Source organism: Halomonas sp. SIMBA_159, from assembly GCF_046536035.1.
GTDB classification, from domain to species: Bacteria; Pseudomonadota; Gammaproteobacteria; order Pseudomonadales; family Halomonadaceae; genus Vreelandella; species Vreelandella venusta_A.
Map to the genome: position 1 here is coordinate 1 of NZ_JAWJBT010000010.1, position 56,990 is coordinate 56,990.

Genomic DNA, 56,990 nt, shown 5'->3' on the forward strand with positions numbered 1-56,990 from the left:
ATCAGTGCCCAGAGGGCCAATCGCTGATCTATGCCACCACGGATCGACATGGCTACCGCCACTATCGCAGTGATCCTGAGATCTGCCGCGGCTGTCCTCGGCTGGCGACCTGTACCCGCAACGCCAAGCAGATAAAAACGGTCACGCGGCACGTCTGGCAGGACGACAAGGATCGGGTGGATGCCCGACGACTGACGGAGCCGGGCAAGAAACTCTACAAGCGGCGCAAGGAGACGGTGGAGCGCAGCTTCGCCGACGCCAAGCAGTTGCACGGGCACCGTTATGCGCGAATGCGAGGCCTGGCGCGCGTCAAAGAGCAGTGTCTGCTGGCCGCGGCTTGCCAAAATCTCAAGAAAATCGCGCAGGCGCGTTGGCGCCAGCTTTTTTGCACGTTGTTACGTCATCTGAGGGCTAATAGGGCTCGTCAGAGGGCGTTATACCCGGCGATGAGTAGAGATCGCGCGATGAGAGCTGTGAGTCAGGCCACGAGTGTACGCCTGCTCTAAAAGCAACGAACCCACCAAAATAGGTGGGTTCGTCAGCAGTCTGAAACCGCCCCCGTTTAGGGGGCGGTTTTTTTGTGTCTGGGTATAGCGCTGGGCATTGGCTGTCAATAACCTGTGGATGAAAAAATACCATATATGCTTGAATTGATTTTCTCGTGGTCTATATATAGTATGCGTTGAGAATTTTATAGGGGTAGCGCCACAAGGATGCGCTACCCGAAAAATGCCGCTATGAAAAGGAAAATAGCCATGGAAATCCAAATTTATAGCAAGCCTGCTTGCGTACAGTGCACTGCCACTTACCGCGCCTTAGACAAGCACGGTTTACCGTACAAAGTGATCGATATCACCGAAGAGTCAGGCGCCCAAGAAGAAGTAGAGGCCCTTGGCTACCGTCAGTTACCTGTTGTGGTGGTGGGTGAAGATCACTGGTCTGGTTTTCGCCCTGACCGCATTCAAGCGTTAGCGTAACCCACTGCTATGCAGACTGCCGAAGTGGATACTCAGCTTGCGGGCACGCTAGTTTATTTTTCCACTAAGTCAGGCAATACCCATCGATTTATTGAAAAGCTTGGCATGCGTGCCCAGCGGCTGCCGTTAAATCGAGAAGAGCCTACGCCCCGCGTAGAGCAGCCTTACATATTAGTGACACCTACCTATGGCGGCGGCTCTGCGAAGGGAGCCGTGCCGGGGCAGGTCATTCGCTTTTTAAATGACACGCACAATCGGCATCTCCTTCGAGGTGTCATTGCTGCTGGTAATACGAATTTTGGTGAAGCCTACGGGCTGGCGGGGCGAATCATTGCCCAAAAGTGCCAGGTACCGCTGCTTTATCGATTTGAACTATTTGGCACTGATGAAGATGTCGCCAAGGTCCGCAAAGGAGTAGAAGAGTTTTGGAAACGTCAAACTCAGTCTCTAAAAACGTAGCCGCCCCGAATGCGGCTACCAAGAACTCGGCAGAAACAAAACGGCCTGCGGGAGCAACCGAGAAGCGCACGCTTGATTACCATGCGCTGAACGCGATGCTGAATCTTTACGGTGCCAATGGTGAGCTGCAGCTGGATAAAGACCGCGAAGCTGCGCGTCAGTATTTCCTTCAGCACGTTAATCAAAACACCGTGTTCTTCCATTCACTGGAAGAGAAGCTCGATTATCTGGTGGAAGAGCAGTACTACGAGGCAGAGATGCTGTCGCAGTACAGCTTCGCTTTCGTGAAAGCGCTATTTGAGCAGGCGTATGCCTATAAATTCCGTTTTCCAAGCTTCCTGGGCGCGTTTAAGTACTACACCAGCTACACGCTAAAAACCTTCGACGGCAAGCGCTACCTTGAGCGTTACGAAGACCGCGTGTGCATGGTCGCTCTGACACTGGCGCGCGGCGACGAAGCGCTGGCTAAGTCGCTGGTCGATGAAATTATTAGTGGACGTTTCCAGCCTGCCACGCCGACATTCTTAAACTGTGGCAAACGCCAGCGGGGCGAGTTGGTATCCTGCTTCCTGCTGCGTATTGAAGACAACATGGAGTCCATTGGGCGCTCCATTAACTCTGCGCTTCAGCTGTCTAAGCGTGGCGGCGGTGTTGCTTTCTTGCTGACAAACATCCGCGAGTCAGGCGCTCCGATCAAGCGTATCGAGAACCAGTCGTCGGGCATTATCCCGATCATGAAACTGCTGGAAGATGCGTTCTCCTACGCCAACCAGCTGGGTGCGCGCCAGGGTGCAGGGGCCGTTTATCTCAACGCTCACCACCCGGATATTTTGCGCTTTTTGGACACCAAGCGTGAAAACGCGGACGAAAAAATCCGCATCAAGACGCTGTCGCTGGGCGTGACTATTCCCGATATCACCTTTGAGCTGGCCAAGCGCAACGATGATATGTACCTCTTCTCGCCCTACGATGTAGAGCGGGTGTATGGTGTGCCGTTTGGTGATATTAGCGTCACCGAGAAGTACCATGAAATGGTAGCCGACGCGCGTATCCGTAAGCACAAAATCAACGCGCGTGCTTTCTTCCAAACGCTGGCAGAGCTGCAGTTTGAGTCCGGTTACCCGTACATCATGTTTGAAGACACGGTTAACCGCGCTAATCCGATCGCTGGCCGTATCAATATGAGCAACCTCTGCTCTGAGATTCTGCAGGTGAATACGCCGACCGAGTATGACGACGACCTCGGCTACCGTAATATTGGCCAAGATATCTCCTGTAACCTCGGCTCGATGAACATTGCCAAGGTGATGGATTCAGGCGATATCGGCACCAGCGTAGAGATTGCCATTCGCGGCCTCACCGCCGTCTCTGAAATGAGCAACTTGAGCAGCGTACCTTCTATTGCTGAAGGCAATGCCAAATCGCGCGCTATCGGCCTTGGCCAGATGAACTTGCATGGCTTCCTGGCTCGCGAGCATATCTATTACGGCTCAGACGAAGGGTTGGATTTCACCAACCTGTACTTCTACTGTGTCGCGTTCCATGCCATTCGCGCTTCTAACCAGCTCGCGATTGAGCATGGTGATACCTTTGCAGGCTTTGAAGACTCCACCTATGCGTCGGGTGAGTTCTTTGATAAGTACACCGACCAGGCGTGGCTGCCTCGCACCGAAAAAGTGCGTCACCTGTTTGAGCGTAGCGGCATTGCGCTGCCTACCCAGGAAGAGTGGCAGGCATTGAAAGCCTCTGTCATGGCACATGGTTTGTACAACCGTAACCTGCAGGCTGTGCCGCCAACGGGCTCTATCTCGTACATCAATCACTCCACCTCCAGTATTCATCCGGTGGCTGCGAAGATCGAGATCCGTAAAGAGGGCAAGCTGGGGCGTGTTTACTATCCCGCGCCGTTCCTGAATGAAGCGAACTTCGATTACTTCCAGGATGCCTATGAAATTGGCCCTGAAAAAATTATCGATACCTACGCAGAAGCTTCAAAGCACGTTGACCAAGGCCTCTCGTTGACGCTGTTCTTCCCGGATACAGCCACTACGCGGGATATCAACAAGGCGCAAATTTACGCATGGCGCAAAGGTATCAAGACGCTGTACTACATTCGCTTACGCCAAAGTGCCCTTGAAGGTACCGAGGTTGAAGGCTGCGTCTCCTGCACGCTGTAATCGGGTAACGCTTTTAAGATGATGTTTTTGAGAGAACGCTGATGACAATGATGCAACGTTTGTCGCGGGTGAATGCGATTAACTGGAACCGCCTTCAAGATGATAAAGACCTTGAGGTGTGGAACCGTCTGACCAGCAACTTCTGGCTGCCGGAAAAAGTGCCGCTCTCTAACGATATTCAGTCGTGGAACACGCTGACGCAGCAAGAGAAGCAGCTCACGATTCGTGTCTTTACCGGCTTGACCCTGTTGGACACGATTCAAAGCAGTGTCGGTGCGCCGGTGTTAATGGATGACGCGCGCACGCCCCATGAAGAAGCGGTCTATACCAATATCGCCTTTATGGAATCGGTGCATGCGCGCTCCTACAGCTCGATTTTCTCGACGCTATGCGCGACGCGCGACGTGGACGATGCCTTCCGCTGGAGCGAAGAAAACCCGACGCTGCAAATGAAGTCTGAGCTGATTCTGAAGCGTTATCGCTCGGAAGACCCGCTGATGCGCAAAGTCGCCAGCGTGTTTCTCGAATCGTTCCTGTTCTACTCAGGCTTCTACCTGCCCATGTACTGGTCCAGCCACGCCAAGCTGACCAACACGGCCGACCTGATTCGCTTAATCATTCGTGATGAAGCGGTGCACGGTTACTACGTGGGCTATAAATTCCAGCAGGCGCTGGCAGAAGAGACGCCTGAGCGTCAGCAGGAAGTGAAAGATTACGCTTACGAGCTGCTGCTGGAGCTTTACGACAACGAAGTCCGCTACACCGAATCGCTTTACGATGAGGTGGGTCTGTCAGAAGACGTGAAGAAATTCCTTCACTACAACGCCAACAAGGCGCTGATGAACCTGGGCTTTGAGCCGCTGTTCCCCAGCAGCGTGACGGATGTCGACCCTACGATTATGGCAGCGCTGTCACCCAGTGCGGATGAGAACCACGACTTCTTTTCTGGGTCTGGCTCTTCTTATGTCATCGGTAAAGCCGTCGCCACAGAAGATGATGACTGGTCGTTTTGATCATTTGATGTGATGACGCTGTCGTCGTGGTAGCAGTAAATAGAGTAGTAATAGAGCAGTAAGAGAGACGGGAGCCTTTGGCTCCCGTTTTTTTTGATCTCAAATAACGTTCTTATTGAATGTTAATGATAAATATTGTCATTTATTCAATTAGTGTTACGCTAGGCGGTGCACGCGTTAAACGCAAATCGTTCTTATACCTAATAAGTTTTAGCGGGTCGCCTGTGGTGGTGCGCTAAGCAGTAACGGAGACATAACGTGCTGAAAAGGCCTTTCTTTGCCTTTCGTGGGTGCTGGCTTGCCGGGGTGCTGGTCAGCGGTACGCTCATGGCAAGTGATGAGACAATGGATCAAGCGGCCCAAAGTGTCGAGGCCCAGCAGACTCAGTCGGAGCTGCAGCAGCAAATTGACAGCGCGGACGAAGCTACCCGTTCCGCCATTGAAGAGTTGCGCCGCTTAGAGGGGGAAACCCGCCAGATGGAAGCCTCCAACGCAACGCTCAGCAGCCGCTTGGCTAGCGAAACCGAGCGTCAGCAGCGGCTAAGCCAAGCGCTGGATACGTTAAGCGATACCCGTGATGCGCTGCCCATGATTGAGCAGGATATGACCGAGCAGCTAGCCCGTTGGATCGAGTCAGATCTACCGTTCTTAACCGATGAACGCCTCGCCCGCGTGGAGTCCGCCGGTAATCCCGAGGCAGGTAGCGCTGCACGCATTGCCAGCTTGCTCGAAGCCTGGCGCGCTGAGCTTGCCTATGGTCGCGAAGTGGATAGCTGGCGAGGCCGGTTGGTGATGGAGGGAGCGTCGCCAAGAGAAGTGGAGTACTTACGTATTGGCCGTATTGGCTTTTACTACCTGACGCCCGATGGTCGAGAAGGTGGCGTTTGGGATAAAGAGGGTGGCGAATGGCTAGCGCTAGACGAACCCGCTCGCCGTCAGGTGCGCAATGGCCTGCGCATCGCAGATGACCAGCGCACGCCGGAGCTGCTGCAACTGCCGCTCTCTATTACTGCCAACGATCAAGGAGGGCAGCCATGAGCCTGTTGTCACGCCCGAAAGCATGGCTATGCCTAGCGTTGCTACTCGGCGCATTTACCAGTAGCGCTGCGATGGCACAAAGTGGTGAAGTCAATTCGCTGCGGGAAGCACGCGAGGCGGCTGAGAGCCGTGATCAAGCTCGGCTGCAATCCTTCTTAGAGAATCAAGAGGCGCTGGACGCCGCGTTGAGCGAGGCCCGCGCTGCCCATGAGTCGGCAGAGGCGGAGCAGGCGGCACTGCAAGCGCAGCAAGAAGAGCAGGCGGAACAGGCGCAAGTGCTTGCCCAGCGACAGGACGAGCAAGGGGAGGCGCTTACCTCTTTATTAGCAGATCTCACTCGCCATAGTGAAGAAGTCCGCAATGAGCTGGGTGGCGATAGTTGGCTAACGCTCAATGATGACGCCTTACCGCCGCGTTTGAATGACGTCGACGTGTTAGAGCGCCAGCAAATAGAAGAGGTGGTCGATAGCCTGGCAACGTTAACGCTCAATACAGGCCGCGCTGAACACCTGGAAGTGCCAGTGGCCGATGCCAGTGGGGAGATCGCGCCGCGTAGCGTCGTTCGCCTAGGAGATTTCGCCGCCTTTACGCAGACGGCGTTATTGAGAAAAGGTGAAGAAGAGGGCGATAGTCTGGCGGAAGTACCGCGCACGCCGTCGGCGATCAGCGACCTGTTAGCGGCTTACCATCAGGGCGAGAGCCGTGAATTTGCTATTGACCCTACGCAAGGCAGCGTGCTGCAAGCATTGGCGCAACAGCCCACGCTTTGGGAACGCTTCCAGCAAGGCGGCTACGTGGGTTACGTCGTTGTTGTTCTGGGTGGCATCGGCCTGTTGGTCGCGCTAGCCCAGTACGTTTACCTATTGATAGTGAGTGCACGCGTGCGCCGCCAGCGTCAGTCGCTGGACCAGCCAAGCGCGGATAACCCGCTGGGTCGCGTATTAGAACGCTTTAAAGAGATGGATAAGCACCAAACGCCGGAAGCACTCGAGGCGCGGCTGGATGAGGCGGTGCTGGCCGAGCTGCCGAAAATCGAGCGTGGTCAGCCCATTGTCAAACTATTGGCGGCCATTGCACCGCTGTTGGGCCTATTGGGCACCGTGACGGGCATGATCGTAACGTTCCAAGCCATTACGGTATTTGGAACGGGCGACCCGCAGTTAATGGCGGGAGGTATCAGCCAGGCACTAGTGACCACCGTTTTGGGCCTAGTAACCGCGGTGCCGCTGCTGTTTGCCCAAACGGCGCTCTCCAGTCGCAGCCGTTTTATTACCCAGGTGATTGAAGGCGAAGCCAGTGCCACTTTGGCTGACCATCTAGAAGCGCAGTCCACCCTTGCTGGGAAAACGGTGAACTAGCATGCCGACCTTACCCCTTTGGCTAGAGCCAGTAGAGCGGCTGTTAGAGGCGGGCGGCGCTGTGTTAGTCGTGCTCGCGGTGGTGGCCGTGCTGGTGTTTGGCATGGCCATTGAGCGCTGGTGGTACTACCGAATGAGCTGGCGTCGCGCTCGCCGTCAGCTCATCCGGCGCTGGACGGCGCGAAGTGACCACCGCAGTTGGAGTGCGCGCACGCTGCGCCATGTGTGGAGTGAGGCTTTAGTTGCCAAACTACGCCGCCCGCTGCCCTGGATTAAGCTGTTGGTAGCGCTCTGCCCGCTGCTGGGGCTGTTGGGTACGGTCACCGGCATGATTACCGTTTTCGATAGCCTTTCAATGAGTGATACCCACCAAGCCCGTGCCATGGCCGATGGCGTGGCACGGGCAACGCTGCCTACCTTAACGGGGATGGCGATTGCGGTGGTGGGTATGCTGTTTATTAGCCGTTTAGAGCACGTTATTCGTCGCGAAGACCAGCGTCTGCATGACCGCTTAGCGCGTGCCTTGGAGGAGAGTGATGCGTAGACGCCGTTCCATAGAGGCTGCCGACGACAGCAATGAGGTGAACTTAACGCCAATGCTGGATGTGGTGTTCATCATGCTGATCTTCTTTATCGTCACGACCAGCTTTATCAAAGAGAGCGGGGTGGAGATTGATCGCCCAGAAGCCGCTGCCGCCACGCCGCGCCCTGACGCTCAGGTGCTGATTGCCGTCACGCCAGAAGGGGCGGTGTGGGTAGATGGGCAGCCGGTGGATGTACACCGCGTTGGGCAGCAGGTAGCCAGCATGCTCAGTGGTGAAGGGTCGGTGGTCATCCAGGCAGATCGAGAGTCCACCACGGGCGTGCTGATTGAAGTGATGGATCGTCTTCAACAGGCAGGCGTTGAGCAGGTGGCCGTGGCTGCGAGCCGGAGTGCGCCATGATACGCCATGCATTTTCGATGCTAGGCGGTATCGCCCTGGCTGTCGGACTTTTCTGGATGCTGGCGCTGTTGGTGGCGCCACCCGAGCAACAGGTGGACGAGCCCATTATGTCGATGTCCATGACCATGGTGGAAGCTCCTGAGGTCGCGCCAGAGCAGGAGACGCCACTCCCGGCTCCGACCCAAGCGGCACCCGCGCCGCCCCCGATGCCGACGCCCGCACCTGCACCGGTTGCGACAAGTGCCATTGCGTTGCCAGAGGTAGAGCTTCCCGACGCGCCGCTAGAGCCCGTTGAGCTTGAAAGCGAACTGCCAGAGCTGACAGAAGCCAGGCCCGAGCTCACGCCGCAGCCTGCACCCGAGCCCGTGCCTGAACCTGCTCCGCAGCCTGCTGAAACCGCCGCGCCGTCACCATCGCAGGAGCCTGCCACTGCTCAGCGCGAGGCAGCTCCGGCTGCAGAGCCCGCGCCTTCTAATGAGCCAGTGAGCGTGGGGCAAGTGGCGCCGACGAGTCGAGTTAATCCTTCTTATCCGCCTCGTGCACAGCGCCGTGGTATGGAGGGTTTTGTGGAAGTGGAGTTTGTTATCCAGCGCAGCGGCAGCGTGGATAGCGGCTCTATTCGTGTCACCAATGCCCAGCCCCGTCGTGTGTTTGAAGAAGCTGCCCGCGACGCTATCGCGCGCTGGCAGTTCGAGCCGAGCCAGCAGCTACGTCGCGCTACTCAGCGTATTGAGTTCCAGCTAAGGTAATCGTGAATAAGGGTGACGGTGAGATGTCTCGTCGAGAAAAATCGCCAAAAAAGTCAGTTAAAAACGCCAACCGAGGGAAGGGTATGCAGCGTTGGGTGGGAGCTTTGCTACTGACCGTGCTGAGTTGTGCCGCCACAGCGAATGAACCGTTGCCGGGCGACATTATTCAAGACCTAAACGGGTTGCAAAGCCAACTGGCCAATCAGCCTGCGGGTTCGGCAGACTCTGAAGAGCTGGATCGTATTATCAGTCATGCTCGCGCCCAATCAGCACGGCTTGCCAGTGGTAATCGAGCCGACCAATGGGCCAGCGCGCTTTATCATCAGTTAGCAGCCAGTGCGCTGGTGCGCCAAGGGGAAAATCTCGCGGCTGCCGATGAGCTGACCAGTGCCCGACAGCGGCCAAGCGTTCCCGATAGTCAGCGACGTCGCTGGTTGCGGGATGAGGCGTCGCTGCGCCGAGCAGCCGGAGAGCGTGATGCCGCCATTACTCTGTTTGAGCAGTGGTTGTCAGAGTCCTCGGGCAATGAGCGTTATGATGAAACGGTGTGGCAGTTAGTGCGTATGCTGGCCGAAGAGGAGCGTTGGGACGCGGCGTTAGAGTGGTTGGTGCCGTTACTCGAAAAAGGTGGGCTAAGTGCGGATCAGCAGACGCTGACGAATGTGGTGCTGCGCCAGGCCGGTGATGGTGAGCAAGCGTTGAGCTGGCTGTTGAAAGGTTTGAATGCTGACAGTGATCCAGACGCATGGCGTCAAGCGGCAGGGCTTGCCCAGCAGGCTGGCCAGCTGGGCGTGGCGGCAGCGGTGTGGGAAGCCGCTTGGCAATTGGGTAAGCTGTCGTCTCCCGATGAGCGGCGCACGCTGATTCAGCTTCATCTGGCAGGCGGTACGCCGGCGCGTGCCGCCGAGCATTTAGCAGCCGCCCTTGAGGCGGGGCAGCTTCCACGGGATGAAGAGACACTGCGGCTGCAGGCTAACGCCTGGCAGCAGGCCAAGCACGTCGAGAATGCCCTGCGGGCTTGGCAAGCACTGGCCGAGCTGACCGAGTCGGCGGAAGATTGGCGCCAGTACGGCCAATTAGCCTATGGATGGGGAATGGAAGAGCAGGCAGAGGCGGCGTTAACGAATGCCGCTAATCTTGGCGATCGTCAAGCGGAGCAGTGGCTGTCTCACTTTTAGTCTGTTTTGTTTGTCTGTCGCTTTCGTCGGTGCTTGTTAATCAACGCTCCCTTGTCAAAAAGCGTTGTGCTATAAAAGCTAAGCGGCCTGTACAGGCCGTTATGCCGCCTTACTTCGCTAAGGCATTCTTCCCTTTTAGCGACTCAGACTTACTATGACTCCAATCACTCAGCGGCACAGTGTTCGCGCGCTTACCATGATGGCTGTGGGTACAATGGCAGCGGCGTCTGCCCATGCTCAAGAGCTTAACTTCACCCTATCGCCAGGCTTCATGCCCGACCCGATGCAGCGCAGCTATGTATCGGGCGGCGGTCAAGAGGCTAGCGGCATCTTTGGTTCTGATATGCGTGGCGTTGCCTGCTCTGGCAGTATTTCTCAAACGCCTGATCACGTCATGACGCTGACCGATGGCTTTGATTTTCTGAAAGTCTGGAACCAGTCAGACGCGGATACGACGCTGATTATCGATGGCCCAGGACGTTTTTTGCTGTGCGATGACGATGGTGGCGAGGGGTTGAATGAGCTGATCGAGCATAGCGATTGGGTGCCCGGTGAATACCGCATTTATGTAGGTAGCTATGGCGGTGGGGTGCATAACTACGACCTGTTCGTAAGCGAGCTGCCGGGTAGCAGTGCTCCAAGTAATGCAAGCTTGCCTGACACCAGTGAGGAGCGCCACTTGGCTATTTCGCCGGGGTTCTCACCTGATCCTTGGCGGGTGAGCTTTGTGTCCGGTGGGGCGCAGAGCGCATCAAGTCAGTTTGGCACCGATATGCGCGGCAATAGCTGCCAGGGGAATATTGCCACCACTGCTGACCATGAAATGACGCTGGTGGACGCGTTTTCCTACCTGCAGCTGTGGACCCAGGCAGACGGCGATACCACGCTGATAATTGATGGCCCCGGTAAATTTTTGCTCTGCGATGACGATGGCGGCAGCGGCTTAAACGAGCATATTGAACACACGAACTGGCCCGCGGGTGACTACCGTATCTATGTGGGTAGCTATAGTGAAGACTATTTGAACTATCAGCTCAGCGTCTCTGAGCTTAGTTCGGCAGGGCCGAATCGCTGATACACAAACCGCCGGGTGATGCTTTCATCCGGCGGTTATTGCGAGAGAGCGAGTGTGGCGCGACTAAGTCTGTCTCAATCGCCAAGAGTGATTGAAAAATCACTCCAGGTAGGCGCGTGATCAGAAGGACGCTCCATCCCCCGTAGAGGGTAATCAATACCCGCCCCGGTTACCCGCTCGGCCAGCGGTTTGGAAACCAGAATGTAGTCGATCCGCAGTCCGCGTTTCGGCTCGCGGTCAAAGCCTTTAGAGCGGTAGTCAAACCAACTGAACCACTCGCTATTGTTTGGATGGCAAAGTCGGTAGCTATCGCTCAGCCCCCACGCTTTAATGCCCTCCAGCCACTCACGCTCAATGGGTTGGAAGCTGGTTTTGCCATCGCGCAGCCAGCGTTTACGGTTAGCCTCGCCGATACCAATGTCCTGGTCTTCAGGGGAGATGTTAAAATCGCCCATAATAGCCAGGCGCTCATCGGGCGCATGCTGATGATTGAGCAGGTTGGCAAGCTGCTGATAAAAGCGCGCCTTATGCGGAAACTTAGTTGGGTGGTCCACGCTTTCGCCCTGCGGAAAATAGCCGTTCCACACGGTGACTGTCTCGCCATCATCGGCAAGCAGCTTAACGCCAATCATGCGACGCTGAGCATCTTCCTCATCATCAGGGAAGCCATAAAAGACTGCTTGCGGCTTTTGGCGGCACATCAGCGCAACGCCGTAATGGCCTTTCTGGCCGTAGTAAAAGACGTGGTAACCCATGGCTTCTACGTCGGCCAGTGGAAATTCGCTGTCCTGAACTTTCGTCTCTTGCAGGCCAATCACATCGGGCTGCTGAGTGTCGATCAGCGCTTGCAACTGATGCAGACGAGCCCGAATGCCATTGATATTAAACGACACCAAACGCATTACGACGATTCTCCTGACGAGTTGTCGCCCCCTTTATCAGGGTGGATGGCGATGGTTTGGCCGCTTTGCTGGCGCGCCAGTTTACGCACGGCCTGCAGCTTGCGCTGCTGCTGCTTTTTGGCCACAAAGCGGCGCGAGGAGGTCACCTGGTCAGGGTTCTCGTGGCGCCACTTTTTATAATCTTTGCGGCGACCAGTGCGGATAGTCACCTTGTCCGCTAATGAACGAGTCTTTTTCTTACGCGTCATGTCGCGCTCCTTGGGTTAATTTATGCGTCATTCTAACAGGCATGCAGGCTCCTTCGACAGCAGGGCGCGCTCTTATCGCCAACCCCTGGTACAATGCGCACTTCGTGATGCCTAACATCCACAGCAATGGACAGATACACAGCCTATGAGCGAGTCGGAACAGACCACAGCATCGGCCCAGAACCGCAAGCCTAAACGTCGCCGTCGGAAACCGCGTCGTCGTCAGTCAAACTGGGATCTTCGTCAGTTTCAGGTGCCCGCCGTTGCCGGCAAGTGGCGCTTTCATGACTTTGATCTGCCGCTGCCTTTAATGCGCGCTATTCATGCCCAAGGGTTTGAGTATTGCACGCCTATTCAGGCAGAGGCGCTGCGCCACACGCTGTTAGGTGGCGATATTGTCGGTAAGGCTCAAACGGGTACGGGAAAAACCGCCGCGTTTTTGATCTCGGTGATGGCGTACTTCTTAGAAGAGCCAACGCCTGATGGCCAGAAGCCGGGTGCTCCTCGCGCGCTGATTATTGCGCCGACCCGAGAGCTGGCGCTGCAGATCGAGAAAGATGCCAAAGCCCTGGCCCGCTTCACGCAGTTGAGTGTGGCAAGCGTTGTCGGTGGTATGGATTACCAGAAACAGCGTGAGAGCTTGGGTAAAAAGATCGATATTTTGGTGGCGACACCAGGGCGTTTGCTGGATTTCCATCAAAAGCGCGATATTGACCTTTCCGAAACCGAAGTGCTGGTGCTTGATGAAGCGGATCGGATGCTCTCCATGGGGTTCATCCCCGATGTGAAGCGCATTATTCGCTATACGCCTAAGAAAGAGGAGCGTCAGACGTTCCTGTTCTCGGCCACCTTCACCGACGATATTCTTAACCTGGCCAGCCAGTGGACGCTTGATCCTGCTCATGTAGAGATTGAAGTCACTGTCGAGAATCAGGCAGATATCGACCAGCGTGTTTATCTGGTGTCGGATGAAGATAAGCAGCGTCTGCTCGTCAACCTGCTTGAGCAAGAGAGCTTCGAGCGGGTCATGGTGTTTGGTAACCGCCGTGATCTAGTACGCAAGCTAGATGACCTGCTTAAAAAAGCCGGTGTCAGCGCGGCGATGCTGTCGGGCGATGTGCCGCAGAACCAGCGTATCAAAACTCTGGAGAGCTTCCGCGAGGGAGAGATTCAGGTGCTGGTAGCCACCGATGTGGCCGGTCGTGGCATCCATATTGAAGACGTTAGCCACGTCATCAATTATACGCTGCCAGAAGATCCGGAAGACTACGTACACCGTATTGGACGTACGGGCCGTGCAGGAGCAAAAGGCGTCTCTATCAGCTTTGTCGGTGAAGAAGATGCCTTCTCGCTGCCAGAAATTGAGCGCTACATTAACGGCAAGCTTCCCTGCGAACATCCGCCGGAAGGCATGCTGTAACGGGCATGTTGGATAACGCGCTCAAAAGCGATATTCAGCAGGCTTACCGTAACGTGGTGGAAAAGCTTGGGCTGACGCCACGTTACGGGCAGCGCTTAATGATTGCTGAGATTGCACGCACCCTCGGCGATATCGAATGCGATAGCGAAGGTAAGCGCGTCAGCGACAGCCACGTGTGCGTGTTAGAGGCTGGTACGGGCACAGGGAAAACGCTGGCCTACCTGATTGCGGGCCTGCCGATTGCGAAGGCCCAAGGTAAGCGTTTGATTGTGTCCACTGCCACCGTGGCGCTTCAAGAGCAGGTGTTGAACCAAGATCTGCCTTCGTTGGCAAGCCACAGCGGCGTGGCATTTCGCTATGCGCTGGCAAAAGGGCGTGGCCGCTACGTGTGTGTCGCGCGTTTAGATCAGGCCTTGGAGGGGAGCGAGCCTAACCCCACGCTTTCGTTATTCGAGCAATCGCTCCAATCAGATAGCAGCGACTTTAACGTACTGGCCACCGATATGGCGGAGGCCTACGGTAAAGGCGAGTGGGAAGGCGATCGCGATACCTGGCCGGTGTCTATCGAAGACAGCCACTGGCGTCAGCTAACGGTTGATCACCGCCAGTGCACCGGCCGCCGTTGCGGGCATTTTGGTGCCTGCGCCTTTTTCCGCTCTCGTCGAGAGTTGGAAAATGCCGATGTTATCGTGGCCAATCACGATCTTGTATTAGCAGACCTTGCCTTGGGCGGCGGCGCGATACTCCCAGACCCCGCCGACTGTATCTTTATTTTTGATGAAGGCCACCACCTTCCCGATAAAGCGCTGTCGCACTTTGCGCACCGCTTCGCCGTGCATAGCTGTTTGCGCTGGCTTAAAACCCTCAAAAGTAGTTTGACGGATTTGAACCAGGGGCTGGCGGTGCAGCCCACCATTGCTCGCTTACTGGCAGGTCTGCCTGAGCTGATGCATAGCTTAGAGCCTGCGCTGGGTGATGTGTTTAGCATGGGGCATCAGTTAGCCGGGCGTGAGAATGGTTTGGCTGATGAAGAAGCCACCTACCAGCTGCGCTTTGAAAAAGGCCAAGTGCCCGAGGCGCTGCGCGATCAGGCCCAGCAACTGCTGGTCATGTTTGCCACCCTGTCGAGAAGTCTAGAAAGCATTAGCGATATTCTGCGCGAAAGTTTAGATCCAGATAAACAGACCGGCCTGGACCGCGAGCAGGCAGAGGCATGGCTGCCGCTGATCGCGCTGTTGCATGGGCGTGCCCTGGATGCCCATGCGTTATGGCAGGCATTTAGTGAGCAGGATGCCGCCAATGCACCGCCCAGCGCGCGGTGGATAACGCTGAGCCGGGTGGCGGGTGAGCCTGAAATTGAGTTTTCGGCGAGCCCTGTCTCTGCTGCCCATACGCTTGCCAAGCACTTATGGGGTCGCTGTCATGGGGCGGTAGTCACCTCGGCAACGCTCACAGCGCTGGGCCGTTTTGAGCGCTTACAGGAGCGTGCCGGTTTAGCTAACCGTTATCGTTATCAGGCGCTGCCAAGCCCGTTTGATTACGCCAATGCGGTCTTGCGGGTGCCTGCCGAAGCGACCGACCCTAGTGATCGAGAAGCGCATGAGCGCGCCATTGTGCGCTTTGTGTCGCAGCTAGGTGAGGATGAGGCGGTGCTGGTGCTGTTCTCTTCCCGTGCCCAGCTGCGCGCCGTGGAAAAGGCGCTGCCTGCGAGTGCCAGTGGGCGCGTGCTGGCGCAAGATGCACTGCCCAAGCGTGAGCTGTTAGAGCGCCATCGTGCTGCGGTCGATAGCGGGAAGGGAAGCGTCATCTTCGGTTTGGCAAGCTTTGCTGAGGGGATTGATCTTCCAGGCGATTATCTCACCCATGTAGTAATTACCCGGCTGCCCTTCGCCGTGCCTGATGATCCCGTTGGCGCAACGCTTGCCGAGTGGATCGAGAGCCAGGGCGGCAACCCGTTTATGCGTATTAGCGTTCCAGATGCTTCCATTAAACTGGTACAGGCATGTGGGCGTTTAATCCGCAAAGAGAGCGATCGGGGCGTCATCACGCTGCTTGATCGGCGGGTGATTACCCGTCGCTACGGCCAGGCGCTATTAGATGCACTGCCGCCCTTTAAGCGTGAGATACAGGCGTAAAAGATGGTAAGCGTTAGATAGCCGCCAAAAAAATGTCCCGCTGAGCAGGGCTCAGCGGGACATTGATGCCGCCATGGGTCGTTATTTGGCGATGCGCTTTGCCAGCACCGATGCCAGCTTATCGTTCATGCGGGTGAACGTTTCAACGGTGGTGTCCCAATCGATGCAAGCATCGGTGATAGAGACGCCGTACTGCAGTTGGCTTAAGTCGGCAGGTACTTTTTGGGCGCCCCAGCCAATGTTCGACTCCACCATCAGGCCGATAATCGAGGTATTGCCTTCGAGAATCTGGTTGGTCACGTTTTCCAGGACCAGCGGCTGTAGCGCAGCATCTTTGTTCGAGTTCGCGTGCGAGCAGTCGATCATGATGTTGGCAGAGAGATTGGCCTTCTTTAGCTCTTTCTCTGCTAGAGCCACGCTCACGCTATCATAGTTGGGCTTACCGTTGCCGCCGCGCAGTACCACGTGGCCGTAGGCATTGCCGCGGGTGCGGATAATAGCCACTTGGCCTGCCTGGTTAATGCCCAGGAAGTTGTGCGGGTTAGCCACAGACTGGAGTGCGTTGATCGCGACATCCAGGCTGCCGTCGGTGCCGTTTTTGAAACCAACGGGGCAGGAGAGACCCGACGCCATTTCGCGGTGTGTCTGTGACTCTGTGGTGCGGGCACCAATCGCTGACCAGCTGATGCAGTCCTGCATATACTGGGGGGAGATGGGGTCAAGGGCTTCAGTGGCTAGCGGCAGGCCCATCTCGGCTAAATCCACCAGCAGCTTGCGGGCAATGTGCAGGCCTTCGTCAATTTCGAAAGAGTCGTTTAGGTGCGGGTCGTTAATTAACCCTTTCCAGCCGACGGTGGTGCGGGGCTTTTCAAAATAGACGCGCATGACAATATAGAGGCTGTCACTGACCTGATCAGCCAAAGTGCGCAAACGACGAGCGTAATCCAGCGCTGCCTCTACGTCATGAATAGAGCAGGGGCCAACGACCACCAGCAGCCGTGGGTCGTTACCATCCAGAATGTTTTGGATAGTGTTGCGGCCTTCAATCACTGAGCGTTCGGCGCTTTCCGTTAACGGGATCGCGTTTTTCAGTGCTTCTGGAGTGGTAAGAACGTCCTGTGCAAGAACGTTAAGGTTACTAACCTGTTGATCTGACATCTTGCTACCTGTGCGTGCGCAATGGGCGAAAAGTGGTCACTACTATGGCGCGTCACGGTGGTAAAAATCAATTGTTACGGAACTTTGCATTAAGGAAAAATGTCAGCCTCAGAGTTTTCGTAAAGCGCCTGAAGGCTTTGAAGAAACAGGCTAAGCGCTTGATGCGCTGCTGAGAACGCGTAACACTAGATGGCATTGGCGCTAAGTTATCAGCGCAACCTAACTGAGGGGTAGGCCAGTGATAGCCTGCTGTTTTCCTCCATGACGACTAACAGATGCCCAAGGGACGCTATGCTGCTTGCTGTGAAGGCCCGACTAACAGGGCAAAAAAAACATAAAGCTCGACGCCAAGCGTACGAGCAGAAGGAGCGTGTGAATGGGCACTCGTGAAACAGACCAACAGCTGGTTGAACGTGCTCAAAAAGGCGACACACGTGCTTTTGATCTGCTGGTAAAGAAATATCAGCACAAGATTATTGGCTTGATCGGACGCTACGTGCATGACCATTCAGAGGTGCAGGACGTAGCACAGGAAGCCTTCATAAAGGCTTATCGTGCTTTAGGTAAATTTCGTGCAGAAAGCGCGTTCTATACCTGGATGTACCGGATCGCTATCAACACGGCCAAAAACCATCTGGTATCGCGCGGCCGTCGGCCGCCGGGTAGCGACCTGGATATTGTAGATGCAGAAATTATCGATCAGAGTGGCCGCTTAGCGGATTCAGAGTCACCAGAGGCGTCGATAGCGCGCGACCAGCTTGAGGCGGCCGTGTTTGAGGCGATTGAGAAGTTGCCTGATGATCTGCGCACTGCTATTACGCTGCGTGAACTTGATGGCTTAGCCTATGAAGATATCGCTCAAGTGATGCAGTGCCCGGTAGGCACCGTGCGCTCGCGTATCTTCCGTGCCCGGGAAGCGGTGGATGAGCATATTCGTCCGCTGGTAACCACCGCGCGCAACAGCCGGGACGAATAGCCTGCAGCCCGCTTGCGCGGGATTGACGGTCACAAAGATTTACGTTTTTGCGTTTTTAGTGAACTGTCTGGCAAGTGAAGCGTCATAAGGGCTGTCTAGCATGATCGTGTTAAATCATTGCACTACGTAAATTGAACTACGTGAAGCGTACCGTGATTTATTAACAGGGTCTTGGCCTGCGAAGTTTTGCGGCTAAAACACGCATGAGCCGTGTTGTCGCCGAACTTCTTCTAACACAGTGTGAGGGTGTGAAGTATGAGTCAAAGCACACGGGAATCACTTTCAGCATTGATGGACAGTGAAAGTGATGAGCTTGAATTGCGCCGAGTGTTGAAATCGCTGCCTGACGATGCCGATGCGGCAGAGACTTGGCGTCGTTACCATTTAGCTCGCAGCATGATGCAGCGCGAACGCAACGTTGATGTCAGCATTGACCTTTCGGCAGGCATTATGGCGCGCCTGAATGAAGAGCCAGCACCAATGCTGGAAAGCGAAAATGACGCAACACCTGCACGCACTAGCGGTATCTCGTTTGCTCGCGGTGCCGGTGTGGCAGCGGCTGTATCACTGATGGTGATCACTGGCGTTCAGTTCTTTAGCGGTAACGGTGCAGGCACGGCTCAGCCAGCAGGCAATACGGTGGCCTCTCAAGCGGCCACGGGTACTCAGGTGCAGCCTGTGAATCTAGGGGCGCCTCAGTCGGCGGCTATGGCAGCTTCAGAAATGCCTATGTTCGAACCGACGCCATTTCGAATTAATGGCCAGTCGGGCAACAGCGGTTTAATGAATATCAGTGACGCTGGTTTCTCCACGCCTGTTGCGCCGCAGGGCACGATGGCTCAGCAAGGCACGTCGATTGATGTGGACCAGCTTCGCATGCTTCAGTCTTATCTGGAGCAGCATGCTCAAGGCGCTGCTAACGGGAGTGGCGATAGCTGGATGCCGTTAATGCGCTCGTCTGTCACTGAGCCCTTGGGTCAGCGATAAATCATGCGTTCTAACGTGGGTGACCGCTAGGTAAGAGGCTGTTTGATTGGTATGGTGACCGTTAGAAATAAGTGTTGGGGAAGTCGGCTGGCATTCACGCTAAGTTTAGCGGGTGCTAGCCTAGCCCCTCTGATTGCTGTCGCTAACACAAACACGCAGCCCAACATAGCTTGCGCAAGCGTTGTCGAACAGCCGGAAGATGGAGCTGCTCAGGCATGGTTAGCGCGCAGCATAGTGGCAGGGCACTGTTACGATTTTCAAGCGCGTGCTGTCACTATCGATGTATTAGACGTACGCACACTTGCGCTTTCTCACCGTATTCGCGATGGCATTCGTCAGCAGGTGGTTCAGCATCTTGACGGGCCGTCGGTGAGCGTTGAACGTCGATCCATTGTGGGTTACATGGCGCGATTCACGCCTAGCGAGGCCAGCGGCCTGGATTCTTCAGACGCTTGGGCCCAGCACGTTGCCGATTATTACGATATTTCCTTCCAAGAAGATGCCCGGGTCGCCGGTCGGGATGCAGTTCAACTACGTTTCTCGCCCCGTGATCAGCAACGCTACCACCATGCATGGTGGGTCGACAAAGACACAGGCTTACTGCTCAAGCATGTTATGAGTGACAGCCAAGAGCGTGTCCTTGAGACGTTTCAAATTACCCAGCTTCAATCCCCTAAACTGTATGATGGCAACATTGCGAGCGATGTGATTGCTGAGCGCGCCTCTTATCCTTGGCAGGTAGAGTGGTTGCCTGAAGGGTTTGTGGCTCAGCCGCAAGAGCCTGGGCAAGCTACCAATAGCCAGCAAGTTTACAGCGACGGTCTAACAGCATTCAGCCTATTCGTTAACCCTGTCGAGCCACCTGTAATGAGTGAAGGCGTGCATCGTTTAGGGGTGTCGACGGCGGCTGTTGCGATTGTGTCTGACGGTGATCAGCAGTGGCAGCTGGTGGGCATTGGCGAGCTGCCGCCCGACATGTTGCGGCGTATTGTGCAATCCGTTCAAATTGAGCCATAGCCATGTCGACCCAAGAGACAGCCTGTACGTCACTTTTAAGAACGGGCTCTGTGGTGGATTACAAAGGCAGCGGGTTAGTCGTTGATGTATCACTGGAAGCTGCTTGCGAACAGTGTGCAGCAGGTCGTGGCTGCGGTATGGGGCTATTGGCCCGCCGTCAGCAGCAGCGTATTACGGTGTTTCCTTCGAAAATGCAGTCAGCTGATGGCGCTATCTACCCGCTCGGTACCCGCGTGACCATTGCACTGCCCAAGCATGATATGAGTCTATTAGCGCTGCTTGTTTACGCTTTGCCGCTTTTGGCAGCGCTGTTAGTGGCAGGCTTCGCATCGCTGTTTGTCGTTAGTGAATGGCGCATCGCGGCGCTTTTTTTTAGTGCCTTGATGTGCGGTGTGATAACGCTTAAATACCTAATGCGCGGGCGGATGGAACGCTTCCGGCCGCGTTTGGTCAGTTAGTTGCTCAGTAGCTCGCTAAGAGTTGCACTCCCTTCGTTTCGTATCTGCTTGACTAGGAGCTGTTGCATGAAGCGCTTGGTTCTCCCCTCGACACTATGGCTATGCTTGGTGGCAATGTTTTTGTTAGGCCAAAATGCCTATGCGCAAACGCTGCCTGATTTCACCGAACTGGTGGAAGACGCCGCGCCGGGCGTTGTGAATATTTCCACCAGCCGAACGGTTCAACGCAGTCCGGCTCTGCAAGGCTTTGGCGGCCAGGAAATCCCAGAAATTTTCCGTCACTTCTTTGGTGACAGTTTTCCAACGCCGCCCAGCGGCGGCAGTGGCGGTGGGCGTAGTGAAGAGCGCCAATCATTAGGCTCTGGCTTTATCATCAGCGCCGATGGCTACGTGATGACGAATGCTCACGTGGTTCAGGATGCCGATGAAATCCTAGTGCGTCTCAATGATCGTCGTGAATTGCCAGCTGAACTGATTGGAAGCGATGCGCAAACGGACGTCGCGCTGCTGAAAATTGACGCCAACGACCTGCCGGTGTTGAACCTGGGCGATTCTGACGCCTTAAAAGTAGGCGAGTGGGTTGCAGCCATTGGCTCACCGTTTGGGTTTGACCACTCGGTGACCGCCGGTATTGTCAGTGCGATTAACCGTACGCTGCCTCGTGATGCCTACGTGCCGTTTATTCAAACGGACGTGGCCATTAACCCCGGTAACTCAGGCGGTCCACTGTTTAACCTGGAAGGCGAAGTCATCGGCATCAACTCGCAGATCTTTACCCGCAGCGGCGGCTTTATGGGTCTTTCATTTGCCATTCCGATTAACGTTGCCATGGATGTTGCCAACCAGCTGCGCGAAGATGGCCGAGTTAACCGTGGCTGGCTAGGCGTTATGATTCAGCCGGTATCACAAGACCTTGCAGAGTCCTTTGGCATGAGTGAGGCCATTGGTGCATTAGTTGCCGATCTGGACCCAGAAGGCCCAGCGGCGCAGGGCGGCTTACAGGCAGGTGATGTGATCCTGGAAGTGAACGGAGAAGAGGTTGACCGCTCAAGCTCGCTACCTCGTCTTATTGGTCGCGTAGCGCCGGGTGATGACGTTGAGTTAACCCTGATGCGTGACGGAGAGCAGGTGTCTGAAACGGTAGAGCTGGGTAGTTGGCCTGATATGACCGAAACAGCTCCCGCCGCTAATAGCGATAGCCAAGTACGTCTAGGTGTTGCGGTCGCGGAAGTAGATCAAGCGATGCGGGAGCGTCTGAACATCAGCGGTGGCGTTGAAGTGAGTCAGGTGGAACCCGATAGCGTTGCCGCCCAGGCAGGCCTTCGGGCGGGTGACATTCTAGTGAGCATTGACCACCGCAGCGTGTCATCGGCGGATGAGCTGATGCGTATTGTCGAGGAGTTACCTAACGATCGCGCTATTCCAGTGCGCCTGTACCGTGATGGACGCTCGCTATTTGTGGCACTAAGACTCGAATAACCTCTCCTTAAGCCCCTCCAGTCCGGCGGTTCTCGCCGGACTGCTGTTCCTATCCCGCGCATATCGCTACAATAGCGTTTATCTTTTGACGAACTTTGGCAATGCAGTGGTGTGGTCCTCGCTTTTGCGCCTTTCGGCCTAGTGCCACACCCCCACGCTTGCGTACCAATAAGGCAGAACACACTCGATGTCTCATGACGTTTCCGGCGGAAAGCTCAAGCATATTCGCAATTTCTCCATCATCGCGCATATCGATCACGGTAAATCGACGCTCTCTGACCGTTTGATTCAAACCTGTGGCGGTTTGACTCAACGTGAGTTGAAGGAGCAGGTGCTCGACTCCATGGATATCGAGCGTGAGCGTGGTATTACCATCAAGGCGCAGTCTGTAACGCTGGACTACACCGCCGCCGATGGTCAGGTCTACCAGCTCAACTTCATCGATACGCCAGGGCACGTCGACTTCTCCTACGAAGTGTCGCGCTCCCTGTACGCCTGTGAAGGGGCGCTGCTGGTGGTTGATGCCGCCCAAGGGGTAGAGGCACAGTCGGTAGCTAACTGTTACACCGCGATTGAGCAGGGTCTGGAAGTACTGCCAGTACTCAATAAAATTGACCTTCCTCAGGCAGACCCAGACCGGGTAGCCCAGGAAGTAGAAGAAATCATTGGTTTAGATGCCACCGATGCCTGCCAGGTATCAGCGAAAAGCGGTATCGGCATTGACGCGCTTCTCGAGCGCCTAGTGCGCGATATTCCGCCGCCCAAGGGTGACCCTGAAGCGCCCCTTCAAGCGCTGATCATCGATTCTTGGTTCGATAATTACCTAGGCGTTGTGTCGTTGGTACGTCTGTTTGACGGCACGCTGCGCAAAGGGGACAAGATCCGAATTAAATCCACCGGTCGCGACTGGAATGCCACTGAAGTGGGTATTTTTACCCCGTTGCGCAAAGAAACCAATATCCTGCGCGCCGGTGAAGTGGGCTTTATCGTGGCCGGCATTAAAGAGATTCACGGGGCACCCGTGGGCGATACCATCACCCACACCAAAACCCCAGACGTACCGCGCCTACCGGGCTTCCAGAAAGTCAAACCTCAGGTCTACGCCGGTATGTTCCCGGTGAGCGCCGACGATTACGAAGACTTCCGCGATGCGCTTGAAAAACTTGCCCTCAACGATGCGTCGCTTGAGTACGAACCGGAAAACTCTGATGCGTTAGGATTTGGCTTCCGGGTGGGTTTCCTGGGCACGCTGCACATGGAGATCATCCAGGAGCGTTTAGAGCGCGAATACGACATCGATCTGCTCACCACGGCACCGACGGTGGTGTATGAGCTGGGCATGAAAAACGGCGATGTTCAGTACGTCTCTAACCCCTCCAAACTGCCCGACATGGCCGACGTGGATGAAATGCGCGAGCCCATTGTGCGTGCCAACATTCTGGTGCCCCAAGAGTACGTGGGTAACGTCATTGCCGAATGCGAGCAGCGACGCGGTACGCAGCTTGATATGCAGTTTTTAGGTAACCAGATACAGCTGGCCTACGAGCTGCCGATGTCGGAAGTGGTCATGGACTTCTTTGACCGTTTGAAGTCTATTTCTCGCGGTTATGCATCGCTTGAATACAACTTTGAGCGTTTTGATGCCGCGAAACTTGTCCGCCTAGATGTCCTGATTAACGGCGACAAAGTAGACGCATTAGCCGTCATTATCCACCGTGATCATGCTCACAGCCGCGGCCGTTTATTGGTTGAGAAAATGAAAGAGCTGATCCCGCGTCAGATGTTCGACGTGGCGATTCAGGCCGCCATTGGTGGTCAGGTCGTTGCACGCTCAACGGTTAAAGCGCTGCGTAAAAACGTCACGGCTAAATGTTACGGCGGCGACGTGAGCCGTAAGAAAAAGCTGCTTGAAAAACAGAAAGCCGGTAAAAAACGGATGAAGCAGGTGGGGCGTGTTGAAATTCCCCAGGATGCCTTCCTTGCTGTGCTCAAGGTAAACGACTAGGGATACGAACCCCGCATGGATTTTTCACTATTACTGGTACTCGCCGTTGCACTCTCTGGGGCAATTTACCTTCTAGATGTGCTGGTACTTCGGCCAAAGCGCCGTGAACGTGTGGCAAAGGCTGAAAAAGCCACCATGGAAGGCCTGGACGCGCCTACCCGGGAAAAGCTCTTAAAAGAGCCGTGGCCCGTAGATTACTCACGTTCATTCTTTCCGGTACTGTTGGTCGTGCTGGTGGTGCGCAGTTTTATTGTTGAGCCGTTTCAGATTCCCTCTGGCTCTATGAAGCCCACTCTGGAAGTAGGCGATTTTATTCTCGTGAATAAATTCTCTTATGGGCTGCGCCTGCCGGTGGTGCACCACCGCTTTTTTGAGGTCAATGACCCGGAGCGGGGTGATGTAATGGTGTTTCGTTTCCCTGAAGAACCAGCCGTTAACTTTATTAAACGCGTTGTCGGGCTGCCCGGTGACCGCATTCGTTACGAGGGCAAGCAGCTCTACGTGAACGGTGAAGCGGTCACCAAAACGCTAATAGAAGAGGGGCCTGAGCTTTCGCCACAGCAGCTACTGCTAGAAGAGCAGTTAGGCGAAGTTAGCCACTTTATCTACAACAACCCCCGTGATCCAGGCCCGCAAATGCGCGAAGTCGTCGTGCCAGAAGGCCACTACTTCACCATGGGCGATAACCGCGACCACTCTAATGACAGCCGCTATTGGGGCTTTGTACCCGAAGATAATATCGTAGGTCGCGCGTTTGCTGTTTGGATGCACTGGGATGGCGGCCTGCCCAGCTTTACCAGCGTGCGGCGTATCGAATGAAGCAACATAATGTGCAGACCGTGAGTATGGTTATCTTTGTTAACGTCAATGACGTAGGAGCACTGTGAGTAATTCCTTAACCGCTTTTTGCCGACGAATCGGCCATACCTTTAGCGACCCTATGCTGTTGGAATTGGCCATGACCCATCGCAGTTACGGTGGTCGCAACAATGAGCGCCTGGAATTTCTAGGTGACTCTATCGTCAACTTTGTCATCGCCGAAGCGCTGTTTCAGCGCTTTCCCCAGGCGCGGGAAGGGCAGCTTTCCCGCCTGCGCGCCCGTTTGGTAAAAGGCCAAACCCTGGCTGAACTAGCCCGAGAAATGGCTTTTGGCGAGTGCTTGCGGCTAGGCTCTGGAGAAATGAAAAGCGGTGGCCACCGCCGTGAATCGATTTTGGCAGATGCCGTCGAGGCGATTATTGGGGCGATCTATCTAGATGCCGGTATGGATGCCGTGCGTGAGCGCGTGTTGGCGTGGTATGCCGAACGTCTAGAAAATATTTCGCTACAAGATACCCAAAAAGACCCCAAAACACGCTTACAAGAGTTTTTGCAGTCGCGCCAAGCGGCGCTACCGCGCTATGAAGTGGTCTCTGTGAAGGGAGAGGCGCATGCCCAGACCTTTACCGTGGAGTGCTACATCGAGCTACTAAGCGAGCATACCACTGGTAAAGGCCCCAGCCGCCGCCACGCTGAACAGCAGGCTGCGGAAGAAGCATTGTCCTATCTCGAACAACCCCCTGGAGACAAATCATGAGCCAAACCTGCGGATTCGTGGCCATCGTTGGCCGTCCCAACGTAGGCAAATCAACCCTCATGAACCGGATTCTGGGGCAGAAAATTTCGATTACCTCTCGGCGGCCGCAAACCACCCGCCATCAGGTAATGGGGATTAAAACCGTCGAAGACACTCAGTTTATCTACGTCGACACGCCGGGCATGCACATCATGTCCAAAGACCGCAATAAAGCGATCAACCGCTTTATGAACCAGGCGGCGACCCAGGCGCTGCGTGACGTTGACTGCGTGGTGTTCATTATTGATCGCACCCGCTGGACGGAAGAAGATCAGGCGGTATTGAAGCGTCTTGAACACGTGCAAGCGCCGGTGATTCTAGCGGTTAACAAAGTCGACCGCCTGCAAGAAAAGGGCGACTTACTGCCTTGGCTGGCCGAAGTAGGCGCACGCCGTGAGTTTGCTACCGTTGTGCCCATTTCAGCCAAGCATGGCACTCAGGTAGATACCTTGGAAGAGGAAGTCGCTAAGCACCTGCCTGAAAGCATTCACTTCTTCCCGGAAGACCAAATCACCGATAAAAGCCTGCGCTTTATGGCGGCGGAGCTGGTGCGTGAAAAAGTCATGCGCCAGCTGGGTGACGAGCTGCCTTACCAAATGACGGTCGAGATTGAAGAGTTTCGCGAAACCGAGCGCGTTACGCATATCAGCGCACTCATTTTGGTGGAGCGTCAGGGGCAAAAAGTTATTTTGATCGGTGAGAACGGCGACCGGATCAAGAGTATTGGCCGTGAAGCGCGCCTGGATATGGAGCGTGCGCTGGGTACTAAGGTCATGCTGAATATGTGGGTAAAGGTGAAGCGCGGCTGGTCGGATGACGAGCGAGCACTAAAAAGCCTGGGTTACGATCTCGATTGAGCACGGCAATGACCGCAGAGCCTGCGTTTCTTCTGCACCGTCGGGCGTATCGTGAAACCAGCGCGCTGGTCGATTTGTTGACGCTTAATCATGGTCGCATTCGGGCAGTCGCTCACGGCGGCCAGCGTCCCGGCTCTAAATCGCGCCAGCGGCTGCAGCCGTTCACCCCGCTGTTTGTATCCTGGCGTGGTGAGCGGGATTTAAAGCGGTTAACGTTGATGGAGTCGCGTGGGCATACTGCTTTGCTGGCAGGCGAAGGCCTGCTGTGTGGTCTCTATGCCAACGAGATTGCCACTCGATTGCTTCCCCTTGAACTGGTCGCCACCGACGTTTTTGCGTTTTATAGCGCTTTACTGGAAGCACTGCCGGTACCTGCGGAGCGCGGTCTGGCGCTGAGGCGCTATGAGTGGGCGTTGTTAGAGGTGCTGGAAGCCACTCCGCGCTTTTGTACGCCGGAAGGTGGCCCTTTAGACCCGCAACGGCGCTACCGCTTTGATGCCACCAGCCGTGCTTTTATGCCTGCGGAGCAGGGCTTTGAAGGGCGTACTCTGCGCTACATTGAGCAGGGTAACTGGCAGCCAGAAGGCTTGGCAGGCGCACTGAAAGCGATGACGCGCGCGGCTCTGGCTCCCCATCTTGGTTCAACGGCTCTTCGCTCCCGCGAGCTGATGCTAGATCTGGCCCGCCGTCGTCAGCGTTAGAAGGGCATCTCAAAGCTGCCCCCTTATATGGCGAAAACCCTTTACCGCCACTGATTACCGTCATTGATTGGAGACACGTTATGCACCCCCCACGGATTTTACTCGGCGTTAATATCGACCACATCGCCACGCTGCGTCAGGCCCGTGGCACTCGCTATCCTGACCCGGTTCAGGCGGCGCTGCTGGCCGAAGAGGCGGGGGCTGATGGCATTACCGTCCACCTGCGCGAAGACCGCCGTCATATCCAGCCACGCGACGTGCGCCTGCTGGCGGAAGTGCTGAATACACGCATGAACCTGGAGATGGCGGTCACCGAAGAGATGTTCGCGTTGGCAGAAGAAGTGCGCCCCGCCCACGTATGTTTGGTGCCGGAGAAGCGCGAAGAGCTGACCACCGAAGGCGGCCTTGATGTAGTGGGCGGCTTTGAGCAGATTGCGAGCGCCTGCCAGCGTCTTGCTGCGCTTGGCTGTGATGTGTCGCTGTTTATCGATCCTGATGAAGCCCAAATTGATGCCGCCAAGCGTGCAGGCGCCCCCACCATCGAGCTGCACACCGGTGCGTATGCCGAAGCCAAGCCGGGCAGTTCAGAAGCGAACGCTGAGTATGATCGCCTTAGCGCAGCAGCAGTGCATGCGGTCTCGCTTGGTTTGGTGGTCAATGCGGGACACGGGTTGCACTATCACAACGTGGAAGCCATTGCAGCGCTACCCGGCGTTAATGAGCTGAATATTGGTCACGCGATTATTGCCCGTGCGCTGTTTGTCGGCTTAAAAGAAGCCGTACAAGAGATGAAGCGGCTGATTATTGCCGGCCAAGAGGCTGGTTTGATGGCAGCACTGGATGCCCATGAGCACGACCATGACCATGACCACGCGGATGGTCACCACGACTGCTGCGGTCACTAGTATGATTGTAGGGATTGGCTCTGATATTGCGCGGGTTGAACGTTTTCGCCAGGCGGTGTTACGCCACGGCCCACGCTTTGCCCAACGAATTCTAGGGCCTGAGGAGCAATCGGTATGGCAGTCAAAAGGGCAGGCAACGGCCTATTTAGCTAAGCGATTTGCCGCTAAAGAGGCCTTTGTCAAAGCCCTTGGACTTGGGCTGCGACAGGGCATGCAGTGGGGCGATATTCAGGTCATTAACGACACCTTGGGCAAGCCGAGCCTAAAACTCACGGGCGAAGCGCAGCGTCTGTTTCTTGCCAGTGGCGCTACTGCTGCCCATATTACGCTTAGCGACGAGGCCGACTACGCCGTCGCTTTTGTTGTGCTAGAGCGATATGTGCTAGAGCGATAAGAGTCCTGGCGCTGTCAGTATCTTGTATCAAAGCAGCGAAGGGCGCTCCTGGCTTAGCCGTGCCATAGCGGTATACAGCTCTTCGAGCAGTGATTCGACATGGCGCAGGCCGCTGGTGCGTAGGCGCGTTTCTAAGGTTTCCACCAGCAGTGCCAATTCAGGTGCGCCGCAGTAACGGCTGGCACCATTCAATCCATGTACCCAGTCCAGCACGGTGGTTAAGTCGCCCTCTTTAAAGGCGCTACGAATGTGCTGCTCAGTCTCAGGCAGGCTATCAATAAGGCACACCAGCTGCTGCTTTGCTAATGCTTCTTTTCCGCCTGCCAAACGTGCTCCCAGCGTTAGATCCACCGCAGGCAGCGAGCTTAGCGGTGCACTGGGCGCCTGTAGCGCACGCGCAGGGGTCACTTCTGCAGCGATGTTGCGTGGTGCAATGCCTAAAAAGCGCTGTAGCAGCTGCTGTAGCTGAGTGTCATCAATCGGTTTCACCAAGACATCGTCTAACCCTTCAGTCAGCCACTGCTGTCGCTCGGTGCTCAGTACGTGGGCCGTGACGGCAATAATAGGGCAGCGTGCCCAGCTGTTATTAATGCGCCGCAGCGCTTGGGTGGTTTGGATACCATCCATACCGGGCATGCGAATATCCATAAGCACCATATCTGCGGTGTGGTGGCGGGCAAACTCCAGCGCCTCATGGCCGCTCTCTGCCAGCGCAATGCGTAACGTATCGCTCTCCAACATCGCTTTTAACAGCTCACGGTTAGGTGAGTTATCGTCGACGATCAGAATCGTTAAGTGCGGTGCGGGTAAAGGTTTGGTGACGCCGTCACTGGTAATGGAAAGGGCCTGGGGCTGCAGCAGCAAACGCAGCGTAGTGGCGAGCTGCGCCCGGGTAAACGGTTTGCACAGCATGTCACCTCCATGGGGCAGATCCCATGAAGGCAGGTCAAAGCTTGTGGTGTTTGCCAGAATCATGACCGGGCAGGGCGTTTGTTGAATGACGGTCTGCCAGTAGCCTTTGCGCTCTTCAACAAAGTCTTCCTGCGACAGGCACAGAATGAGCAGCGCTTCATTGCCTGCATCGATAAACGAGACTGGGCGTGCGCCCCAGCGCTCTAGCAGGTGTTCTAGCACGTTTCGGGTGGGCAGGTGAGGCTCATGGAGCCGCACAATGGGGCTATCCAACGTCAATTCGGGCGGGCGCTCGTCGGCAAGATGCGCCAGCAGCGGCAGCGTAAAGGAGAACGTCGACCCTTTGCCCAGCTCGCTTTCAACCGAGATTTCCCCGCCCATACGCTGAATTAGCTGGCGACAAATCGTGAGACCCAAGCCGCTGCCGCCAAATTGGCGCGAATGGCTGGGTTCAGCTTGAGAAAAAGCGCTAAACAGCTGCTGCTGATGCTCTTCGCTCAGGCCAATGCCGGTGTCGCTGACACTAATGTGCAGCACCACATGCTGACCCTCCTGGGTGTCCAGCATGACCCGAACGATTACCTCTCCCTCGGTGGTGAATTTAATCGCGTTGCCCAGCAGGTTGTTTAACACTTGATGAATGCGCAGCGGGTCACCGCATAAGGGCGTAGGGACATCGTCGTATACCATTGCCACTAAATGCATCTGCTTGCGCTGCGCTTCAGGGGCATGAAGGCCAATAATCTCATCCACGAGGGCGACAATATCGACATCGACTTCTTCCAAGGTGAGGCGGTCGGCTTCCAGCTTCGAGAAGTCCAGCACGTCGTTGACCAGCATTAGCAGGTTATCGCAGGCGCGGCGCACGTGTTCAAGCCACTCTTTTTGTCGGCTATCCAGAGAGGAGCGGCCCAGCAGGCGGCAAAAGCCGATAATGCCGTTCAGCGGCGTGCGTATTTCATGGCTCATGTTGGCCAGAAACTCAGACTTAACGGCGTTGGCACGCAGCGCGCTGCGGTGGGCTAGGTCGAGCTTAATATTTTGCTCTTCGATGGTTTCCATCGATTCCTGAAGCTCGCTGGTGGCCTGCTCAATCTGGCTCTGCATATCTCGCTGGGCTTGCTGGAAGTGCTCAGCCAAGTGGTTAATGTGATTAGCCAACTGCTTAAACTCGGACGGCTTTGCGGTGGGCATCACTAGGCTGTAATCACCCCGCGATAAGCGATACAGCGCTTGATTGGCCTCCTCGATAGGGCGGCTCGCGTAGCGGCTGATAGCAAAGGCGATTAAAAACAGCAGCAACCCAAGCAGCATGCCGCCTAGGCTTAAGCTGGCAATCAGCCGGTAGCGCTCTAGGGTTAGTGTGCGTATGTCCATTTCCGCTTCTAGCCAGCCGCTAGCGACGCGACTGGCGCTGGCAACGGTTTCACTGGTGAGCGGCACCTGCAAGCGCCAAGCATCTTCTTCCATCGCAATTGCCGTGACTTCAGGGGCATGCAGCCGTGGCGGAGGCGGCATCGAGCGGCCTAACACCAGCAGGCGGTTGCCCTGTTCATCAAATAGCGTCACTGCCCGAAGCCCCCGGTGTTCCAGCAGCTGCTGGGCCAGTTCTTCAAGGCGTTGTAAATCGCCGTCAGCCATCGCCCTGCCAAGGCTGGGTGCCAATAGCTCGCCGGCGCTGGTAAGGCGGTCTTTTAGAACATCACGGCCAGTGTGGTCGCTTTGAATCACGAAGAGCACCGCCATCACGGCGTACACCAGCAGAGGAAAGCCAAGCAGGGCAAATAGCAGACGCGTGTTTAATGACATGAAAGAAGCTCGTTGAATCTAGAAGGTTGCCTGTCCAGTCACTGGCAGCACCGATATAATGCAGCATAATGGTTACGATAAGGAATGTTCGATGAATTATCCCACGCTTGAAGATGTGGTCGGCAATACGCCGTTGGTTCGCTTGAAGCGAATTAGCGCTGGTAAGAACAATACCCTGCTTGCCAAATTAGAGGGCAATAACCCGGCGGGGTCGGTCAAAGACCGTCCGGCGCTCTCGATGCTGAGTGAAGCAGAAGCCCGGGGAGAGATTACCCCAGGGGATACGCTGATTGAGGCCACCTCGGGTAACACGGGTATTGCGCTTGCCATGGCGGCGGCGATCAAAGGGTACAAAATGACCCTGATCATGCCGGAAAACGCTTCCACTGAACGTAAGCAGGCGATGGCCGCCTACGGCGCAACGCTGATTAGTGCCAGTAAAGAAGGCGGCATGGAAGAGGCCCGTGACATCGCAGATGCCATGATTGCACGGGGTGAAGGCAAACCGCTAAACCAGTTTGCCAACCCAGATAACCCGTTGGCCCACTACCGCACCACCGGGCCGGAAGTATGGCGGCAAACCGGCGGTGAAGTGACCCACTTTGTCAGCTCCATGGGCACCACGGGCACCATCATGGGCGTATCGCGCTACTTGAAAGAGCAAAATAGCGCGATTCAAATCGTCGGCTTACAGCCCGCTGATGGCGCTAGCATCCCCGGCATTCGCCGCTGGCCGCAGGAGTATTTGCCGGCCATTTTTGAAGCACCGCGTGTGGATACGACGCTTGATATTCGTCAGCAGGAAGCGGAAGAGCATATGCGTCGCCTAGCGCGTGAAGAGGGCATTTTTGCGGGTGTCTCCTCGGGTGGCAGCCTGGCAGGCGCGCTGCGTATTGCTGAACAAACCGAGAATGCGGTCATCGTGTTTATTGTCTGTGACCGTGGGGATCGCTATCTCTCTACGGGCTTATTCGCCCCGGAGGTATAGATGGCTATGTTGGGTAAGCGGCGGCCGCCTAGGCCCGCCTCCGGCCACTCTGGGCTGGCGCGAACGCCAAGCAGCCAACCTGCGCCCGCTAAGCAGGCAGCCCCGCAGGATGCTTCAGCGCCGCTGGTCATTGAGCGGCTGGCCCACGATGGGCGAGGCGTTAGCCACAACCCTGCGGGTAAAACCGTGTTTGTGGATCAAGCGCTGCCTGGCGAACAGGTGGAAGTGGCGGTGCACGTCACTCGCAAGCGCTTTGATGAAGCTCATATCAAAACGTTGATGACCTCCTCGTCGCAGCGAGTAACGCCCCCCTGCGGGCATTTTGGCCACTGTGGCGGGTGTGATTTACAGCACTTGGCGGTAGACGCGCAGCGTGCTCACAAGCGTGAGGTGGTGACAGAGTTAATGGCGCGCCAGGGCATAAAGCTCAGCGATATCTCAGCGATCAATGGTCATCAAGAGCACTATCGGCGCCGGGCGCGGCTAGGCGTCAAGGTCGATAGCCAGAACAACGTGCGGCTTGGTTTTCGCGCAGCCAATAGCCACCGACTGGTAGATATTGATCACTGCCATGTGCTGGTGCCTGCGCTACAAACGCTGATAACGCCGCTCAAGCAGCTGCTCACTCAGTTAGAGGCTCCCCGTGCGGTGGGCCATATTGAGCTGCTGTCTACGCCGCAAACCACGGTAGTACTTATTAGGCAGCTAAAGCAGCAGCCCCAGGATTGGCAGCGTTGGCAAACGTTTGCTGCCGAGCAGCAGGTCAGTTTGGGCATGTGGTTAGGGCGAGAATCCCCTGAGCTGCACTGGCATGGTGCAGAGCCTGCACTGGAAGAGCGTTTTGCTATGAGCGCGCTAGGCATTGTGCCCGCGCCTGGCACCACTGCAGAAGAACTGGTATTGCAGTTTGCCCCCGGTGATTTTTTACAGGTAAATGCCGAGGTCAATCAAAAGATGGTCTCCCAAGTGGTAGCATGGTTAAAGCCAGCGCCTGGGATGGCGTTGCTAGACCTGTTCGCGGGGATGGGGAACTTCAGCCTGCCCCTGGCCGCAGCGGGTGCGAGCGTGCACGCGGTAGAGGGTAACGCCGCAATGGTACAGCGCTTAGGCGCTAACGCGACGCTCAACCAGCTTAATGTGAGCGCCCAGCAGTCGGACCTAAACGATGCCGCGGCGGTAAAAGCACTGCTGCGCGAGCACCCGGTGGATGCCTTAGTGTTAGACCCTCCGCGCAACGGTGCAGAAGCCATATGCCAAGCAGTGGGTCGCCATAAAGTTGCCAGGGTTGCTTATATTTCTTGTGACCCGGCCACGCTTGCGCGTGATGCGGCACACCTTGTGCATGCGGGATATCGCATCAAGCACGTCGCAGTGGCGGACATGTTTCTGCACACTGCCCACATGGAAACGCTGATGCTGTTTGAATACGCGGGCTAGTTTGCCCTTTGCAGCAAGCTTTGGTGGCAGCGGTGTGGAGGCTGCCACCCTGAAAGGATGAGTCATAGTCATGGTGAAAGTGCGTGAAGACCAGCCGCTAACAGAAAGCGGAAAGGTGGACATACAACAATGGTTAACGCGCCTGCAAGACGATGTGCGCCTACGTGAACCCGAGCGCTTGATGCAAGCCTGCGAGCTTGCCGAGCAGCTAGAGCGAGAAGCACCTCGCACCCATCGCGTGTGGCTGTCGCCGGGTTCTAGCTTCCGCATGGGTCTTGAGATGGCGGATATTCTCGCCGACCTCAAGCTCGACCAGGCAACGCTGGAAGCCGCCGTGCTCTACCGCGCTGTGCGTGAAGGGCTGCTAAGCCTGGAGGCCGTGGGCAAACGCTTTGGTGATGAAGTCGCTAAGCTTATCGACGGCGTGCTGCAAATGGCCGCCATCAGCTACCCATTGGCACCTAACCATGGCATGAGCCAGCACAACCAGCAGGAGAACCTGCGCAAAATGCTGGTCAATATGGTCGGCGACGTGCGCGTTGCCCTGATCAAAATTGCCGAGCGCACCTGTGCACTGCGCCAAGTCAAAGACGCTCCCCGTGAGAAATGCCTACAGGTTGCGCGCGAAGTGGCTGATATCTACGCGCCGCTGGCGCACCGCCTCGGCATTGGCCAGATCAAATGGGAGCTGGAAGACCTCTCTTTCCGTTACCTGCATGAAGAAGATTACAAAGCCATCGCCAAGCTGTTAGCGGAAAAGCGCCTTGACCGCGACCGCTATATCCACGACGTGGTGGAAACCCTTAAAGGCCTGATGGAAGCCCAGCATATTCACCGCTACGACGTGAGTGGCCGGGCTAAGCACATCTACTCCATCTGGCGCAAAATGAAGCGCAAGCGGATTGATTTTTCCCAGGTACACGACGTGCGCGCCGTGCGCATCCTGGTGCCGGAAGTCACCGACTGCTACACCGTGTTAGGCATCGTTCACTCCCGCTGGCACCATGTGCCCAACGAGTTTGACGACTACATTGCCAACCCTAAGAAAAACGGCTATCAGTCGCTGCATACCGCCGTTATGGGGCCTGAAAACAAGGTGCTGGAAATTCAGATTCGCACCTTTGGCATGCACGATGAAGCGGAGCTGGGCGTCTGCGCCCACTGGCGCTATAAAGGCCACGATACCAACGCCAAAAGCCGCAGCTACGAAGAGAAGATCGCCTGGCTGCGCCAAGTGTTGGAGTGGCAGGACGAAGTGGGCGGCTTTGGCGATCTACGCGAAGGCCTCTCCAGCGATGTCGCCCCTGATCGCATCTATGTCTTCACGCCCGATGGTCACGTGATTGACCTGCCGCGTATCGCTACGCCTATCGATTTTGCCTACCGCGTGCACACCGAAATAGGTCATCTTTGCCGAGGGGCCAAGATTAATGGGCGCATTGTTCCACTGACCTACAAGCTAAAAACCGGCCAGCAAATCGAGATTCTCACCGCCACCAAAGGCGGCCCCAGTCGCGACTGGCTCAACCCCAGTTTGGGCTACGTGCGCACCTCCCGGGCGCGGGCCAAAATTCAAGCGTGGTTTAAGCACCAGGCCCGCGACCAGAATCTGGACGAAGGGCGCGCGCTGTTCGAACGTGAAATGCGCCGCTTGGACGTAGAAGGGCTGGACCTGCCCAAGCTCGCCAAAGCCGTTAACTACCAAAACGCCGATGATATGTACGCGGCGCTGGGGGCGGGCGACCTGCGCATCGGCCAAGTGCTGCACCAGGCCCAGCAGCTGTTTGGTGAAACCGACGACCAAGAGCAGCTGGACCGCCTGCTGGCCAAGCCCCGCCGCCAGCCCAGTAAGGCCACCCAAAGCGACATTACCGTGCTTGGGGTGGGCAACCTGAAAACCAGCATGGCGAACTGCTGCCGCCCGGTGCCCGGTGAGCCGATTGTAGGCTTTATTACCCAGGGTCGCGGTGTGACCGTGCACCGCCAGGACTGCACCAATATTCTCCAATTGCGCATGGAAGAGCCCCAGCGCATTATCGAAGTCGAGTGGGGCGAGCGGGCACACACCCGCTACCCGGTGACTATCGAGATTCAAGCCTGGGACCGCTCTGGGCTACTTCGTGATGTGACGGGCCTACTAGGCAACGAGAAGGTCAACGTATTGGCGGTCAACACCCTCACCGATACCGATGAAGGCATTGCTCGGCTGCGGATTACGCTGGAAGTCGACGGCCTGGAGTCCCTCGGCAGGCTGTTCTCGCGTATCCAGCAGCTGCCTAACGTGACCGAAGTGCGCCGCTTGCGTAACGCTGATCCTGAAAAAAGTGCCCGCAAAGGAGGGGCCTAATGCGCCATACCCTGGACGATTTGCTCACCCTGATGACCGTATTGCGCGACCGTGAGCAGGGCTGCCCGTGGGATATCAAGCAGGACTGGGACAGCATTGTGCCCCATACCTTGGAAGAGGCGTACGAAGTGGCCGACGCCATTGAGCGTCGCGCCTTTGACGAGCTGCCCGGCGAGCTGGGCGACCTGCTGTTTCAAGTGGTGTATTACGCCCAGTTTGGCGCAGAAGAGCAGCGCTTCGACTTTCACGATATCGTCGATACGCTGACCGCCAAAATGCTGCGCCGTCATCCCCATGTGTTCCCAGACGGCACACTGGTTTCCCGCCGCCCGCACGGCGTGAGTGCCGACGAGGTCAAAACCCAGCATGTGAACAGCCGCTGGGAAGCCCTCAAAGCCGACGAGCGCGCCGAACGAGCCACCCAAGCCCCGTCGGTACTGGACGATGTGCCCCGCACGCTGCCCGCCCTTAGCCGCGCCGCCAAGCTCTCCAAACGCGCCGCCCGGGTTGGCTTTGATTGGCCCGACGCCGAAGGCGTACTGGCCAAAATTCGCGAGGAGCTGGAGGAGGTCGAAGAGGCGCTGGCAGCGGGGGATCGTCAGCACGCCCAGGAAGAGGTGGGTGACCTGCTGTTTGCTGTCACCAATTTAGCCCGCACGCTGGGCGCCGACCCCGAACAGTGCCTGCGTAGCACCAATGCAAAATTCGAGCGCCGCTTTCGCTATGTTGAATGCGCGCTTGCCGATGCCGAGCGCCCGTTAAACGAGGCCTCGCTGGATGAGATGGAAAGCCACTGGCAAGCCGCGAAAGCCCAAGAACAACGCTAATTTCAAAACCATCAACGCGACCCCGCAAGGAGGCCACGCCAATGAGTCATGATCTACACGAATCACTGCGCGATAACGTGCGTATTCTGGGCGACAGTCTAGGGCGAACCATCGCCGATGATTTAGGCCAGTCGTTTGTCGATAAGATTGAAACCATTCGTGCCCACGCCAAGCGCGGTCGTCAGGGGGATACCCTTCAGCAGCGCCAGCTCATCGAGTACCTGCGTCAGCTGCCGGAACGCGATCTGTTGCCCGTTACCCGAGCTTTTAACCAGTTCTTAAACTTGGCCAACATCGCCGAGCAGCACTACCGGGCGCGGTTTCGTCGGGTAGAGGACTACAAGCCTGGCTCCCAGCCTGCACTTGGAGAGCTACTAGGGCGTGCCCAGCAGGCGGGTAATTCACCGCGCAAACTGGTGGAAACCCTGGCCAATATGCGCGTGGAGCTGGTGCTGACCGCGCACCCCACCGAAGTTATTCGCCGCACGCTGATCCAGAAATACGACGCCATTGATGAGTGCTTGACCGCAATTGAGAGCTCGGAAGATTACCCCGAGCGCGGTGCACGTGCCCAAGGCCGCTTGGAAGAGCTAATTAGCCAAGCGTGGCACACCGATGAAATTCGCCACGAACGTCCCACGCCAGTAGACGAAGCTAAGTGGGGCTTTGCGGTGATCGAGAACTCGCTGTGGCAAGCCGTACCGGATTTCCACCGCGACCTGGATAACCTGCTGCTGGACACCGCAGGTGAGCGCCTGCCGCTGGATGCCGCGCCGATTCGCTACGCCTCCTGGATGGGCGGTGACCGCGACGGCAACCCGAATGTCACCGCCAAAGTGACCCAGGAAGTGCTGCTGCTAGGCCGCTGGATGGCAGCGGATCTCTACCTGCGTGATTTAGAACAGCTCAAAACCGAGCTCTCCATGTGGAAAGCCAACAGCGCCCTAAAAGCCGAAGTGGGCGATGTGGCGGAACCCTACCGGGAGCTGCTTAAGCGGCTGCTGACCAAAATGGAAGCCACCCGGGACTGGGCGAAAGCGCAGCTGGATGGCCGCAACTACGACGGCGGGCCGATTATTGAAACCCGCGACCAAATCTACGCGCCGCTGCTGGCCTGCTACCGCTCGCTGTGCGACGTGGGGCTGGATACCATTGCCAACGGTGCGCTGCTGGATACCCTGCGCCGCGTGGCCGTGTTCGGCGTCACGTTAACCAAACTCGATCTTCGCCAGGAAGCCAGCCGCCACGCCCAAGTAATGGAAGAACTCACCAGCTCGCTGGGGCTAGGCCATTACCAAGAGTGGAGCGAAACCCAGCGTCAGGAGTTTTTGCTCGCGGAGCTTGAATCCCGCCGCCCGTTGATTCCCCGCCGCTGGGAGTGTTCGGCGGAGTCCCGGGAAGTCATCGACACCTTCAAGGTAATCGCCCAGGAGCATGCTGAAGCGCTGGGTACTTACATTATCTCGATGGCCGCCGAGCCCTCTGATGTGCTCACCGTGGCGCTGCTAATGAAAGAAGTGGGTGGGCAGGTAACGTTACCCATCGCGCCGCTGTTCGAAACCCTCAACGACCTGGATCACGCGGGGGATGTGATCGATCAGCTGCTGGCGCTGCCGGGCTACCGCGCCCTGGCGAAAGACCGCCAAGAGGTGATGATCGGCTACTCCGACTCCGCCAAAGATGCCGGTCAGCTCGCCGCTGCTTGGGCTCAGTACCGCGCCCAGGAGGCGCTGGTGAACGTGTGCGAAAAGCACGGCGTTGACCTAACGCTGTTCCACGGCCGCGGCGGCACCGTGGGCCGTGGGGGCGGCCCGGCCCACGCGGCGATTCTTTCTCAGCCGCCAGGCTCCGTGAACGGCAGCCTGCGAGTGACTGAACAAGGCGAGATGATCCGCTTCAAGTTCGGCCAGCCGGATATCGCGCTGCGCTCCATGGAGATCTACGCCTGTGCGGTGCTGGAGGCCACGCTATTGCCACCGCCCGCGCCGGAACCCCACTGGCGCGAAGAGATGGATCAACTGGCCAAAGTCGCCCACGGTGCTTATGTGGGCGTCGTGCGGGAAGATCCTGACTTCGTGCCTTACTTCCGTGCAGTGACGCCGGAAGGGGCGCTGGGCCGATTGCCGCTTGGCTCGCGGCCCACCAAGCGCCGTCAGGATGGTGGCGTGGAAACCCTGCGGGCGATCCCCTGGATTTTTGCCTGGACGCAGATCCGCCTGATGCTGCCCGCTTGGCTTGGCAGTGGCGAAGCCTTCTCCCGCCGCCTGGAGCAGCCCGGCGGTCGTGAAGTACTTCAAGAAATGCGCACCCAGTGGCCGTTCTTTGGCACCTACCTGGATATGTTAGAGATGCTGCTGGCCAAAGCAGACGTGGCGATCGCCGCCTACTACGAGCATCGCTTGGTGGACGAGCCGTCGCTGAAAGCGCTGGGTAAGAAGCTCCGTGAACGCTTCGAGCGGCTGGAAGACGTGGTGTTAGATATTCTTCAGCAGGAGAAACTGCTGGAGAACACGCCATTGATTCGTCAGGCGATTGACGTGCGCAACCCCTACATCGACCCGCTGCACGGCCTGCAAGCCGAGCTGTTGCAGCGTAACCGGGATGCTGATGGGGCGATTAGCCCAGATCTCTCCCGCGCGTTGATGGTCACCATGGCAGGGATTGCGGCTGGCCTGCGTAACACGGGCTAAGCTAATAGCTGCCTATCTGCGCCGCTACCGATGGGTGGCGGCGCTTTTCTTTACGTGGCGTGGGAGGCAAGGAACATGACGACAGATGCTCAGGCTGTGCTGGCCTTCTGGTTTCAGGAGCTGTCGCCAGCCCAGTGGTTTAAGAAAGATACCCACATCGACCAACAGATTATCGAGCGCTTTAGCGACGTGCTTGCAAAAGCCGCGGCCTGCGAGTGCTTTGAGTGGCGTCGTTCGGCACGTGGGCGGCTGGCGGAAGTGATCGTGCTGGACCAGTTCTCGCGTAATATCTACCGCGATGAGGCCCGCTCGTTTGCCAGCGACACGCTGGCGTTAGCACTGGCTCAGGAGGCGGTTGCCAGCGGGGCCGACCAGTCGATTTCGGCGGTAGAGCGCAGCTTTCTTTATATGCCCTATATGCACAGTGAGTCGGCGGCGATTCATACCGTTGCTCTTCAGCTATTTGACCAGCCGGGGTTAGAGAGCAGTCTAGAGTTCGAGAAACGCCACAAGGCGATTATTGATCGTTTTGGGCGCTACCCGCATCGTAATGCGGTCTTGGGCAGAACCTCGACCCCAGAAGAGGTCGAATTCCTGAAACAGCCCGGCTCCTCTTTTTAACGTTTATTTAGGCTACATGGCGTTTTATGTCGTTACGAAAATCTACCCGTATCAATAAATACATCAGCGAAAGCGGCCTCTGTTCCCGCCGAGAGGCAGACCGCTTTGTCGAGCAGGGCAATGTGTGGATCAATGGCCGCCGGGCAACCACCGGCGACCAGGTGGTCGCGGGAGATCGGGTAAAGGTCAACGGCCAGGAGATCGAGCCGCAGGAAGAGGAGGATCTCGTTCTCATCGCGCTGAATAAGCCGGTAGGCATTGTGAGCACCACGGAGTCGGCGGAAAAAGACAACATCGTTGAGTTTGTGAAGCACGGAACGCGCATCTTCCCCATTGGGCGGCTAGATAAAGATTCCCAAGGGCTGATCTTTCTCACCAACAATGGCGACCTGGTCAACAAGATCCTACGTGCCAACAATAACCACGAAAAAGAGTACGTGGTGACGGTCGATAAACCGATTACCGACGAGTTCATTGCCGGTATGCAGGGCGGCGTGCCGATTCTCGGGCAGATGACCAAAAAGTGTCATGTCGCTAAAGAGTCCACCTTTGTGTTCACCATTACTTTGGTGCAGGGGCTCAACCGTCAAATTCGCCGTATGTGCGAATACTTTGGCTATGAAGTCACCCAGCTAGTGCGTACGCGCATCATGAACGTGTCGCTGAAAGGGCTGGCGCTGGGGGATTGGCGTGACCTGACTCCCAAAGAGATCGAGACCATTGTTGCCCTCACCGAAACCTCAGACGTAGCGCCAGAGAAGAAAGCATCTGAGAAGAAAAACATCGCCCGTCCCAACTACAGCGGCGGTAGAAGTAGTGCGCAGGATAAAAAGCCGACAGCAAAACGGGCCTCTTCAGGTGCCCGTGCGGGTAACAAAGCCCGCAAGGATCCTAAGGCAAAAGGAGCCGCTGCTGGTAAGCCAGGCGGCAAAGGAGCAGCGTCAGCGGGAAGACCGGCCACTAAAGGAAAGGGGAGGCCCGGGAGTCACTCTAAGGGCAAACCGGGCGCGAGTAAGGGCGCGATAAAGGGCGGCCGCCCCAGCGGGGGTAAAGCCGCCTCCGGTAAGCCGCCTTCCCGGCGCAAGTAGTTCTCCATGACAGAGATACCTACTTATATAAGTTACCTACTGGCGTGGTATGTGGCGGTCAGCGTGATTACCTACGCCACGTATGCGTGGGATAAAAGGGCCGCGATCAAAAAGCGCCAGCGCGTGAGCGAAAAAATGCTGCACTGGCTGGCGCTGGTAGGCGGTTGGCCGGGGGCTTGGTGCGCGCAGCAGCAGCTGCGCCACAAGACCCAAAAAACCAGCTTTCGGCGCGTCTATTGTGTCACGGTGCTCCTCAATATCGCGGCGCTAGGCGGCTTTGTCGCGGTTATGCCGCTGCGTTAGGGGCAAATAGGAAGTTGGCAATCAGCTCTTTGCCGCCCTCGGTGGCAAACGACTCCGGGTGAAACTGAATGCCGTGAATCGGGTAGTCACGGTGCTTCACGCCCATCAGCTCAAACTCACCCGCTGCCTGCCAGCGGCCACGTTCAGCAAAGCTGTCGGCGGAGAGTGCACCTACCGTGGCGGTCACTTCCAGGCACTCTGGCAGCGTCGCCGCATCGGCAATCAGCGAGTGGTAGCGCATAACCTCAAGCTGGTCGGGTACGCCGTTAAACACAGAGCGGTTGTCGTGGTTGATGGGGCTGATTTTGCCGTGCATCGGCAGCGGCGCTTTGACCACCTTGCCGCCGAACACGTGCACGATGCCCTGCATACCTAGGCAAACGCCCAGCAGCGGCGTGGTTTTGCCCAGCTTCTCGATCACTTCGGCGCATACGCCAAAGTAGCGTGGGTCATCCGGCGAGCCGGGGCCAGGCGAGATAATAATGCGATCCGGCGCCATGGCTTCAATCGCTTTAAAATCAATCTGGTTATTGCGCTTCACCATGATCTCAAAATGGGGCAATTCGCCGCGATTTTTCTCCGTGGTCAGAATCTCACCAATAAACTGGTAAAGGTTATAGGTGAAGGAGTCGTAGTTATCGATGATCAGCACCTTCATGCGGGGCTCTCCGTTTCCGTATCCATAAAGGGGGCCAAGGCCTTGCGGGTGCCGGCGAATTTGCGGCGAATCTCTTCGTACTCATCCTCGGCGTTGCTGTCATACACGTTGCCGCCGCAGGTTTGTACGTAGGCGCGCTCGCCGTTAACAAACACCGTACGGATGGGGATCGCAAAGGTGCAGTCGCCGTTGAAAGAGAACTGACCCACCGCGCCGCCGTAGGGGCCGCGGCCGTCGGTTTCTAGGTCATCGATGATTTTCATCGCTTCAATCTTGGGTGCGCCGGTTAGCGTGCCCGCGGGGAAGTTGCTGGCTAGCGCGGTGAACATGTCTTCGCCTTCGGCAATGATTCCGACGATCTCACTAGAGATATGCTGAACGTGGCTGAAGCGCTTGATATCCATCAGGCTGCGTACTTTGACCGTCCCAAACTGGGCCACTCGACCAATATCGTTGCGGTGCAGGTCCACAATCATATTGTGCTCGGCGATCTCTTTGGGGTCGTTGAGCAGCGCGCGGGCAAGCTGGGTATCTTCCTGGGGAGTCTGGCCGCGCAGGGTGGTGCCCGCCAGCGGGAACGTCTCCATCTCGCCCTGGCGCAGGCGGAACAGCAGCTCAGGGCTCGCACCAATCAGCTTCTGCTCGCCAAACTTCACGTAGTACATCTGCGGCGAAGGGTTGATAGTGCGCAGCTGGTCGTAAAGTGCCAGGGTGTCGCCCTGAATGCGAAAGCGCTTTTTAAAGCCCACTTCGCACTGAAATACTTTGCCGTCGATGATGTCCTGCTTCACCTTGGCGACCGCTTCGGCGTGCTCGGCTTTACTCATGGTGTCGCCCAGCGCGGTAATGTGCAGCGCGCCTGCGGGCTCGTCGTCGGCGTCGATCAGCGTCTGTAGAAACTCGTAACGGCTATTGTCGTAATAGAAGTAGGTAACTTCCCCTGTCATCTTGTCGAGGATCAGGCCGTCTTTATACAGCCCAAAGCGGAACGTATCGAAGTCGTCGCTGGCCTTCAGCGTCAGCGACGGCTCGAAGTACTGCATGGCGTCGTAGCCCAGGTAACCGCTTAACCCGCCCGCGTACTTGCGTGAGATAATGTTTTGCGGGATCAGGCTACGCAGCAGCTCGTAGGGGTTGTCGCTGGGGTAGTGGTTGGCATCGCCGTCGCGGTTTTCAATGGTCAGCGTGGTGCCATTGGCGTAGAGCGTGTACTCGGGGTCGAAACCAATGATCGAGTGGCGCGCCATGTGGCTATCTTCGCCTAGCGACTCCAGCATGTAGCAGGTATCGAAGCGCCGCTCGATTTTTTGAAACAGGGCAAAGAAGTCGCAGTCCGCCGCCAGGGTAACGTAGTGGGGCTTACGGGGCAGGGTGAACGGCTGAGGGCCTGCCGCAGCGGCCGTATCGGTGGTGCTCATAAGTGATCATTCCGTGAAGAGGCTAACATCGTCAGCGCGCGTGATCCGCGTGACACGGTCGCAATACCCACGCCTAGGGTTTCGGCAATTTTGCGGTGGGGCACGCCCTCGCGCAGCAGCTTAAAAATCTGTAGGCGTTTGCTGATTTCTTGATACTCTGCTGGCGTAAGCAGGCTGGCCAGCGCTTCATCCATTGCGTCGGGCGTATCAATCGCAAGCAGGTGGCGCACCAAGTCAGCTTGAAACGTATCGTGTAAGGACATCGTGCCACCGAGTGATTTAGTCATGTACTAGCGCACTAGTACGTTAGCTGATTGCTCAGGGAAGTCAAGTCGCAGTGAGATTAAGGAATCGCCATGACCGGCTATTTTATTCAAGCATTCATCTATTTAGTGGCGGCAGTGATTGCCGTGCCGCTGGCCAAGCGATTTGGGTTGGGGTCGGTGTTGGGCTACTTAGTTGCCGGGGTGGTGATTGGCCCTGTGCTGGGGCTGGTCGGCCAGGAGACCACCACCATTCAGCACTTTGCTGAATTTGGCGTGGTGATGATGCTGTTTTTGGTGGGCATGGAGCTAGACCCCAAAGGCTTATGGGCCATGCGGGTGCGTCTTCTAGGCCTGGGCGGTTTGCAGGTGGTGCTGACCGCAGCGGCAGGCGCTGCCATTGCCTCGTGGCTAGGGCTCGTTTGGCAAACCGCCCTGGCGGTGGGGCTGATTTTTGCACTCTCATCCACCGCCATTGTGCTGCAAACCCTGAGTGAGAAGGGGCTTTCCAAAACCGAAGGCGGGCGCAGCGCCTTTTCGGTGCTGCTGTTTCAAGATATTGCCGTTATTCCTATGCTGGCGCTGATTCCGCTGCTGGCACTGCCGGAATTGATGGGCGCTGCGGGTGACGACCATGGCCACGCGGGGTTAAGCCTAGTGGCGCATCTGCCTGCCTGGGCACATGCGCTGGTGGTGGTGGCCGCCATCGGCAGCGTGATTGTGGGTGGCTATTATTTAGGGCCGCTGCTGTTCCGTTACGTGATTGGCTCCGGCCTACGGGAAGTGTTTACCGCCTCGGCGCTGATGCTGGTGATCGGCATTGCCGCGTTAATGAGCTTGGTGAACCTATCGCCCGCCTTGGGGGCCTTCCTGGCCGGTATCGTATTGGCTAACAGCGAGTTCAAGCACGAGATCGAGGCCAACATCGAGCCGTTTAAAGGACTGCTGCTGGGGCTGTTCTTCATCACCGTGGGGGCGGGCATTAACTTTGACGTGCTAGCGGCGGAGTTGGCCACGGTGCTGGGCCTAGGCTTGGCGGTCATCGTCGTGAAGGCGGCTATTTTGCTGGTGCTGGCGCTGCTGTTCAAAGTGCACGGCAGCAATGGTTGGCTGTTTACCCTAAGTCTTGCCCAAGCGGGGGAGTTTGGCTTTGTGCTGCTGACCTACAGCGTGCAAAACAGCGTGATTCCGGTGGAACTCTCCCAGGTGCTCTCGCTGGCGGTGGCGCTGTCGATGTTCCTAACGCCGCTGCTGTTTATTGCTTACGACAAGTTGGTGCTGCCGCGCTACCAAACCGCCAAGAATGACGCTCGCGAGGCCGATACGATTGAAGAGCAGGCACCGGTGATCGTGGCGGGTGTCGGCCGTTTTGGGCAGATTATTTGCCGCCTGCTGCGGGCCAATAACATTCCCATCGTCGCGCTGGATCACGAGATTGAGCAGATCGAGAACCTGCGCAATATTCGCATTAAAAGCTACTTTGGCGACGCAAGCCGCTCAGACCTTCTAGAAACCGCCGGTATCGAGCACGCTCGGCTGCTGGTGGTCGCCATCGACGACCGCGAGCGTGCGGTGGGTATCGTCAAGCACGTCAAACAGTTCTACCCCAATGTGTGGGTGCTGGCCCGCGCCTTCGACCGGGGCCACGGTTACCAGCTGCGCGAGGCCGGAGCCGACGACGTGATCAGTGAAACCTACCACTCGGCGCTAGAACTCGGCGGCCATGCGCTCACCGCCATGGGCGTTCATCCGATGCGCGCTAAACAGATGACCTGGGCGTTTGTGCAGAATGAAGACGCTCACGCCGATGAGTTGTTTGAAGCCTGGAAAGAGATCGACGAAGGCATCAGCTTCAGCCCGCGCTATGGCGAGCTATTTATGAAGCTGGAAGAGGCACTGAATACCGCTATGCATCAGGATTGGCATGAGCCGCATCGGGAAGATGTACCTATTTGGACGGCACCCGCCCAAGGAAGTAACGATCAACAAGAAAGATAAAGGGATTAAAACGGCAAATGTAGCGATGCGCTGAGCATATTGAGGTGGCTGAGCGAAGGCGCATCAATACGTTCGTACTCTAAGCGGCTGATCAATCGATTAACGGTCATGGTGGCACCAAACCCTTGCAGTAGGGCGGTGCCACTATCCTCGGCAATCGGCTGGTCGGTGTCGCCGCGCCACTCGGTCAGGCCTGATTTGGCGTAGATGCTGAATGCTCCCATACGGATGCCCGCCACGATGGCACCGCCAAGGCTCAAGGTGTCCATAATCATCGGGTTAACGCTGGAAGCGATGGGCACTTCTTCGCTTTCGCGGTAGGCGATTTCAGCACCAATATCTAGCTGCGGTAGCTGCCAAGGGCTGAAGCCAGCGGTGAGACGAAAGCCGGAGGTGTAGCTATCTAGGCTGCTGAGGTCGCTGCCTTCCAGCACTACGCCATTATCTAGGCGCATGAATTCGCTGTCGGGGGCGGCGTAGGAGAGAACAGGAGCGCCGTCATCGGCAAAGGGTGCACTCAAAGGAAGGGCAGTGCCGAACAGACTTAACAGCAGGGTGCTTGCCAAGCGGTTCATTGGCGTTCCTCTTATCCTTTCTCGTTGATGTTATTCTTATCAGCCTAGCAACGGGCGCTGATTTCCACCACGTTAATTGCGCCATTCGCCAAATTTTCTAGCAAATTTTTTCCCATCTGCATAAAACGCTCACCGAATACCCACTGCGGTGAGAGTACGGCAGTACGCGGTGCCTGCTCTTTTTGCCGCTGGCGTTTGCGCCATTCAAGCGCGGTGTGGCTCCAGTCTTCGCTGTGCTGAATATTAAAACCGCTCGCTTCAAGTTGTTGGGTCAGCTCGGAGAACGAGAGCAAGTGTGAGTGCGTTGGCTCTTCGGCCCAGGGCACCGGGAATCGCAACGCTTCGCTGTGTAGCCCGCCAACGACTTCATGCATCACCAGCTGGCCGCCAGGGCGCAGCACGCGGCGGCACTCGGCCAGTACGCGCGCAGGGTCGGGCATATTCATCAGGCTGTGTTGGAACAGCACGGCATCGAAGCTGGCATCACTAAATGGCAGTGCGCAGGCATCTCCCGTCACACAGCGCAGCTTGCCCGCTGGTGAATCGTTAAGAGGCTGTGTCATTGCTAGCTGGCTAATAGCGTGATTCAGCACGTTAAAGCGGTGGGTAATATCCAGCCCGGTGAGATGAAAACCTTGCGCGGCCCCCTGGCGCATTAACCCACCCAGCCCCGCGCCAATATCCAGAACCTTAGGGGCGCTCTGATCGAGCAGACCCAAGAGCCTCTTGGATGCGGCGATACCGCCAATATGCAGCTGGTCGAGCGGTGCTAACTGATGCAGCGTGGGGCCATCAGGGTAGTGGGTGCGCAGTTGGTTAAGGATATCCTGGTCGCGCAGCGCCTGATGATAGTGGTGGGCGAGGGAAGTGGGCATGGGGAGCCTCGGTTGGGGCTAACGTCTCAGGATCAGAACAACCCTCGCGAAAGCCTCCGCTACGGGTTGTTCTGATCGACAGTTGATCGTTGTATCAGCTTCAATCCCTTTTACGTTTGGTCTTCCAGTCCCAGCTCTTTAATCGAGATTTCGCGCATTTTGAATTTCTGGATTTTGCCGGTGACGGTCATCGGGAACTCATCTACGAACTTGAAGTAGCGCGGGATCTTGAAGTGGGTGATTTTGCCTTTGCAGTATTCGCGCAGGTCCTCGCCGGTAATCTCGCCCGCCGTGCTGTTGAGCTTCACCCAGGCAATCAGCTCTTCGCCGTACTTTTTATCTGGCACGCCGGTGACCTGCACTTCGGAGATCGCCGGGTGGGCGTACAAGAACTCCTCGATCTCTTTCGGGTAGACGTTCTCACCGCCGCGAATCACCATGTCTTTGATGCGGCCTACAATCTGGATATAGCCCTCGTCATCCATGGTGGCCAAGTCGCCGGTGTGCATCCAGCCCGCTTCGTCGATGGCCTCGGCAGTGGCTTTGTCGTTGTTCCAATACTTCAGCATCACGCTGTAGCCACGGGTACACAGCTCGCCGATTTCGCCACGAGGTAGAATGCCGCCGTTGCCAGGGTCGACGATCTTGCTCTCCAGGTGGGGCTGGGTTCGGCCCACGGTGGAAACGCGCTTTTCAATGGTGTCGTTCGCGCCGGTTTGCGTAGAGACCGGGCTGGTTTCGGTCATGCCGTAAGCGATTTGCACGCCCTTCATGTTCATCTTGTTGATGACCTGCTTCATGATTTCAGCAGGGCAAATGGAACCCGCCATAATGCCGGTGCGCAGCGACGAAAAGTCGGTGCTGGCGAAGTCAGGGTGCTCAAGCTCGGCGATGAACATGGTGGGAACACCATACAACGCAGTGGCTTTCTGCTCATGAACGGCTTTCAGCACTTTACCGGGGTCGAAGCCTTCATCTGGGTAGATCATCGCCGCGCCGTGGGTCACGCAGCCCAGGTTACCCATCACCATGCCAAAGCAGTGGTAGAGCGGTACGGGAATCACCAAGCGGTCTTCGCTGGTAAAGCCCATGCTTTCGGCCACAAAAAAACCGTTGTTGAGAATGTTGTGGTGAGAGAGCGTCGCCCCTTTAGGGAAGCCGGTGGTGCCTGAGGTGTACTGAATATTGATGGGGTCATCAAACTGCAGCGTGGCCTGCAGGTCGTCCACGTCGGTTTGGCTGACCTTGTTAGCTTCATCCATAAAATCAGCCCAGCGCCACATGCCGCTGTGCTTGTCGGCGCTTAGGTTGATAATGCACTCAAGATCCGGCAGCTTCTGTGATTTTAGTTGCCCTTCCGCACAGCTGTTTAGCTCTGGCGCCAGCTCAAACAGCATCGCCGTATAGTCGGAGCTTTTGAATTGGTTGGCGGTGACTAAAAAGCGCGCGCCGGATTGATTCAGCGCGTACTCCAGCTCGTGGGTTCGGTAAGACGGGTTGATGTTCACCAGGATCGCGCCAATTTTGGCGGTGGCAAACTGGGTCAATGTCCATTCGCTGCAGTTGGGAGCCCAAATACCCACGCGGTCGCCTTTTCGTACACCAATGGCGAGCAGGGCGCGGGCGCAGCGGTTCACTTCCTGCTGAAGTTCCCGGTAGCTCCAGTGAATATTCTGGTGTAGCGCTATCAGCGCGTCGTTATCCGGGTACTGGGCGGCAATTTGGTCGAATTTATCGCCAATGGTCATGCCCAACAGCGGCTTTTCTGCGGTGCTGCTGGTGTAGCTGGGCAAGGTTGCAGGTGATGCCATGGTGAGTCTCCGATGTCTTTTTCTTATCTGAACGGGAAGTGACGCATTTTTAATTATTAGGTTGTTTGGGTGGCGTTATGCTTTGCTGCTTTTGGCACACCCTTTGGCGAGTGCCACTTTGGCACTGGGTTTACGGCCAAGCTGCTGGGTGATCCAGTAGCCGGTATCAATCACTGCCTGCAGGTCAATGCCGGTCTCAATGCCCAGCCCTTCCAGCAAATAGAGCACGTCTTCGGTGGCCACATTGCCTGATGCGCCCTTGGCGTAGGGGCAGCCACCCAGGCCTGCCGTGGCGGCATCAATCACGCTCACGCCTTCTTCCAACACGGCGTACAGGTTGGCAATCGCCATGCCGTAGGTATCGTGAAAATGAGCGGCGAGTTTCTCAATCGGCACCTGCTGGCGAGTGGCTTCAATCATTCGCTTAGCGGCCAGCGGCGTACCCACGCCAATGGTGTCGCCCAGCGAGACCTCGTAGCAGCCCATCTCATACAGCGCCTTGGCGACATCCGCTACTTTATGGGGGGCGATATCCCCCTCATAAGGGCAGCCCAGCACGCAGGAGACGTAGCCACGTACCCGCACGCCTGCCTCATTAGCGCGGGCAAGCACCGGCTCAAAGCGCGCCAGCGACTCGGCAATCGAGCAGTTGATGTTCTTCTGGGAGAACGCTTCCGATGCCGCACCGAATACCGCGACTTCCTCAACGCCTGCCTCCAGGGCGCTTTCCAACCCCTTCAGGTTTGGCGTCAGCGCGGAATACACCACGCCGTGCTGGCGCTGAGTGCCGCGCATCACCTCAGCGGCATCGCCCATTTGCGGCACCCACTTGGGCGATACAAAGCTGGCCGCTTCAATGTGGCGAATACCTGCATTCGCCAGCCGCTCAATCAGCTCGATTTTGGTCGCGGTGGGCACCAGGGTGCCCGGCTCGTTTTGCAGCCCGTCGCGGGGGGCCATTTCAAATAGCTTGATAGACGTAGGCAGTGCCATGGTGGTGCTCCTATTCGCTGGGGGCAAAGTCGAGCAGCACAGCGCCCTGGCTGACCGTATCGCCTGCCTGGAAGTGGAAGGTCTCTACACTGCCATCGGCGGGGGCGGTCATGGTGTGCTCCATCTTCATGGCTTCCATCACCATTAGCGGCATGCCTTTTTCAACCTGAGCACCCGGCTCTACAAGCAGCGCCACTACCGTGCCATTCATCGGCGCGGTGAGAGTAGATTCCGCTTCGTGGTGGCCGTGGTCGATAGCATCGATGCGCCGCCAGAACAGGCGGGTTTCACCGCTGGGTTCGGCCATCACCACCACATGACCATCTTTACATGCCTGTAAGCGACGGCGGTGGCCATTGAGCGTGACGGCCACGGCATCGCCTTCCAGCAGCTGCAGGCTGGCAGTCAGCGTGCTGTTGCCAATGGTGAGCTGCCACTGGGTATCCAAGGTGGCGCGCTTGCCTTCTACCACGACCACCGCGCTGTCATTATCCGCGGCTTGAGCGCTGGCCGGGTCACACAGCGCAATGCGGATGGTGTGCGGGGCGTTGAGCCGGAAACCGTCGTGGCGGTCCCAGGGTGAGTCGCTTTCGCACTCCTGGGCTAATTGATGCAAACCAATCAGCGCGGCGCTGGCATAGTCTTCTGTAGAAAACTGACGCGGAGCAAACAGGGTGGCTTCGTTGCGCTCGATAAAGCGAGTATCCAGCTCGACGTTCTTAAAGCCAGGGTGATTGGCTAAGCGCTGCAAGAAGGCGCGGTTGGTGACCACGCCCTGCACATCCAGCGCCGCCAGCGCCCGGTTGAGAGTGGCTAGCGCAGCGTCGCGGTCAACGCCATGCACAATCAGCTTGGCGAGCATCGGGTCGTAGTGCATCGAGACCGTATCGCCGCTTTCCACACCGCTATCCAATCGCACTTGATCAGCGCCTAGCCCTGCGCCTTCCAAGTCCAACGCGAAGCGAGTGAGCAGACCGGTGGCGGGCAAGAAGTCCTGCTCCGGGTCTTCGGCGTAAATGCGTGCTTCAAAGCTGTGGCCGGTAATGGTCAGCTCGTCCTGGTGGCAGGGCAGCGGCTCGCCCATGGCGACTCTTAGCTGCCACTCCACTAGGTCTTGGCCGGTAATCATCTCGGTAACGGGATGCTCGACCTGCAAGCGGGTGTTCATCTCCATAAAGTAGAAGGAGCCATCGGCGTCTAACAGAAACTCCACCGTGCCCGCGCCTACATAGCCAATCTCCTGAGCGGCGCGAACGGCTGCATCGCCCATGGCGGCGCGTAGTTCAGGCGTCATGCCAGGGGCGGGGGCTTCTTCAATCACTTTTTGATGGCGGCGCTGTACGCTGCAGTCCCGCTCAAACAGGTACACGCCGTTGTTGTAGCGGTCGCAGAATACCTGCACCTCTACATGGCGGGGCTGTACCAGATACTTCTCGATCAGCATGCGGTCATCGCCGAACGCGGCTTTAGATTCCCGGCGGCAGCCGTCCAGCGCGGCCTGGAAGCCTTCACCGCTTTCTACCACGCGCATGCCTTTACCGCCGCCACCGGCGCTGGCTTTTAGCATGACGGGGTAGCCGATCTTATCGGCTTCGGAACGCAGCAGGGCATCGCCTTGGTCGTCGCCGTGGTAGCCGGGCACCAGCGGCACGCCCGCATTCGCCATACGCGCTTTGGCGGCAGATTTGTCGCCCATGGCGGCAATGGCGGAAGCGGGCGGGCCAACAAAAGTAATGCCCGCTTGCTCTAACGCTTTAACAAAGGTGCCGTTTTCAGACAGGAAGCCGTAGCCGGGGTGAATCGCGCCGGTGCCGGTGCGTTGGGCGGCCTCAATCACCGCGTCAACGTTTAGGTAGCTTTCCCGGGCGGCGGCAGGGCCGAGGCGCACGGCTTCATCAGCGTCACGCACGTGGCGGGCAGTGGCGTCGGCATCGGAATAAACAGCGACGGTTTTTAAGCCCATGCGGCGGGCGGTACGCATCACGCGGCAGGCGATTTCGCCGCGGTTAGCCACCAGTAGCGTATCGAATTTAGTCGGGGTAAACGTCATGAGCGTGGCTCCGCAGCGTTATTGTGTTCTTCAGGAAATGCCCAGGCGGGGCGACGCTTGTCAAAAAAGCTGGCTAAACCCTCTTGGCCCTCTTGGCTCACCCGCAGCTTGGCAATCACTTGGCAGGTGTGCTCGCGGGTGGCATCGGTATCCGGTGCTTGGGCCACGGTAGCTAGCAGTGCCTTGGTAGCCCGCTGTGCCTGGGGGGAGCCTTTCATGAGCGTGGCAAGCAGGGTGTCAACGGCGCTATCCAACGCCTCGTGCTCGACCACTTGGTGGGCCAGGCCCAGGCTCAGCGCGGTGGGCGCATCCATCACTTCGGCGCTCAGCGCGTAGCGGCGCATTTGGCGCTGGCCAAGGGCGCGCTGAACGTAAGGGCTAATCACCGCAGGCGACAGGCCAATATTGACTTCCGACAGGCAAAACTTGGCTTTTTCGGAAGCTACAACGATATCGCAGCAGGCGGCTAAGCCCACCGCGCCGCCGAACGCCGCCCCCTGCACGCGGCAGATGGTGGGGCAGGGCAGCGTATCCAGGCCGTTCATCAGCGCCGCAAGCTTGCGGGAATCCGCTAGGTTATCTTCCAGGTCGTAATCGACCATGCGCTTCATCCAGTTCAGGTCCGCGCCCGCCGAGAAGCTTTTGCCTTCAGAGCCAAACACCACCACCCGCACGTCCCCTGAGCTTGCCAAGTCATGCAGCTTTTCCAGCTGCGCGTTTAGCTCGGCAATCAGGCTGTCGTCAAAGGCGTTATGCACCTCTGGGCGGTTTAAGGTGAGCCGCGCCACGCCTGCTTCAATCACCAGTGTTGAGTAAGCCATGATGTTCGCCCCTTACATCCGGAACACGCCGAAGCGTGTCTCTTTGACTTCCGCATTCATGGCAGCGGCTAACGAAAGCCCCAGCACGTCGCGGGTTTGTAGCGGGTCAATCACTCCGTCATCCCACAGGCGGGCGCTGGCATAGTAGGGGTGGCCCTGGTGCTCGTACTGGTCGCGTGTGGGCTTCTTGAAGGCTTCTTCGTCCTCTTTGCTCCAGGTGTTGCCTTCGCGTTCGTACTGCTCGCGTTTTACCTGGGAAAGTACTCCCGCCGCCTGTTCGCCACCCATCACTGAAATGCGCGAGTTGGGCCACATAAACAGCAGGTTGGGGTCGTAAGCGCGGCCACACATGCCGTAGTTACCTGCGCCGAAGCTGCCACCAATCAGCACGGTGTATTTCGGCACGTTCGCGCAGGCCACGGCGGTGACGAGTTTAGCGCCGTGCTTGGCAATGCCTTCATGCTCGTACTTGGAGCCGACCATAAAGCCGGTAATATTCTGCAGGAATACCAGCGGGATCTTGCGCTGGGCGCATAGCTCAATAAAGTGCGCACCTTTTACCGCGCTCTCCGAAAACAGCACGCCGTTGTTCGCCACGATCCCCACCGGGTAGCCGTGAATATGGGCAAAGCCGGTCACTAGCGTGTCGCCGTAGTAGCGTTTGAACTCGTCAAAATCGGAGCCATCGACAATGCGGCCAATCACTTCGCGCACGTCGTAAGGCTTTTTAAGGTCGGTACCGACAATGCCATAAAGCTCCGAAGGGTCGAGCTTGGGCGGCCTAGGCGGCTGCATGGCCAGCTGGCCACGCTTTTGCCAGTTCAGGCGCGATACGCAGGCGCGGGCCAGCTGCAGCGCATGGGCGTCGTTTTCAGCATAGTGGTCGGCTACACCGCTCACTTTGGCGTGAACGTCCGCACCGCCCAGGTCTTCAGCGCTGATGCTCTCCCCCGTGGCGGCTTTTACCAGCGGCGGGCCACCCAGGAAGATGGTGCCTTGCTCTTTAACAATGATGGACTCATCCGCCATGGCAGGCACGTACGCACCCCCTGCGGTACAGGAGCCCATCACCACGGCGATTTGCGGGATGCCTTCAGCGGACATCGTGGCCTGATTGTAGAAAATACGCCCGAAGTGGTCGCGGTCGGGGAAGACCTCGTCCTGGCGGGGCAGGAAGGCACCGCCAGAATCCACCAAGTAGATGCACGGTAGGCGGTGCTTGCGGGCAATTTCCTGGGCACGCAGGTGCTTTTTCACCGTGAGTGGGAAATAGGTGCCGCCTTTTACCGTGGCATCGTTGGCCACAATCACGCACTCAACGCCAGATACCCGACCAATCCCAGTGATCACGCCTGCGGCAGGTACCTCACTGTCGTAAACGTGATGCGCCGCCAGCGCGGAAAACTCCAGAAACGGCGAGCCTTCATCAATCAAATGGTCGATGCGGTCACGCACGTACAGCTTGCCCCGGCTCTCATGGCGGGCGCGGGCTTTCTCGCCGCCTCCTTGTGCAATGGCGGCAGTGAGTTCACGGAGTTTGTTCACTTCCCCCAGCATGGCGGCCTCGTTGGCCTGAAACACATCGCTGCGCGGGTTGATCTGTGTCGAGAGTGTGCTCATGGCGCGACCCTTCTAATAATTGTTAAAGACTTTCGGTGAAGAGTTCGCGGCCAATCAGCATCCGGCGAATTTCGCTGGTGCCTGCGCCAATTTCATACAGTTTTGCATCGCGCAGCAGGCGGCCGGTGGGGTACTCGTTGATATAACCGTTGCCGCCTAGCAGCTGGATGGAATCTAGCGCTACTTGGGTGGCTTTTTCAGCGCAGTAGAGAATGACGCCTGCGGCATCTTTACGAGAAGTTTGGCCACGGTCGCAGGCACCGGCAACAGCATATAAATAGGCGCGGCAGGCGTTTAGCGTGGTGTACATATCCGCCACTTTGCCCTGCACCAGTTGGAACTCACCGATGGACTGGTTGAACTGCTTACGCTCATGAATGTAGGGCATCACCACATCCATGGCGGCCTGCATAATGCCAATGGGGCCTGCGGCCAATACGGCGCGCTCATAATCCAGGCCGCTCATCAATACGCGTACGCCTTTGCCTACTTCGCCTAGCACGTTCTCTGCGGGTACGCGGCAATCCTGGAAGACCAGTTCGCAGGTGTTAGAGCCGCGCATGCCCAGCTTGTCGAGTTTCTGGGCGGTGGAGAAGCCGGGCATGCCTTTTTCGATGATGAAAGCGGTGATGCCTTTGGAACCTGCCTCCGGGTCAGTTTTGGCGTATACCACCAGGACATCGGCATCCGGGCCGTTGGTGATCCACATTTTGTTGCCGTTAAGCACGTAGTGGTCGCCATCTTGTTTAGCGCGAAGCTGCATGGAGACTACGTCCGAGCCAGCACCCGGTTCTGACATCGCCAGTGCGCCCACGTGGTCGCCGCTAATCAACTTGGGTAGATATTTGGCTTTCTGCTCAGCGGAGGCGTTGATCTTCAGCTGGTTCACGCACAGGTTAGAGTGCGCGCCGTAGGAGAGCGCTACCGACGCGCTGGCGCGTGAAATCTCTTCCATGGCGATGCAGTGGGCCAGGTAGCCCATGCCGCTGCCGCCATCTTCTTCCGAGACGGTAATACCCAGCAGGCCCATATCGCCGAATTTCTTCCACAGGTCGCTGGGGAATTCGTTGTTGCGGTCGATTTCAGCCGCACGGGGGGCGATTTCGCTGGCGGCAAAGGCGTTGACCTGCTCACGCAGCATGTTCAGTTCATCGTCAAGATCGAAATTTAGTTCTGAATAGTGGGAAAACATGGTCAATCACCTTGTCGTTGTTAATCGGGTCGTTGTGCGTTGAGATTGTTTATTTCGTGGTGGCCGGATGTTTCTCGTTAAGCTCTTCCAATGCCTGGCGGCAGCGTATTTCTGCGCTTTCCAGCTCTAACTGCACCATCGTGATGTCTTTCATCTGTTGTTCTAGCGCGGCTTTGCGCTCGCTAATTTTGCTCAGCATTAGGTGTAGCTGTTTTTCGCTGCCGCTGCGGGTTTCATCCCATAGCTCAAACAGTTCGCGGATTTCCGCCAGCGAAAACCCCAACCGTTTGCCGCGTAGCGTCAGCTTTAACCGCACGCGATCTTTACTGCAGTAAATGCGCGTCTGGCCACGGCGAGTGGGGTGCAGTAGCTCCTGATCTTCATAAAAACGGATGCTACGCGTGGTCACATCAAACTCGCTGGCCAGTTCACTGATCGAGTAGGTTTTGCTCATGATCATTATTCTCGTCGATAGGGGAATGCCCCTATGGAACACTGACCATGAGGCTAAAACAAGTTTACGTTAACGTAAAGCTGCGATTGCAATAAGTGAGTTAGCGTTGAATTTATATAAGTATTTGAAATATATTAATTATTTGAGTTTTACCAGATGCGCCAGCGTGGTGCGTAGACCAAAGTTGTAATTGTAATACCCTGTGAGAGGTTGCTAGTTTGCACTTATACCTTACGTTCAGGTAAGGATGCGTTGCTGGCTAACGAGTTGCGCTTCCGACCGTACAAGAACAACAAGAGGCGTCCTACCTCATGCGTGCAGACGAAGTAACCAAAGGGCCAGTGCTCGAAACCCGAGGGCTGACCAAAGAGTTTCGCGGCTTTACCGCCGTGGATAACGTCAACCTCCAGGTGCAGGAGGGGCACATCCATGCCCTGATTGGCCCAAACGGTGCGGGTAAAACCACGGTCTTTAACTTATTAACCAAGTTTTTACCGCCAACGCGTGGTGAAATTCTTTATCGCGGCCAGCCCATTACCAGCAAAAAATCCAACGAAATCGCCCAGCTTGGCTTGGTACGTTCGTTTCAGATTTCAGCGGTGTTTGCCCATATGACTGCGTTGGAGAACGTGCGCGTAGCGCTTCAGCGCCAGCTCGGCACGTCGTTTCACTTCTGGAAATCAGAAAAGTCGCTGGATCATCTCAATGACCGCGCCTTGGCACTACTAGAAGAAGTGGGCCTGCGTGAATACGCCGATACGCTGACCGTAGAAATGCCCTATGGCCGCAAGCGCGCCTTGGAAGTGGCCACTACGCTGGCGCTGGACCCCAGCATGATGCTGTTAGATGAGCCCACCCAAGGCATGGGTGCAGAAGATGTAGACCGCATCGTGGCGCTGATTAAGCGGGTTTCTCAAGGCCGCACAGTGCTGATGGTAGAGCACAACTTGAGCGTGGTAAGCCGCCTATGTGACCGCATTACCGTGCTGGCACGGGGGGCGGTGTTGGCAGAGGG

At 56.9% G+C, this 56,990-nt stretch carries 52 protein-coding genes (1 of these 52 running past the window's edge); 36 read left to right on the forward strand and 16 right to left on the reverse strand.

The features are described 5' to 3' along the window. The 12 genes from R0J87_RS07800 to R0J87_RS07855 form a co-directional block, all read left to right on the forward strand. Positions 1 to 506: transposase (locus tag R0J87_RS07800; RefSeq protein ID WP_498885413.1), on the forward strand; the 506-nt coding region annotated here is incomplete at its 5' end. Between the two features lie 249 nt (positions 507 to 755). Then, a complete protein-coding gene (gene nrdH, locus R0J87_RS07805; protein WP_188638454.1) occupies positions 756 to 977 on the forward strand; it encodes a glutaredoxin-like protein NrdH in 222 nt (73 codons plus the stop codon). A 9-nt stretch (positions 978 to 986) separates the two neighbouring features. Further along, complete coding sequence (nrdI, locus tag R0J87_RS07810) at positions 987 to 1,436, forward strand: class Ib ribonucleoside-diphosphate reductase assembly flavoprotein NrdI (RefSeq protein ID WP_404342022.1); 450 nt, start codon at positions 987 to 989, stop codon at positions 1,434 to 1,436. Next, positions 1,403 to 3,613, forward strand: a complete 2,211-nt coding sequence (nrdE, locus tag R0J87_RS07815) for a class 1b ribonucleoside-diphosphate reductase subunit alpha (RefSeq protein ID WP_404342020.1) — start codon at positions 1,403 to 1,405, stop codon at positions 3,611 to 3,613. The genes nrdI and nrdE overlap by 34 nt, the downstream gene beginning before the upstream one ends. Positions 3,614 to 3,654: 41 nt before the next feature. Beyond that, a complete protein-coding gene (gene nrdF, locus R0J87_RS07820) occupies positions 3,655 to 4,626 on the forward strand; it encodes a class 1b ribonucleoside-diphosphate reductase subunit beta (RefSeq protein WP_188638457.1) in 972 nt (323 codons plus the stop codon). A 258-nt stretch (positions 4,627 to 4,884) separates the two neighbouring features. Further along, complete coding sequence (locus R0J87_RS07825) at positions 4,885 to 5,664, forward strand: DUF3450 domain-containing protein (RefSeq protein ID WP_498885416.1); 780 nt, start codon at positions 4,885 to 4,887, stop codon at positions 5,662 to 5,664. Beyond that, positions 5,661 to 7,022 carry a MotA/TolQ/ExbB proton channel family protein gene (locus R0J87_RS07830; RefSeq protein WP_498885417.1) on the forward strand — a complete coding sequence of 454 codons (1,362 nt, stop codon included), beginning with the start codon at positions 5,661 to 5,663 and terminating at the stop codon, positions 7,020 to 7,022. Before R0J87_RS07825 ends, R0J87_RS07830 begins: the two co-directional genes overlap by 4 nt. Position 7,023: 1 nt before the next feature. Next, a complete protein-coding gene (locus R0J87_RS07835; RefSeq protein ID WP_188638460.1) occupies positions 7,024 to 7,566 on the forward strand; it encodes a MotA/TolQ/ExbB proton channel family protein in 543 nt (180 codons plus the stop codon). Then, the gene (locus R0J87_RS07840) at positions 7,559 to 7,966 is read left to right on the forward strand and encodes an ExbD/TolR family protein (RefSeq protein WP_404342011.1); all 408 of its coding nucleotides are present in this window, start codon (positions 7,559 to 7,561) and stop codon (positions 7,964 to 7,966) included. Before R0J87_RS07835 ends, R0J87_RS07840 begins: the two co-directional genes overlap by 8 nt. Next, complete coding sequence (locus R0J87_RS07845; RefSeq protein ID WP_498885419.1) at positions 7,963 to 8,715, forward strand: energy transducer TonB; 753 nt, start codon at positions 7,963 to 7,965, stop codon at positions 8,713 to 8,715. Before R0J87_RS07840 ends, R0J87_RS07845 begins: the two co-directional genes overlap by 4 nt. 83 nt (positions 8,716 to 8,798) lie before the next feature. Continuing rightward, on the forward strand, positions 8,799 to 9,893 hold the full coding sequence (locus R0J87_RS07850) for a tetratricopeptide repeat protein (protein WP_498885421.1): 1,095 nt from the start codon (positions 8,799 to 8,801) through the stop codon (positions 9,891 to 9,893). A gap of 196 nt (positions 9,894 to 10,089) precedes the next feature. Then, positions 10,090 to 10,968 carry a hypothetical protein gene (locus R0J87_RS07855; RefSeq protein ID WP_498885422.1) on the forward strand — a complete coding sequence of 293 codons (879 nt, stop codon included), beginning with the start codon at positions 10,090 to 10,092 and terminating at the stop codon, positions 10,966 to 10,968. Positions 10,969 to 11,042: 74 nt separating this feature from the next. Here R0J87_RS07855 and xthA read toward each other — a convergent pair whose 3' ends face one another. Then, positions 11,043 to 11,870, reverse strand: a complete 828-nt coding sequence (gene xthA, locus R0J87_RS07860; RefSeq protein ID WP_498885424.1) for an exodeoxyribonuclease III — start codon at positions 11,868 to 11,870, stop codon at positions 11,043 to 11,045. Continuing rightward, positions 11,870 to 12,118, reverse strand: coding sequence for a hypothetical protein (locus tag R0J87_RS07865; RefSeq protein WP_404342001.1), 249 nt, complete (start codon positions 12,116 to 12,118; stop codon positions 11,870 to 11,872). The genes xthA and R0J87_RS07865 overlap by 1 nt, the downstream gene beginning before the upstream one ends. 145 nt (positions 12,119 to 12,263) lie before the next feature. Between R0J87_RS07865 and rhlB the strand changes: the two genes are divergently transcribed. Together rhlB and dinG are read left to right on the forward strand one after the other, a co-directional pair. Continuing rightward, on the forward strand, positions 12,264 to 13,538 hold the full coding sequence (gene rhlB, locus R0J87_RS07870; protein WP_404341999.1) for an ATP-dependent RNA helicase RhlB: 1,275 nt from the start codon (positions 12,264 to 12,266) through the stop codon (positions 13,536 to 13,538). 5 nt (positions 13,539 to 13,543) lie between these two features. Beyond that, positions 13,544 to 15,673 carry an ATP-dependent DNA helicase DinG gene (dinG, locus tag R0J87_RS07875; RefSeq protein ID WP_498885425.1) on the forward strand — a complete coding sequence of 710 codons (2,130 nt, stop codon included), beginning with the start codon at positions 13,544 to 13,546 and terminating at the stop codon, positions 15,671 to 15,673. A gap of 81 nt (positions 15,674 to 15,754) precedes the next feature. Here dinG and R0J87_RS07880 read toward each other — a convergent pair whose 3' ends face one another. After that, positions 15,755 to 16,831: a 3-deoxy-7-phosphoheptulonate synthase gene (locus R0J87_RS07880; RefSeq protein WP_404341995.1), complete on the reverse strand. Its 1,077-nt coding sequence runs from the start codon at positions 16,829 to 16,831 to the stop codon at positions 15,755 to 15,757. A gap of 376 nt (positions 16,832 to 17,207) precedes the next feature. Between R0J87_RS07880 and rpoE the strand changes: the two genes are divergently transcribed. From rpoE to acpS, 12 genes are all read left to right on the forward strand, one after another. Continuing rightward, positions 17,208 to 17,807, forward strand: a complete 600-nt coding sequence (rpoE, locus tag R0J87_RS07885; protein ID WP_188638470.1) for an RNA polymerase sigma factor RpoE — start codon at positions 17,208 to 17,210, stop codon at positions 17,805 to 17,807. A 255-nt stretch (positions 17,808 to 18,062) separates the two neighbouring features. Next, positions 18,063 to 18,794: a sigma-E factor negative regulatory protein gene (locus R0J87_RS07890; RefSeq protein WP_498885427.1), complete on the forward strand. Its 732-nt coding sequence runs from the start codon at positions 18,063 to 18,065 to the stop codon at positions 18,792 to 18,794. A 51-nt stretch (positions 18,795 to 18,845) separates the two neighbouring features. Then, positions 18,846 to 19,811, forward strand: coding sequence for a MucB/RseB C-terminal domain-containing protein (locus tag R0J87_RS07895; RefSeq protein WP_404466434.1), 966 nt, complete (start codon positions 18,846 to 18,848; stop codon positions 19,809 to 19,811). A gap of 2 nt (positions 19,812 to 19,813) precedes the next feature. Next, positions 19,814 to 20,269, forward strand: coding sequence for a SoxR reducing system RseC family protein (locus R0J87_RS07900; RefSeq protein WP_498885429.1), 456 nt, complete (start codon positions 19,814 to 19,816; stop codon positions 20,267 to 20,269). A 66-nt stretch (positions 20,270 to 20,335) separates the two neighbouring features. Then, positions 20,336 to 21,748 carry a DegQ family serine endoprotease gene (locus tag R0J87_RS07905; protein ID WP_404341987.1) on the forward strand — a complete coding sequence of 471 codons (1,413 nt, stop codon included), beginning with the start codon at positions 20,336 to 20,338 and terminating at the stop codon, positions 21,746 to 21,748. A gap of 187 nt (positions 21,749 to 21,935) precedes the next feature. Further along, a complete protein-coding gene (lepA, locus tag R0J87_RS07910; RefSeq protein WP_404463198.1) occupies positions 21,936 to 23,753 on the forward strand; it encodes a translation elongation factor 4 in 1,818 nt (605 codons plus the stop codon). Positions 23,754 to 23,768: 15 nt separating this feature from the next. Next, complete coding sequence (lepB, locus tag R0J87_RS07915; RefSeq protein WP_498885430.1) at positions 23,769 to 24,572, forward strand: signal peptidase I; 804 nt, start codon at positions 23,769 to 23,771, stop codon at positions 24,570 to 24,572. Positions 24,573 to 24,636: 64 nt separating this feature from the next. Continuing rightward, complete coding sequence (gene rnc / locus R0J87_RS07920; protein ID WP_404341981.1) at positions 24,637 to 25,329, forward strand: ribonuclease III; 693 nt, start codon at positions 24,637 to 24,639, stop codon at positions 25,327 to 25,329. Continuing rightward, positions 25,326 to 26,225, forward strand: a complete 900-nt coding sequence (gene era / locus R0J87_RS07925) for a GTPase Era (protein WP_498885432.1) — start codon at positions 25,326 to 25,328, stop codon at positions 26,223 to 26,225. The genes rnc and era overlap by 4 nt, the downstream gene beginning before the upstream one ends. Positions 26,226 to 26,233: 8 nt before the next feature. Then, positions 26,234 to 26,926, forward strand: coding sequence for a DNA repair protein RecO (gene recO, locus R0J87_RS07930; RefSeq protein ID WP_498885433.1), 693 nt, complete (start codon positions 26,234 to 26,236; stop codon positions 26,924 to 26,926). Between the two features lie 80 nt (positions 26,927 to 27,006). After that, positions 27,007 to 27,831, forward strand: a complete 825-nt coding sequence (pdxJ, locus tag R0J87_RS07935; protein WP_404463195.1) for a pyridoxine 5'-phosphate synthase — start codon at positions 27,007 to 27,009, stop codon at positions 27,829 to 27,831. 1 nt (position 27,832) lies between these two features. Then, a complete protein-coding gene (gene acpS, locus R0J87_RS07940) occupies positions 27,833 to 28,225 on the forward strand; it encodes a holo-ACP synthase (RefSeq protein ID WP_404466432.1) in 393 nt (130 codons plus the stop codon). A 27-nt stretch (positions 28,226 to 28,252) separates the two neighbouring features. Here acpS and R0J87_RS07945 read toward each other — a convergent pair whose 3' ends face one another. After that, positions 28,253 to 30,946 (reverse strand): ATP-binding protein, encoded by a 2,694-nt coding sequence (locus R0J87_RS07945; protein WP_498885434.1) that lies wholly within the window; start codon positions 30,944 to 30,946, stop codon positions 28,253 to 28,255. Between the two features lie 91 nt (positions 30,947 to 31,037). Between R0J87_RS07945 and cysM the strand changes: the two genes are divergently transcribed. The 8 genes from cysM to R0J87_RS07985 all read left to right on the forward strand — a co-directional run bounded on the left by cysM (position 31,038) and on the right by R0J87_RS07985 (position 41,247). Next, entirely contained in the window at positions 31,038 to 31,934 is an 897-nt protein-coding gene (gene cysM, locus R0J87_RS07950) for a cysteine synthase CysM (RefSeq protein WP_404463193.1), read from the forward strand. Further along, complete coding sequence (gene rlmD, locus R0J87_RS07955) at positions 31,935 to 33,371, forward strand: 23S rRNA (uracil(1939)-C(5))-methyltransferase RlmD (protein ID WP_498885435.1); 1,437 nt, start codon at positions 31,935 to 31,937, stop codon at positions 33,369 to 33,371. It abuts the gene before it with no gap. 70 nt (positions 33,372 to 33,441) lie between these two features. Next, on the forward strand, positions 33,442 to 35,718 hold the full coding sequence (gene relA / locus R0J87_RS07960) for a GTP diphosphokinase (RefSeq protein ID WP_159342476.1): 2,277 nt from the start codon (positions 33,442 to 33,444) through the stop codon (positions 35,716 to 35,718). Then, positions 35,718 to 36,545: a nucleoside triphosphate pyrophosphohydrolase gene (mazG, locus tag R0J87_RS07965; protein WP_498885436.1), complete on the forward strand. Its 828-nt coding sequence runs from the start codon at positions 35,718 to 35,720 to the stop codon at positions 36,543 to 36,545. Before relA ends, mazG begins: the two co-directional genes overlap by 1 nt. 41 nt (positions 36,546 to 36,586) lie before the next feature. Then, positions 36,587 to 39,235: a phosphoenolpyruvate carboxylase gene (gene ppc / locus R0J87_RS07970; RefSeq protein WP_498885437.1), complete on the forward strand. Its 2,649-nt coding sequence runs from the start codon at positions 36,587 to 36,589 to the stop codon at positions 39,233 to 39,235. Positions 39,236 to 39,310: 75 nt separating this feature from the next. After that, complete coding sequence (locus R0J87_RS07975) at positions 39,311 to 39,856, forward strand: DUF924 family protein (protein ID WP_498885438.1); 546 nt, start codon at positions 39,311 to 39,313, stop codon at positions 39,854 to 39,856. Between the two features lie 26 nt (positions 39,857 to 39,882). Beyond that, positions 39,883 to 40,944, forward strand: coding sequence for a 23S rRNA pseudouridine(2604) synthase RluF (rluF, locus tag R0J87_RS07980; protein ID WP_498885440.1), 1,062 nt, complete (start codon positions 39,883 to 39,885; stop codon positions 40,942 to 40,944). Positions 40,945 to 40,950: 6 nt separating this feature from the next. Then, entirely contained in the window at positions 40,951 to 41,247 is a 297-nt protein-coding gene (locus R0J87_RS07985; RefSeq protein WP_498885442.1) for a DUF1294 domain-containing protein, read from the forward strand. Here R0J87_RS07985 and R0J87_RS07990 read toward each other — a convergent pair. The 3 genes from R0J87_RS07990 to R0J87_RS08000 are packed head-to-tail and all read right to left on the reverse strand — an operon-like array spanning position 41,231 to position 43,586. Further along, positions 41,231 to 41,905, reverse strand: a complete 675-nt coding sequence (locus R0J87_RS07990; RefSeq protein ID WP_498885444.1) for an anthranilate synthase component II — start codon at positions 41,903 to 41,905, stop codon at positions 41,231 to 41,233. The two genes, R0J87_RS07985 and R0J87_RS07990, sit on opposite strands and share 17 nt — an antisense overlap. Beyond that, positions 41,902 to 43,323, reverse strand: a complete 1,422-nt coding sequence (locus R0J87_RS07995; RefSeq protein WP_490175568.1) for an anthranilate synthase component I family protein — start codon at positions 43,321 to 43,323, stop codon at positions 41,902 to 41,904. Before R0J87_RS07995 ends, R0J87_RS07990 begins: the two co-directional genes overlap by 4 nt. Continuing rightward, positions 43,320 to 43,586, reverse strand: coding sequence for a Trp family transcriptional regulator (locus R0J87_RS08000; RefSeq protein ID WP_083026323.1), 267 nt, complete (start codon positions 43,584 to 43,586; stop codon positions 43,320 to 43,322). The genes R0J87_RS07995 and R0J87_RS08000 overlap by 4 nt, the downstream gene beginning before the upstream one ends. A 93-nt stretch (positions 43,587 to 43,679) precedes the next feature. Here R0J87_RS08000 and R0J87_RS08005 point away from each other — a divergent pair, with 93 nt between their 5' ends. Further along, positions 43,680 to 45,584: a monovalent cation:proton antiporter-2 (CPA2) family protein gene (locus tag R0J87_RS08005; RefSeq protein ID WP_498885446.1), complete on the forward strand. Its 1,905-nt coding sequence runs from the start codon at positions 43,680 to 43,682 to the stop codon at positions 45,582 to 45,584. A gap of 5 nt (positions 45,585 to 45,589) precedes the next feature. On the opposite strand, the gene R0J87_RS08010 is transcribed toward R0J87_RS08005, so the two are convergent. The 9 genes from R0J87_RS08010 to R0J87_RS08050 form a co-directional block, all read right to left on the reverse strand. Next, a complete protein-coding gene (locus R0J87_RS08010) occupies positions 45,590 to 46,159 on the reverse strand; it encodes a hypothetical protein (RefSeq protein WP_404341951.1) in 570 nt (189 codons plus the stop codon). A gap of 44 nt (positions 46,160 to 46,203) precedes the next feature. Further along, the gene (locus tag R0J87_RS08015; protein WP_498885448.1) at positions 46,204 to 47,034 is read right to left on the reverse strand and encodes a class I SAM-dependent methyltransferase; all 831 of its coding nucleotides are present in this window, start codon (positions 47,032 to 47,034) and stop codon (positions 46,204 to 46,206) included. A 110-nt stretch (positions 47,035 to 47,144) separates the two neighbouring features. Next, a complete protein-coding gene (locus R0J87_RS08020; protein ID WP_498885450.1) occupies positions 47,145 to 48,845 on the reverse strand; it encodes an AMP-binding protein in 1,701 nt (566 codons plus the stop codon). 75 nt (positions 48,846 to 48,920) lie between these two features. Continuing rightward, entirely contained in the window at positions 48,921 to 49,838 is a 918-nt protein-coding gene (locus tag R0J87_RS08025; RefSeq protein WP_498885452.1) for a hydroxymethylglutaryl-CoA lyase, read from the reverse strand. Between the two features lie 10 nt (positions 49,839 to 49,848). Continuing rightward, a complete protein-coding gene (locus tag R0J87_RS08030; protein ID WP_498885453.1) occupies positions 49,849 to 51,888 on the reverse strand; it encodes an acetyl/propionyl/methylcrotonyl-CoA carboxylase subunit alpha in 2,040 nt (679 codons plus the stop codon). Continuing rightward, complete coding sequence (locus tag R0J87_RS08035; protein ID WP_498885455.1) at positions 51,885 to 52,709, reverse strand: enoyl-CoA hydratase/isomerase family protein; 825 nt, start codon at positions 52,707 to 52,709, stop codon at positions 51,885 to 51,887. The genes R0J87_RS08030 and R0J87_RS08035 overlap by 4 nt, the downstream gene beginning before the upstream one ends. Positions 52,710 to 52,721: 12 nt before the next feature. Next, complete coding sequence (locus R0J87_RS08040; RefSeq protein WP_230834579.1) at positions 52,722 to 54,329, reverse strand: carboxyl transferase domain-containing protein; 1,608 nt, start codon at positions 54,327 to 54,329, stop codon at positions 52,722 to 52,724. Positions 54,330 to 54,351: 22 nt separating this feature from the next. Further along, entirely contained in the window at positions 54,352 to 55,521 is a 1,170-nt protein-coding gene (locus tag R0J87_RS08045; RefSeq protein ID WP_498885456.1) for an isovaleryl-CoA dehydrogenase, read from the reverse strand. 49 nt (positions 55,522 to 55,570) lie between these two features. Further along, positions 55,571 to 55,975 carry a MerR family transcriptional regulator gene (locus tag R0J87_RS08050; RefSeq protein ID WP_498885458.1) on the reverse strand — a complete coding sequence of 135 codons (405 nt, stop codon included), beginning with the start codon at positions 55,973 to 55,975 and terminating at the stop codon, positions 55,571 to 55,573. Between the two features lie 311 nt (positions 55,976 to 56,286). Between R0J87_RS08050 and R0J87_RS08055 the strand changes: the two genes are divergently transcribed. Further along, positions 56,287 to 56,990 carry the 5' portion of an ABC transporter ATP-binding protein gene (locus R0J87_RS08055; RefSeq protein ID WP_404341936.1) on the forward strand. It continues 82 nt past the right edge of the window, so the window shows 704 of its 786 coding nt (coding positions 1-704); it begins with the start codon at positions 56,287 to 56,289; its stop codon lies off the right edge, out of view.

What these genes read in the sequence shown, in the direction of transcription:
- rpoE (WP_188638470.1), top strand. Translation starts at nt 17,208, where the DNA reads ATGGGCACTCGTGAAACAGACCAACAGCTGGTTGAACGTGCTCAAAAA.
- R0J87_RS08000 (WP_083026323.1), bottom strand. Translation starts at nt 43,586, where the DNA reads ATGTCCTTACACGATACGTTTCAAGCTGACTTGGTGCGCCACCTGCTT.
- rlmD (WP_498885435.1), top strand. Translation starts at nt 31,935, where the DNA reads ATGGCTATGTTGGGTAAGCGGCGGCCGCCTAGGCCCGCCTCCGGCCAC.
- xthA (WP_498885424.1), bottom strand. Translation starts at nt 11,870, where the DNA reads ATGCGTTTGGTGTCGTTTAATATCAATGGCATTCGGGCTCGTCTGCAT.
- R0J87_RS07900 (WP_498885429.1), top strand. Translation starts at nt 19,814, where the DNA reads ATGTCGACCCAAGAGACAGCCTGTACGTCACTTTTAAGAACGGGCTCT.
- R0J87_RS07845 (WP_498885419.1), top strand. Translation starts at nt 7,963, where the DNA reads ATGATACGCCATGCATTTTCGATGCTAGGCGGTATCGCCCTGGCTGTC.
- R0J87_RS07855 (WP_498885422.1), top strand. Translation starts at nt 10,090, where the DNA reads ATGATGGCTGTGGGTACAATGGCAGCGGCGTCTGCCCATGCTCAAGAG.
- rhlB (WP_404341999.1), top strand. Translation starts at nt 12,264, where the DNA reads ATGAGCGAGTCGGAACAGACCACAGCATCGGCCCAGAACCGCAAGCCT.
- R0J87_RS07895 (WP_404466434.1), top strand. Translation starts at nt 18,846, where the DNA reads ATGGTGACCGTTAGAAATAAGTGTTGGGGAAGTCGGCTGGCATTCACG.
- R0J87_RS07865 (WP_404342001.1), bottom strand. Translation starts at nt 12,118, where the DNA reads ATGACGCGTAAGAAAAAGACTCGTTCATTAGCGGACAAGGTGACTATC.
- R0J87_RS08025 (WP_498885452.1), bottom strand. Translation starts at nt 49,838, where the DNA reads ATGGCACTGCCTACGTCTATCAAGCTATTTGAAATGGCCCCCCGCGAC.
- acpS (WP_404466432.1), top strand. Translation starts at nt 27,833, where the DNA reads ATGATTGTAGGGATTGGCTCTGATATTGCGCGGGTTGAACGTTTTCGC.
- cysM (WP_404463193.1), top strand. Translation starts at nt 31,038, where the DNA reads ATGAATTATCCCACGCTTGAAGATGTGGTCGGCAATACGCCGTTGGTT.
- R0J87_RS08015 (WP_498885448.1), bottom strand. Translation starts at nt 47,034, where the DNA reads ATGCCCACTTCCCTCGCCCACCACTATCATCAGGCGCTGCGCGACCAG.
- R0J87_RS07890 (WP_498885427.1), top strand. Translation starts at nt 18,063, where the DNA reads ATGAGTCAAAGCACACGGGAATCACTTTCAGCATTGATGGACAGTGAA.
- R0J87_RS07990 (WP_498885444.1), bottom strand. Translation starts at nt 41,905, where the DNA reads ATGAAGGTGCTGATCATCGATAACTACGACTCCTTCACCTATAACCTT.
- relA (WP_159342476.1), top strand. Translation starts at nt 33,442, where the DNA reads ATGGTGAAAGTGCGTGAAGACCAGCCGCTAACAGAAAGCGGAAAGGTG.
- R0J87_RS07975 (WP_498885438.1), top strand. Translation starts at nt 39,311, where the DNA reads ATGACGACAGATGCTCAGGCTGTGCTGGCCTTCTGGTTTCAGGAGCTG.
- pdxJ (WP_404463195.1), top strand. Translation starts at nt 27,007, where the DNA reads ATGCACCCCCCACGGATTTTACTCGGCGTTAATATCGACCACATCGCC.
- R0J87_RS07850 (WP_498885421.1), top strand. Translation starts at nt 8,799, where the DNA reads ATGCAGCGTTGGGTGGGAGCTTTGCTACTGACCGTGCTGAGTTGTGCC.
- R0J87_RS08030 (WP_498885453.1), bottom strand. Translation starts at nt 51,888, where the DNA reads ATGACGTTTACCCCGACTAAATTCGATACGCTACTGGTGGCTAACCGC.
- R0J87_RS08050 (WP_498885458.1), bottom strand. Translation starts at nt 55,975, where the DNA reads ATGAGCAAAACCTACTCGATCAGTGAACTGGCCAGCGAGTTTGATGTG.
- R0J87_RS08005 (WP_498885446.1), top strand. Translation starts at nt 43,680, where the DNA reads ATGACCGGCTATTTTATTCAAGCATTCATCTATTTAGTGGCGGCAGTG.
- R0J87_RS07835 (WP_188638460.1), top strand. Translation starts at nt 7,024, where the DNA reads ATGCCGACCTTACCCCTTTGGCTAGAGCCAGTAGAGCGGCTGTTAGAG.
- lepA (WP_404463198.1), top strand. Translation starts at nt 21,936, where the DNA reads ATGTCTCATGACGTTTCCGGCGGAAAGCTCAAGCATATTCGCAATTTC.
- R0J87_RS07905 (WP_404341987.1), top strand. Translation starts at nt 20,336, where the DNA reads ATGAAGCGCTTGGTTCTCCCCTCGACACTATGGCTATGCTTGGTGGCA.
- R0J87_RS08045 (WP_498885456.1), bottom strand. Translation starts at nt 55,521, where the DNA reads ATGTTTTCCCACTATTCAGAACTAAATTTCGATCTTGACGATGAACTG.
- rluF (WP_498885440.1), top strand. Translation starts at nt 39,883, where the DNA reads ATGTCGTTACGAAAATCTACCCGTATCAATAAATACATCAGCGAAAGC.
- ppc (WP_498885437.1), top strand. Translation starts at nt 36,587, where the DNA reads ATGAGTCATGATCTACACGAATCACTGCGCGATAACGTGCGTATTCTG.
- recO (WP_498885433.1), top strand. Translation starts at nt 26,234, where the DNA reads ATGACCGCAGAGCCTGCGTTTCTTCTGCACCGTCGGGCGTATCGTGAA.
- lepB (WP_498885430.1), top strand. Translation starts at nt 23,769, where the DNA reads ATGGATTTTTCACTATTACTGGTACTCGCCGTTGCACTCTCTGGGGCA.
- dinG (WP_498885425.1), top strand. Translation starts at nt 13,544, where the DNA reads ATGTTGGATAACGCGCTCAAAAGCGATATTCAGCAGGCTTACCGTAAC.
- R0J87_RS07880 (WP_404341995.1), bottom strand. Translation starts at nt 16,831, where the DNA reads ATGTCAGATCAACAGGTTAGTAACCTTAACGTTCTTGCACAGGACGTT.
- nrdI (WP_404342022.1), top strand. Translation starts at nt 987, where the DNA reads ATGCAGACTGCCGAAGTGGATACTCAGCTTGCGGGCACGCTAGTTTAT.
- mazG (WP_498885436.1), top strand. Translation starts at nt 35,718, where the DNA reads ATGCGCCATACCCTGGACGATTTGCTCACCCTGATGACCGTATTGCGC.
- R0J87_RS08010 (WP_404341951.1), bottom strand. Translation starts at nt 46,159, where the DNA reads ATGAACCGCTTGGCAAGCACCCTGCTGTTAAGTCTGTTCGGCACTGCC.
- era (WP_498885432.1), top strand. Translation starts at nt 25,326, where the DNA reads ATGAGCCAAACCTGCGGATTCGTGGCCATCGTTGGCCGTCCCAACGTA.
- R0J87_RS07995 (WP_490175568.1), bottom strand. Translation starts at nt 43,323, where the DNA reads ATGAGCACCACCGATACGGCCGCTGCGGCAGGCCCTCAGCCGTTCACC.
- R0J87_RS07830 (WP_498885417.1), top strand. Translation starts at nt 5,661, where the DNA reads ATGAGCCTGTTGTCACGCCCGAAAGCATGGCTATGCCTAGCGTTGCTA.
- R0J87_RS08020 (WP_498885450.1), bottom strand. Translation starts at nt 48,845, where the DNA reads ATGGCATCACCTGCAACCTTGCCCAGCTACACCAGCAGCACCGCAGAA.
- R0J87_RS07840 (WP_404342011.1), top strand. Translation starts at nt 7,559, where the DNA reads ATGCGTAGACGCCGTTCCATAGAGGCTGCCGACGACAGCAATGAGGTG.
- R0J87_RS08040 (WP_230834579.1), bottom strand. Translation starts at nt 54,329, where the DNA reads ATGAGCACACTCTCGACACAGATCAACCCGCGCAGCGATGTGTTTCAG.
- R0J87_RS07945 (WP_498885434.1), bottom strand. Translation starts at nt 30,946, where the DNA reads ATGTCATTAAACACGCGTCTGCTATTTGCCCTGCTTGGCTTTCCTCTG.
- R0J87_RS08035 (WP_498885455.1), bottom strand. Translation starts at nt 52,709, where the DNA reads ATGGCTTACTCAACACTGGTGATTGAAGCAGGCGTGGCGCGGCTCACC.
- R0J87_RS07985 (WP_498885442.1), top strand. Translation starts at nt 40,951, where the DNA reads ATGACAGAGATACCTACTTATATAAGTTACCTACTGGCGTGGTATGTG.
- nrdF (WP_188638457.1), top strand. Translation starts at nt 3,655, where the DNA reads ATGACAATGATGCAACGTTTGTCGCGGGTGAATGCGATTAACTGGAAC.
- nrdH (WP_188638454.1), top strand. Translation starts at nt 756, where the DNA reads ATGGAAATCCAAATTTATAGCAAGCCTGCTTGCGTACAGTGCACTGCC.